This is a genomic window from Hymenobacter rubidus (genome assembly GCF_016734815.1).
GTDB classification, from domain to species: domain Bacteria; phylum Bacteroidota; class Bacteroidia; order Cytophagales; family Hymenobacteraceae; genus Hymenobacter; species Hymenobacter rubidus.
This window is the reverse complement of the sequence record NZ_JAERQF010000008.1, coordinates 114,423-164,799: the sequence shown is the minus strand read 5'-3', so window position 1 is coordinate 164,799 and position 50,377 is coordinate 114,423. Positions and strand designations below refer to the sequence as shown.

46 protein-coding genes and 1 tRNA gene (1 of these 47 running past the window's edge) are annotated in these 50,377 nt (G+C 60.5%); 29 read left to right on the top strand and 18 right to left on the bottom strand.

Annotated elements, in window-relative coordinates; translation table 11 throughout:
• Window positions 1-284: 284 nt before the first annotated feature.
• A complete protein-coding gene (locus JKL48_RS08490) occupies window positions 285-1,388 on the top strand; it encodes an Mrp/NBP35 family ATP-binding protein (protein ID WP_201981348.1) in 1,104 nt (367 codons plus the stop codon).
• A 10-nt stretch (window positions 1,389-1,398) separates the two neighbouring features.
• The gene (locus tag JKL48_RS08485; protein WP_201981345.1) at window positions 1,399-1,650 is read left to right on the top strand and encodes a NifU family protein; all 252 of its coding nucleotides are present in this window, start codon (window positions 1,399-1,401) and stop codon (window positions 1,648-1,650) included.
• A 243-nt stretch (window positions 1,651-1,893) separates the two neighbouring features.
• Here the strand turns inward: JKL48_RS08485 and JKL48_RS08480 are convergent, their stop codons facing one another.
• Together JKL48_RS08480 and JKL48_RS08475 are read right to left on the bottom strand one after the other, a co-directional pair.
• Complete coding sequence (locus JKL48_RS08480) at window positions 1,894-3,261, bottom strand: MATE family efflux transporter (RefSeq protein ID WP_201981342.1); 1,368 nt, start codon at window positions 3,259-3,261, stop codon at window positions 1,894-1,896.
• Window positions 3,258-3,869 carry an SET domain-containing protein gene (locus tag JKL48_RS08475; protein ID WP_201981339.1) on the bottom strand — a complete coding sequence of 204 codons (612 nt, stop codon included), beginning with the start codon at window positions 3,867-3,869 and terminating at the stop codon, window positions 3,258-3,260. The genes JKL48_RS08480 and JKL48_RS08475 overlap by 4 nt, the downstream gene beginning before the upstream one ends.
• 114 nt (window positions 3,870-3,983) lie before the next feature.
• Between JKL48_RS08475 and fahA the strand changes: the two genes are divergently transcribed.
• Window positions 3,984-5,270 (top strand): fumarylacetoacetase, encoded by a 1,287-nt coding sequence (fahA, locus tag JKL48_RS08470; RefSeq protein WP_201981336.1) that lies wholly within the window; start codon window positions 3,984-3,986, stop codon window positions 5,268-5,270.
• A 318-nt stretch (window positions 5,271-5,588) separates the two neighbouring features.
• Here fahA and miaE read toward each other — a convergent pair whose 3' ends face one another.
• From miaE to lpxK, 3 genes are all read right to left on the bottom strand, one after another.
• The gene (gene miaE / locus JKL48_RS08465) at window positions 5,589-6,185 is read right to left on the bottom strand and encodes a tRNA-(ms[2]io[6]A)-hydroxylase (protein WP_201981332.1); all 597 of its coding nucleotides are present in this window, start codon (window positions 6,183-6,185) and stop codon (window positions 5,589-5,591) included.
• Window positions 6,186-6,196: 11 nt separating this feature from the next.
• Complete coding sequence (locus JKL48_RS08460) at window positions 6,197-8,221, bottom strand: putative porin (protein WP_201981331.1); 2,025 nt, start codon at window positions 8,219-8,221, stop codon at window positions 6,197-6,199.
• Between the two features lie 80 nt (window positions 8,222-8,301).
• On the bottom strand, window positions 8,302-9,387 hold the full coding sequence (lpxK, locus tag JKL48_RS08455; RefSeq protein WP_201981329.1) for a tetraacyldisaccharide 4'-kinase: 1,086 nt from the start codon (window positions 9,385-9,387) through the stop codon (window positions 8,302-8,304).
• A 55-nt stretch (window positions 9,388-9,442) separates the two neighbouring features.
• Between lpxK and JKL48_RS08450 the strand changes: the two genes are divergently transcribed.
• The 14 genes from JKL48_RS08450 to groL all read left to right on the top strand — a co-directional run bounded on the left by JKL48_RS08450 (window position 9,443) and on the right by groL (window position 23,445).
• A complete protein-coding gene (locus JKL48_RS08450; protein ID WP_201981328.1) occupies window positions 9,443-10,132 on the top strand; it encodes a uracil-DNA glycosylase family protein in 690 nt (229 codons plus the stop codon).
• Between the two features lie 25 nt (window positions 10,133-10,157).
• Window positions 10,158-11,279, top strand: coding sequence for a Nif3-like dinuclear metal center hexameric protein (locus tag JKL48_RS08445; RefSeq protein ID WP_201981327.1), 1,122 nt, complete (start codon window positions 10,158-10,160; stop codon window positions 11,277-11,279).
• A complete protein-coding gene (locus JKL48_RS08440; RefSeq protein ID WP_201981319.1) occupies window positions 11,269-12,030 on the top strand; it encodes a zinc ribbon domain-containing protein in 762 nt (253 codons plus the stop codon). The genes JKL48_RS08445 and JKL48_RS08440 overlap by 11 nt, the downstream gene beginning before the upstream one ends.
• Before the next feature lie 73 nt (window positions 12,031-12,103).
• Window positions 12,104-13,687, top strand: coding sequence for a DUF3808 domain-containing protein (locus tag JKL48_RS08435; protein ID WP_201981316.1), 1,584 nt, complete (start codon window positions 12,104-12,106; stop codon window positions 13,685-13,687).
• 49 nt (window positions 13,688-13,736) lie between these two features.
• Complete coding sequence (gene pabB, locus JKL48_RS08430) at window positions 13,737-15,029, top strand: aminodeoxychorismate synthase component I (RefSeq protein WP_317191910.1); 1,293 nt, start codon at window positions 13,737-13,739, stop codon at window positions 15,027-15,029.
• Between the two features lie 154 nt (window positions 15,030-15,183).
• Window positions 15,184-16,620: a tRNA (N6-isopentenyl adenosine(37)-C2)-methylthiotransferase MiaB gene (gene miaB / locus JKL48_RS08425; RefSeq protein WP_201981310.1), complete on the top strand. Its 1,437-nt coding sequence runs from the start codon at window positions 15,184-15,186 to the stop codon at window positions 16,618-16,620.
• Between the two features lie 20 nt (window positions 16,621-16,640).
• Window positions 16,641-16,883: a hypothetical protein gene (locus JKL48_RS08420; protein ID WP_201981308.1), complete on the top strand. Its 243-nt coding sequence runs from the start codon at window positions 16,641-16,643 to the stop codon at window positions 16,881-16,883.
• Window positions 16,884-16,901: 18 nt separating this feature from the next.
• Complete coding sequence (locus JKL48_RS08415) at window positions 16,902-17,123, top strand: type II toxin-antitoxin system HicB family antitoxin (RefSeq protein ID WP_201981306.1); 222 nt, start codon at window positions 16,902-16,904, stop codon at window positions 17,121-17,123.
• Window positions 17,124-17,145: 22 nt separating this feature from the next.
• Entirely contained in the window at window positions 17,146-18,438 is a 1,293-nt protein-coding gene (locus tag JKL48_RS08410; RefSeq protein WP_201981304.1) for a sigma-54 interaction domain-containing protein, read from the top strand.
• A 55-nt stretch (window positions 18,439-18,493) separates the two neighbouring features.
• The gene (gene lptE / locus JKL48_RS08405) at window positions 18,494-19,015 is read left to right on the top strand and encodes an LPS assembly lipoprotein LptE (RefSeq protein ID WP_236668680.1); all 522 of its coding nucleotides are present in this window, start codon (window positions 18,494-18,496) and stop codon (window positions 19,013-19,015) included.
• Window positions 19,016-19,221: 206 nt separating this feature from the next.
• Complete coding sequence (locus JKL48_RS08400; RefSeq protein ID WP_201981302.1) at window positions 19,222-20,766, top strand: hypothetical protein; 1,545 nt, start codon at window positions 19,222-19,224, stop codon at window positions 20,764-20,766.
• 28 nt (window positions 20,767-20,794) lie between these two features.
• Window positions 20,795-21,193, top strand: a complete 399-nt coding sequence (gene secG, locus JKL48_RS08395) for a preprotein translocase subunit SecG (RefSeq protein ID WP_201981300.1) — start codon at window positions 20,795-20,797, stop codon at window positions 21,191-21,193.
• A gap of 251 nt (window positions 21,194-21,444) precedes the next feature.
• Entirely contained in the window at window positions 21,445-21,735 is a 291-nt protein-coding gene (groES, locus tag JKL48_RS08390; RefSeq protein ID WP_168673154.1) for a co-chaperone GroES, read from the top strand.
• 63 nt (window positions 21,736-21,798) lie between these two features.
• A complete protein-coding gene (gene groL, locus JKL48_RS08385) occupies window positions 21,799-23,445 on the top strand; it encodes a chaperonin GroEL (protein ID WP_201981298.1) in 1,647 nt (548 codons plus the stop codon).
• A gap of 108 nt (window positions 23,446-23,553) precedes the next feature.
• Here groL and JKL48_RS08380 read toward each other — a convergent pair whose 3' ends face one another.
• From JKL48_RS08380 to JKL48_RS08370, 3 genes are all read right to left on the bottom strand, one after another.
• A complete protein-coding gene (locus JKL48_RS08380; RefSeq protein ID WP_201981296.1) occupies window positions 23,554-23,799 on the bottom strand; it encodes a hypothetical protein in 246 nt (81 codons plus the stop codon).
• Between the two features lie 98 nt (window positions 23,800-23,897).
• Window positions 23,898-25,454 (bottom strand): peptide MFS transporter, encoded by a 1,557-nt coding sequence (locus tag JKL48_RS08375; protein ID WP_201981293.1) that lies wholly within the window; start codon window positions 25,452-25,454, stop codon window positions 23,898-23,900.
• Between the two features lie 236 nt (window positions 25,455-25,690).
• Window positions 25,691-26,602 (bottom strand): AraC family transcriptional regulator, encoded by a 912-nt coding sequence (locus JKL48_RS08370; protein ID WP_201981288.1) that lies wholly within the window; start codon window positions 26,600-26,602, stop codon window positions 25,691-25,693.
• 231 nt (window positions 26,603-26,833) lie between these two features.
• Here JKL48_RS08370 and pckA point away from each other — a divergent pair, with 231 nt between their 5' ends.
• The gene (gene pckA, locus JKL48_RS08365) at window positions 26,834-28,459 is read left to right on the top strand and encodes a phosphoenolpyruvate carboxykinase (ATP) (protein ID WP_201981285.1); all 1,626 of its coding nucleotides are present in this window, start codon (window positions 26,834-26,836) and stop codon (window positions 28,457-28,459) included.
• A 59-nt stretch (window positions 28,460-28,518) separates the two neighbouring features.
• Here pckA and JKL48_RS08360 read toward each other — a convergent pair whose 3' ends face one another.
• Entirely contained in the window at window positions 28,519-28,875 is a 357-nt protein-coding gene (locus JKL48_RS08360; protein WP_201981283.1) for a hypothetical protein, read from the bottom strand.
• 94 nt (window positions 28,876-28,969) lie between these two features.
• A complete protein-coding gene (locus JKL48_RS08355) occupies window positions 28,970-29,761 on the bottom strand; it encodes a plasmid pRiA4b ORF-3 family protein (RefSeq protein ID WP_201981281.1) in 792 nt (263 codons plus the stop codon).
• 29 nt (window positions 29,762-29,790) lie between these two features.
• On the opposite strand from JKL48_RS08355, the gene JKL48_RS08350 reads away from it, so the two are divergent.
• Window positions 29,791-30,492 carry a 16S rRNA (uracil(1498)-N(3))-methyltransferase gene (locus JKL48_RS08350; protein WP_201981279.1) on the top strand — a complete coding sequence of 234 codons (702 nt, stop codon included), beginning with the start codon at window positions 29,791-29,793 and terminating at the stop codon, window positions 30,490-30,492.
• A 65-nt stretch (window positions 30,493-30,557) separates the two neighbouring features.
• On the opposite strand, the gene JKL48_RS08345 is transcribed toward JKL48_RS08350, so the two are convergent.
• Window positions 30,558-31,514, bottom strand: a complete 957-nt coding sequence (locus JKL48_RS08345) for a DUF6843 domain-containing protein (RefSeq protein ID WP_201981277.1) — start codon at window positions 31,512-31,514, stop codon at window positions 30,558-30,560.
• Between the two features lie 147 nt (window positions 31,515-31,661).
• Here JKL48_RS08345 and JKL48_RS08340 point away from each other — a divergent pair, with 147 nt between their 5' ends.
• The 5 genes from JKL48_RS08340 to JKL48_RS08320 all read left to right on the top strand — a co-directional run bounded on the left by JKL48_RS08340 (window position 31,662) and on the right by JKL48_RS08320 (window position 37,003).
• The gene (locus tag JKL48_RS08340) at window positions 31,662-32,327 is read left to right on the top strand and encodes a DUF4159 domain-containing protein (protein ID WP_201981275.1); all 666 of its coding nucleotides are present in this window, start codon (window positions 31,662-31,664) and stop codon (window positions 32,325-32,327) included.
• Window positions 32,328-32,388: 61 nt separating this feature from the next.
• A complete protein-coding gene (locus JKL48_RS08335; RefSeq protein WP_201981273.1) occupies window positions 32,389-32,967 on the top strand; it encodes a biliverdin-producing heme oxygenase in 579 nt (192 codons plus the stop codon).
• Window positions 32,949-35,264, top strand: a complete 2,316-nt coding sequence (locus JKL48_RS08330; RefSeq protein ID WP_201981270.1) for an ATP-binding protein — start codon at window positions 32,949-32,951, stop codon at window positions 35,262-35,264. Before JKL48_RS08335 ends, JKL48_RS08330 begins: the two co-directional genes overlap by 19 nt.
• Window positions 35,264-35,710: a response regulator gene (locus JKL48_RS08325; protein WP_201981267.1), complete on the top strand. Its 447-nt coding sequence runs from the start codon at window positions 35,264-35,266 to the stop codon at window positions 35,708-35,710. The genes JKL48_RS08330 and JKL48_RS08325 overlap by 1 nt, the downstream gene beginning before the upstream one ends.
• A 6-nt stretch (window positions 35,711-35,716) precedes the next feature.
• On the top strand, window positions 35,717-37,003 hold the full coding sequence (locus JKL48_RS08320) for an ATP-binding protein (protein WP_201981266.1): 1,287 nt from the start codon (window positions 35,717-35,719) through the stop codon (window positions 37,001-37,003).
• Here the strand turns inward: JKL48_RS08320 and JKL48_RS08315 are convergent.
• Window positions 37,000-37,572, bottom strand: coding sequence for a 1-acyl-sn-glycerol-3-phosphate acyltransferase (locus tag JKL48_RS08315; RefSeq protein WP_201981265.1), 573 nt, complete (start codon window positions 37,570-37,572; stop codon window positions 37,000-37,002). The genes JKL48_RS08320 and JKL48_RS08315 overlap by 4 nt on opposite strands.
• Before the next feature lie 456 nt (window positions 37,573-38,028).
• Between JKL48_RS08315 and JKL48_RS08310 the strand changes: the two genes are divergently transcribed.
• Window positions 38,029-41,010, top strand: a complete 2,982-nt coding sequence (locus JKL48_RS08310) for a heparinase II/III domain-containing protein (RefSeq protein WP_201981264.1) — start codon at window positions 38,029-38,031, stop codon at window positions 41,008-41,010.
• A 20-nt stretch (window positions 41,011-41,030) separates the two neighbouring features.
• On the opposite strand, the gene JKL48_RS08305 is transcribed toward JKL48_RS08310, so the two are convergent.
• The 3 genes from JKL48_RS08305 to JKL48_RS08295 form a co-directional block, all read right to left on the bottom strand.
• Complete coding sequence (locus JKL48_RS08305; protein ID WP_317191909.1) at window positions 41,031-41,840, bottom strand: patatin-like phospholipase family protein; 810 nt, start codon at window positions 41,838-41,840, stop codon at window positions 41,031-41,033.
• A gap of 67 nt (window positions 41,841-41,907) precedes the next feature.
• A complete protein-coding gene (locus JKL48_RS08300) occupies window positions 41,908-42,756 on the bottom strand; it encodes an MBL fold metallo-hydrolase (RefSeq protein ID WP_201981249.1) in 849 nt (282 codons plus the stop codon).
• 122 nt (window positions 42,757-42,878) lie between these two features.
• Window positions 42,879-43,826 (bottom strand): acetyl-CoA carboxylase carboxyltransferase subunit alpha, encoded by a 948-nt coding sequence (locus JKL48_RS08295; protein WP_201981246.1) that lies wholly within the window; start codon window positions 43,824-43,826, stop codon window positions 42,879-42,881.
• 295 nt (window positions 43,827-44,121) lie between these two features.
• Between JKL48_RS08295 and JKL48_RS08290 the strand changes: the two genes are divergently transcribed.
• Window positions 44,122-44,195 (top strand) — tRNA-Asp (locus JKL48_RS08290).
• A 78-nt stretch (window positions 44,196-44,273) separates the two neighbouring features.
• On the opposite strand, the gene JKL48_RS08285 is transcribed toward JKL48_RS08290, so the two are convergent.
• Together JKL48_RS08285 and JKL48_RS08280 are read right to left on the bottom strand one after the other, a co-directional pair.
• Window positions 44,274-47,864 (bottom strand): hypothetical protein, encoded by a 3,591-nt coding sequence (locus JKL48_RS08285; protein WP_201981243.1) that lies wholly within the window; start codon window positions 47,862-47,864, stop codon window positions 44,274-44,276.
• Entirely contained in the window at window positions 47,864-48,394 is a 531-nt protein-coding gene (locus JKL48_RS08280) for a hypothetical protein (protein WP_201981242.1), read from the bottom strand. Before JKL48_RS08280 ends, JKL48_RS08285 begins: the two co-directional genes overlap by 1 nt.
• A 169-nt stretch (window positions 48,395-48,563) precedes the next feature.
• On the opposite strand from JKL48_RS08280, the gene JKL48_RS08275 reads away from it, so the two are divergent.
• Entirely contained in the window at window positions 48,564-48,884 is a 321-nt protein-coding gene (locus tag JKL48_RS08275) for a hypothetical protein (protein ID WP_201981239.1), read from the top strand.
• Between the two features lie 76 nt (window positions 48,885-48,960).
• On the opposite strand, the gene JKL48_RS08270 is transcribed toward JKL48_RS08275, so the two are convergent.
• Entirely contained in the window at window positions 48,961-49,566 is a 606-nt protein-coding gene (locus JKL48_RS08270) for a hypothetical protein (RefSeq protein ID WP_201981237.1), read from the bottom strand.
• 588 nt (window positions 49,567-50,154) lie between these two features.
• Between JKL48_RS08270 and JKL48_RS08265 the strand changes: the two genes are divergently transcribed.
• Together JKL48_RS08265 and JKL48_RS08260 are read left to right on the top strand one after the other, a co-directional pair.
• On the top strand, window positions 50,155-50,316 hold the full coding sequence (locus tag JKL48_RS08265; protein WP_201981236.1) for a hypothetical protein: 162 nt from the start codon (window positions 50,155-50,157) through the stop codon (window positions 50,314-50,316).
• A gap of 18 nt (window positions 50,317-50,334) precedes the next feature.
• Window positions 50,335-50,377 carry the 5' portion of a PAS domain-containing sensor histidine kinase gene (locus JKL48_RS08260; protein WP_317191912.1) on the top strand. The gene runs 968 nt beyond the window's last position, so 43 of the gene's 1,011 nt are visible here — the first part of the coding sequence; the start codon lies at window positions 50,335-50,337; the stop codon falls past the right edge of the window.

Sequence of the window (50,377 nt, the reverse complement as noted above, 5' to 3'; positions counted from 1 at the left end):
CACCCGAGAGGCGCTGGAAAGCGTTATCCAGACCGCCACGGAATGGATAAGCGAACAGGACGCTAAAAACTGGTTTGACCATTGTGGCTACCACGTACACTAACTTGAAACCCGCTCTAGGTTGATGAAGGGTTGTAAATATGGCTTGAAATTGCCGATTTATTGCTACTAATTTTTTCTCTTAAAGGCTTCGTAACGAAAAGGCAATTTGTGGTGGCCCCGAACCGGTCCGGCCCTTCCGGGGTTATCTTTGCAATCCGCCATTTTCCGGCGTCTTGCCTCCCATGACCATTACCGAAGAAGCCGTTCTCAAAGCCCTGAGCTACGTGGAAGAGCCCGACCTGGGCCAGGACCTCGTCACGCTCAACATGATTGAGAACATTGTAATTGACGGCCTCACCGTCGCGTTTACCGTGGTGCTCACCACGCCCGCCTGCCCGCTCAAGCAGCTCATCCACGATGCCTGCGAGCGCGCCATCCACACCATGGTGGACAAAGACGCCAACGTGGTGATTACCATGACTTCGCGCGTGACTACTGGCCGCCACAACCGGGGCGACCTGCTGCCGGGCGTGAAAAACATCATCGCCATTGCCTCGGGCAAAGGTGGCGTGGGCAAAAGCACCGTGACGGCCAATCTGGCCGTGGCCCTGGCCGCTACGGGCGCTAAAGTCGGCTTGGTCGATGCCGATATTTCTGGTCCCAGCATGCCCGTCATGTTTGGTGTAGAGAACGAAGCGCCGCACGTTTTTCAGGGCCCGAACGGCAAAAACCTCATTCAGCCCATCATCAAATACGGCGTGAAGCTGATGAGCATTGGCTTCTTGGCCCCCGCCGAAAGCGCCATTGTGTGGCGCGGCCCCATGGCTTCGTCGGCGCTCAAGCAGTTCATTACGGAAGTAGATTGGGGCGAGCTCGACTACCTGCTGCTCGACCTGCCGCCCGGCACTTCCGACATTCACCTTACCCTGGTGCAAACTGTGCCCGTGACTGGCGCCGTCATCGTGACCACGCCGCAAAAAGTGGCCCTGGCCGATGCCCAGAAGGGTTTGCAGATGTTCCGCCAGCCCCAAATCAACGTGCCCGTGCTGGGCGTGGTCGAGAACATGGCGTGGTTCACGCCGGCCGAGCTTCCCGATAACAAGTATTTTATTTTTGGCGAAAACGGCGGCCAGCGCCTCGCCGCGCAGCACGACGTGCCGCTGCTGGGCCAACTGCCGCTGGTGCAGAGCATCCGCGAGAATGGCGACCAGGGCCAGCCCGCCGTATTGAACCCGAAATCCGCCGTGGGGCAGCTTTTCGCCGAGTTGGCGGAAGCCGTGGCCCGGCAGGTGAGCATCCGCAACAACGTGGCCCCCAAAACGGCCGTCGTTCAAATGAATTCGTAATCCCGTGGAAATGCCAACCGCAACCTCCGTTTTCGACCATCCGCTGATGCCGCGCATTGAAGCGGCCCTCGATACCCTGCGCCCCTACCTGGCCACCGATGGCGGCAACGTGCGCGTGGCCAACATTACATCCGAGGGCGTACTGCAACTGGAATGGGAAGGAGCCTGCGGGGCCTGCCCCATGTCGACGATGACGCGCGCCGGCCTGGAAGACACCGTGAAAAAAGCCGTGCCCGAAATCACAGCCGTGGAGGCCAAGTAGGCAGCGCGCGCTGGCGTAGTTACGGTTGTGCAATGGCTGAAAGAACGTCATATTTTTCCCCGCGCCACCGCTAAGTACTCGTGCATAAGTAATTGTATTCACTCGAACGTCATGCTGAGCGCAGCCGAAGCATCTCTACCGCGCAAGTAATTAGGTTTACTGTTGCGGTAGAGATGCTTCGGCTGCGCTCAGCATGACCACCTTTTCACTATCAGTTTACTTTTGCCTGACTACTTAACTGCCCTAGCCCGGCGCGTGGCGCCACGGCCCGCGCTGCAGGTAGTGCCAACCCAAGGCCGCCAGCAGGGCCCAGTATAGCAGTTCGGTGGCCCACACCCCAGCCAGGGACCACTGCAGTACCACGCACGCCCACGCCGCCAGTAGGTATGTGGTGGTAGCCAGCAATTCCATGCTCAGCGAGCGGCCAGCACCGCCCACGCCCACCACGGCGTGCGCCAGCAGCGTGCTGGCCGAAAACGTGAGCAGCAGCCCGGCCAGCAATTGCAGCACGGGCGCCCCGGCGGCCACCAGGGTCGGCTCGGCACTGAAGCAGCCCACCAGCAGCCGGGGCGCCAGCAGCAGCACCCCGGCCGGAGCCAGTCCCAGGCCCACAGCCAGGGCGGTGGCCCGCCCCACGGTGGGCAGCACCTCGGTCCAGCGGCCCTGGCCGGCGTAGCGGCTCACCAGCGTTTGCAGGGCGGCGGCCAGGGCCAGAGCGGGCAAGCTGGCAAAGGTGTAGAGGCTGCGCACGATGTTGGACACGGCCAGCGCCCGCGTGCCCAACCGCCCCACCAGTACAAAAAACAGCAGCCAGCCGCTCACCTCCACCACCTGCCTGGCCACCAGCGGCACGGCAAACTGCCCCAGGCGCCGGACGGCCCGCGGGTGCCAGGCCCACTTGCGCAGCCAGCCGGCCAGCGCGGGCCGAGTTGGCCACAGCAAGCCGGCCAGCAGCACGGCCGTTCCCGTGCATTCCGACAGCAGCGTGGCCCAGCCGGCCCCGGCAATGCCCAGCGCCGGGGCGCCCAGGCCGCCGCTCACCCAGGCATGGGAGCCCAGCACGTTGGCAACGGTGAGGGCAAAGGCGCTCCAGGGCAGCAGGCGGGTTTCGCCCAGGCCGGTGTAGAGCCCCACCAGCGCCAGCCAGGCAAAGCTGGCTGGCAGCGCCAGCGCGGCCACGCGCAGGTACTGCGTGAGTTGGGCGGCCACGGCCGGCTCGGGCACCAGCGTGGCACTCAGCCACGGAGCCCCCAGCCACAAGGCCCCGGCCAAAGCAAGGCCGCCGCCGCCGGCCAGGTAGCCCGTGGCCGTGAACAGACGCCGCGCGGCACCGGGGCGGCCCTGCACCAACCGGCGTGCCACCAGGGTTTGCAGCGCCTGCCCCAGACCGGCGCCCACCGTGCTGAGCAGGTAAAATACCAGCCCGCCCAGGCCCACGGCCGCCAAGGGCGCCTCGCCCAGCTGGCCCACAAACAGCGAATCCGTGAGGTACAGCGCGCTTTGCGTGAGGCTGCCCAGCAGCACCGGCCCGGCCAGCCGCAGCAGGGTGCGGTAGGTGGCGCCCGGCGCCGGAACCGGGACGGGGCGGCGCTGGCGCAGCGGCGCGCTCATAGGGCGGGCTGAACGGCCGGGTTGGGGTTGTAGTAGCAGTTCAGGATAGAAGCCATTGGCGCCTCGCCGGCGGCCACGGCCAGTACCTGCTGCCGGTGCAAAGGGTCGAGCAAGTGAAGCAACGGCTGTGCTACCCGGGAAAAACGGGTGAATGCGTCGAGAAGCTGGGCGTCCCATTCCGCATGGAAGTTCAGTAGGTCGTCGGGCAGCACCTGGGTGCGGGCGCTACCGGGCTCGGGCACGCAGTCGAAGGGCTCGGCGGGGTTGAGGTAGCCATAGTCGTCGGTCAGTTCCTCGCCGGGGTGAATGTCGCGCACGGCCAGCTCGCAATTGTAAGCCGTGCTGATGCAGCTGGAGCGGAAGCTGTGGTTGACGAAGCGCGAATGGTCGCCGCAGAGCACGTAGTCGCCGTGGTGGTCGCGGTAGCAGTATTTTTCCAGAAACACCTGCTGCAGCGGGTCCAGCTGCGCCAGGGTCTGCGGCGAAATAAGTTGGTCCAGCGAATCGAACACCCACGTGATAGTGCCTTTGGGAATGAGCTTGGTAGCAACCACGCCAAAGCCTATTTCGGGGCTAATAAACCGCAGTTCGGTGTCGGGATGAATCATGCAGGAAAAAGTGAAAAAAGAAGTTGCAAAGTTGCAAAAAATCACCAGCCGGCCAAGCTCAACCGTGCGGAACAGCCCCCGTCCCTACTTTTGCGTGCTCACCCACCGCACCCCATGGCCACCTCTCCCAACTCGCCCGCGCTTCGCTCCTGGATTGACATCCGCCCCGAAAGTGACTTCCCCATTCAGAACCTTCCCTTTGGCGTATTTGAAACCGACGAGCGGGGCCCGCACTTGGCTGTGGCCATTGGCGGCTACGTGCTCGACCTGTACACGGCCAGCCAGTACGGCTTTTTTGAGGATTTAACCGAACTGGGCGATGCCCAACCCAAAGTGTTTCGGCGCCGCTCCCTCAACGCATTTCTGCGCCTGGGCCGGCCGGCGTGGCGGGCCGTGCGCCAGCGCGTGAGCGAGTTGCTGCGCCACGACGAGCCCCGCCTGCGCGACAACGAAGAAGCCGTGCGGGCCTGCCTGCTCCGCCAAGCCGAAGTGCGCATGCTGCGGCCCGTGAAACCCGCCAACTACACCGACTTTTACAGCAGCATCGAGCACGCCACCAACGTGGGCACCATGTTCCGCGACCCGGCCAATGCCCTGCTGCCCAACTGGCGCCACCTGCCCATCGGCTACCACGGCCGCACCAGCAGCATCGTGGCTTCGGGCACGCCCATCCGGCGCCCCAACGGCCAGCGCAAAGCCCCCGACGAGGCCACGCCCACCTTTGGCCCCAGCCGGCAGCTCGATTTCGAGCTGGAAATGGCTTTCGTGGTGGGTACCGGCACCGAGTTGGGCAGCACCGTGCCGCTTGCGCAGGCCGAGGAGCACATTTTTGGCCTGTGCCTGTTCAACGATTGGAGCGCCCGCGACCTGCAAAGCTGGGAATACGTGCCGCTGGGGCCGTTTCTGGGCAAGAACTTCGGCAGCAGCGTCGCGCCGTGGGTGGTCACGCTCGATGCCTTGGAGCCCTTCCGCGTTGCCGGGCCCCGGCAGGAACCCACGCCCCTGCCCTACCTGGCCCAAAGCGGCGCCCATAACTTCGACGTGCACCTGGAGGTAGCCCTGGCGCCAGCCAATGGCCCCGAAACCACCATCAGCCGCACCAACTTCGGCCTGATGTATTGGAGCATGGCCCAGCAGCTCACCCACCACGCTTCCAACGGCTGCAACCTCGAAGCCGGCGACCTCTACGCTTCCGGCACCATCTCCGGCCCCACCCCCGACTCGCTCGGCTCGATGCTGGAGCTGGCCTGGCGCGGCACCCGGCCGCTCCAATTGCCCAATGGCTCCGAGCGCAAATTCCTGCTCGACGGCGACACGGTGATTATGCGCGGCTTCGCGGAGAAGAATGGCGTCCGCATTGGCTTTGGTGAGGTGCGTGGGACGGTGCTGCCAGCCATCTAGCGGCGCGCAGAGTTTCGCGAAGTTTTAAAAAGGAAGTCTCGCTAAGTTAAGTAAGAAGTAATTGCTCTTCTTCAACTTAGCGAGACTTCCTTTAGGACTTACGCAGTTGCAGCCCCAGCGGGGCGCCATCTCGATAGTAACTGGCTGATGTTGGGGAGAAAGCCCCAGCGGGGCGACACTCGGTTGAGTGCTTGGCGAGTGTCGCCCCGCCGGGGCTTTGCCATTGCATAATGAATAACTTACTACCAATATGCCGCCCCGCTGGGGCTTCAACTGCGTAAGTCCTATTCCTTTTTAAAACTTCGCGAAACTCTGCGCTCAGTGCATTCGGTCATCCCGCACCGGCAAATTCGTGACTATTTCGCCTTCAATTTGCAGCAATTCCTGTAGCCGTTCGTCCACTATTTTCGGGTCGCAATATTCTTTGGCTAAATCGACGTAGCTCACGAAATGCGCGGCTTCCGACACCATTAATTCGTAGTAGAATTTACTCAATTCCTGGTCGGCAATATGTTGCCACAATAATTTAAACCGTTCGCAACTGCGCGCTTCAATCAGGGCCGAAACCAGGAGCTGGTCCATGAGCTGACGCTCGCGGGCGCCGCCTTTGCGCACGTGGGCCAGCAGCTGCACCACGTACTCGTCCTTGCGCGGCTTGCCCAAAGCAAAACCGCGTTTGCGCAGCTCCAGGAGCACTCTTTCGAAGTGGCTCCACTCCTCGGCCACCAGGTCGGTCAGCTCGGCTACCAGGCGGGTTTTCTCGGGGTAATGGATAATCATGCTGATGCCGGTGCTGGCGGCTTTTTGCTCGCACCAGGCATGGTCAACCAGAATTTCCTCGATGTTTTTCTCCGCAATATTGACCCAGCGCGGGTCGGTATTGAGCTTTAATTTAAGAATGGTTTTCTCTTTCATAATTCTGCTCACTAATCGAAGAAATTCCACCGCACGCCCAGCTGAAACCGGCGCGGATACCCACTGTAATAGGGCGAAGCATAGTAGCCGTCGATGCCCAGGTTTTGATTGACGAAAGCTGCTTTTAAAAAGACGTTTACCGTTTTAATATCAGCCGAAAAAAACACGTCCACGATGGGAGTGCGGGGAATGATAAATGCGTTCGTTTTCTGCTGATAAAATTGCTGGGTGCTGGGGCTGTAATCAAACGCATTGTATTTGGATTGATAATACACCTCCAACCCCACCTGGCTGAACATGGCCTTGCGGAAAATATAACTCTCGTAGTACACCCGCGAATTGCTCACCAGGCTCGGAATGCGTAGGCCGGTTTTGTTGCCTCCCTGTGTGTAAGTGGCTTCATTGTCGAGACCTATCCGGCCCAGCTTCATTTGATGCCGCGCATAGACAATCAGCAGGTTACGGCTCTCGGAGAGCTGCTGCGGCAGGGCCAGCGAGTCGTAGTACACCAGCTTGAGAATGTTGACTGCGCTGACGCTGGCTTCCAGGCGCTGATTGGTGAAGGCGCCGAAATTCGGCAGTTTCAGGCGCAGGCGCCCGGTGAGCTGCTTCGTGCTGGTATTGTCAAATTTCGCGTCTTTGGCTTTGGTGATGGGGCTCACATAATTACCATCCCAATGGCTCCAGGCGTAATGGTTGCCGATAAATTCCTGCTGGGTAAGGGTAGGCGAATACGAATTGACCAATATTTCCCCCGACAGCGGACCGGTGCGCACATTGCCCCGCAACCAATATTCTGGGCTGTAGCTATCAGTACTGAGGCCGCTGAGCGGCAGCAGGTAAAATTCCCCGGCAGTTTCGATAGCATATATTTTGCGGTAGTTGAACGCCGCCGTGCCACCTGCGAATATCTGATGAAAATTGCGGGTGGGCGCGGCCTCGCCGAGCAGCAGATTGGCGGCCGTAGCCGTAGAATCCAGCGTCCGACTGGTGAGGGAGGCAATGCGGTCGCGGGCATAGAGACGGTATTCTACGGCGTCGGTGCGGCCCAGCACGCCAAACGTATTTTCGGCCTGGCTGTACTGCGCCCGGTCGATGGTGGCTGTCGCCTTGGGGCTATTGAGCGTGCGCGGAAAAAACGCCCCTTCTAGTACGCCATCGGTGCTGCTGGCGGCCAGGTTCAAATCGGCAAAGCTGTTGTATTGGCGCTTGAGGTCGAAGGTGTGGTAGACGGTGAGCCCGCGCCCGAGCAGCCGGTAGGTGTGCGTGAAGTACAGTTCGTCGCGGTCCTCGTAGTTGATGGCCTGGCTCAGGTTCACCTGCTCCTGGGCGTAGTTGAAGAGGTTGTAGGGCGTTTCGCCATTCAGCGGCCGGATACCGCCTTGCTCGGCGGCTCGGTGGCGCGAGGTGCTGAGGTTGAACAACAGGTGGTACCGCTCGTCCTCGGTCTGGAACCGGCCAAACAGCAGCACGTTGGAATGCTCCACCAGGCCATCGCGCGAGGAGCGGGCTGCGTTGATTTTATTGGAAGCAATTCGCTCGTAGGCCACGCCCACGCTGAAATTCTTTTTCAGGCTGCGCGTGTAGCTGATTTCAAATACCTGCTCGCCAGAGCCCGACTGAATGAACCGGAAAAACGAGTAGGGCGAGCGGGAATCGTAGTACGGCACCGTGCGGGCGTCGCGGGCATACCGGTCGAACACGTTGCGCCCAAAGCGCGCGCCCAGCTGCAAATTGGGCTGGTAGAGCAAGGGCCGCGACGCCGTGCCCACGGCCCCCAAATCCTGCTGAAACGTGGTATCGTGCGTCCAGAACCGCGACTGGGGCCAGCGCGTTAGCGTGGTATCGATGGGCACGCCCGAAGTGGAATCGCGCAATACCTCGGCCTCGTAGATGATGCGCGTGGTTTTGGGGCCGTACAGCACTTTGGTGGTGTCGTCGACCACCTGCGCCCGCGCGGCAGGTGCCAGCAGCAGCGCCCCAAGCAGCACCAGCAGCCCGCCCAGAATCCGGGGAAATTGCCAAGCAGAAATCAATCGTGGAGAAGCCTTCAAACGGGTAACAAATGGGCCGGCATTCAGTCAAAATCCGGCTAAGTCTAGGTCAATAAATCCAATCAGCTTTCCAGCCGGGGCGCAGCGGGCAGCAGTTGGCGCAACACCGCCTCGCCGCAGCCCAGAAACGCCACCCGCACCGGAATGGTATAGATGGGCAGCCCCGCCACTGCGGCCCGCAAACCGGGCGCTTGCAGGCGCGTGGCGTCCTTTTCCGTCGTAAAAATAGGCCAGCCCGGCTGCCAATTCGCCCGCAGGGCCGCTAAGTCGACCGAAGTGAAGGCGTGGTGGTCAGGAAAAATGGCATGGTGCTGAATCACATAGCCCAGCCCTTCGAGGTGCTCGCGGAGCGGACCGGGCTGCGCAATGCCGGTGAGCAGCACGGCCGGCGTGCCCGCAACAACCGCTTGGTCCCAATTACGTTCCTCACCAACAGCAATGGCCTGCGGAGAACTGTAGACATAAGTTGAAAAAAGCACCGGAGTGCCCGGCCGAAGGTAGGGCCGAATGCGGGCGCTAATAGCCGTTTGGGCGCATCCCGACTCCTCTTGGTTCGGCATAGCGGGGCTTTTGGTTACGATAACAACATCGGCCCGCCGGGCCCCGCCCCGGCTTTCGCGCAGCCGCCCGGCGGGCAGCACCAAATCCTGGTAGAATGGCCGGGCCCACTCCGTGAGCAGGATGTTAAGGGTAGGTTGCACGGCGCGGTGTTGGTAGGCATCATCGAGCACCACCACGCTGATTTCAGGGTGAGCTTGTAGCAACAGGGGCACTCCCAGTCGGCGCGCTTCGGCCACCGCCACGGGCACGTGTTGGGCAGCGAACTGCTCAACGTATTGCCACGGCTCGTCACCCACCGTGGCGGCCGAATCCTGCGGACCGGCCAGGCGCGGCCCCTTGGTCTGGCGGCCGTAGCCCCGGCTCAGAATGGCCGGCCGGTGGCCTTGGCGCAACAATTCCTCAACCAGCCAGATAACATGCGGCGTTTTGCCGGTGCCGCCCACCCGCAGGTTGCCCACGTCCAGCAGGGGCACGGCAAAGGTTTCGGCCCGCTTCCAGCCCCGGTCATACAGCCAGTTGCGCAAGGCCGCCACGCCCGCGTAGAGCCAGGAAAACGGCAGGAGTAGAAATACCAGCAAACGGGCCATACGTGCCCCAAAACTACGTCCGGATTGGCCGGAGCCGGACGCGTACTTTTGACCAATGCCGACTTTCGCCGACCGCCTGCTGCATTTTCTCACCACTTTTCCGCTGCCCACGGCGCTGCCCGCCGGTGTGGAGGCCCGCAGCCCCTTCCGCGAGCCGGAGGTGTTTGACCTGCTCAGCCGCTTTGCCCACCGCTACTACCCCGACGCCCCGCCCCGCGTGGCAGTACTGGGCATCAACCCCGGCCGCCTGGGCATGGGCCGCACCGGCGTGGCCTTCACCGACCCCAGCGCGCTGGCTGACATCTGCGGCATTGCGCACAATTTGCCCCGGCAGCGTCCCGAAACCTCCACCCAGTTTGTGTATAAAGTCATCACGGAAATGGGCGGACCAGCCGCCTTTTATCAGCACTTCTATGTGGGCTCGCTGTATCCGCTGGTGCTGCTGAAAAATGGCTTAAATTACAATTACTACGACTCGCCAGCCCTCATCAAAGCGCTGTGGCCTGCTATTCAGCTCTCGTTGCGGCTGCAGGTGCAGGAGCTAGGTTTGCGCCGGGATGTGGCCGTCAGCCTGGGCAAGCGCAACGGCGAATTCTTCAAACGGCTGAATGTGGAGCTGAACCTGTTTGATGAAATTCTTGTGCTCGACCACCCGCGCTACCTCATGCAATACAAAAGCCGCAACACGGAAGCCAACGTGGCGCAATATGTAGCAACGCTGGGCCGACTTCTACTCAATTCGTAATTTAAAACTCAACACTCCCCGAAAATTGCCTACCGTTCAAGACCTGGCCCGCCTGCTGGAAGCCGCCGCGCCCCTCGCCTATCAGGAAAGCTACGACAACGCCGGCCTGCAATGCGGCGACCCGCAAGCCGAAATAACCGGCGTGCTGATTACCCTAGACTGCACGCCCGCCGTGGTAGCCGAAGCCATTCGGCGCGGCTGCAACGTAGTGGTGGCCCATCATCCGGTCATTTTCCGGCCCATCAAGCGCCTCACCGGGGCCAATGAAGTGGAGCAAACCATCATGGCCGCGCTCAAAAATGACGTGGCCATTTACGCCGCACACACCAACCTCGACAACGTGCGTGGCGGCGTAAACGACAAGCTGGCCGAAAAGCTGGGCCTGACCCGCACCCGCGTGCTGGCCCCGCAAAGCGGCACGCTGGCCCGCCTCATCACCTACGTCCCCAACCGCCCCGAGGACCAGCAGACCGACGTAGCCGGCCGTGTGCTGGCGGCCCTCTACGCCGCTGGGGCCGGCCAGGTGGGCCAGTATGCTGAATGTAGTTTCCGCACCGAGGGCACCGGCACGTTCACGCCCGGCGCAAGTGCCCGGCCGGCCATTGGCGCCCAACACCAGCCCGAAACCGTGCCCGAATTGCGCCTCGAAGTGCTGCTGCCGCTGCACCGACAGACGGCCGTGTTGCGGGCGTTGCAGGCCGCGCACCCGTACGAGGAAGTGGCCTATGAGCTGATTAAGCTGGAAAACGTGCACCAGGAAATAGGGGCCGGCTTGGTGGGCGAACTGCCCGAGGCGATGGAGCCCGCCGCGTTTCGGCAATTGCTAAAAGCGCAACTGCTGGTGCCGGTGGTGCGCCACACGGCCTTTGAGAAACCTATCAAAACGGTGGCCATTTGTGGCGGCGCGGGGGCATTTCTCATTGGTGCGGCCCGGGCCGCCGGGGCCGATGCCTACGTGACCGGCGACGTGAAATACCACGAGTTTTTTGGGGCCGAGGGCCGGCTGATGCTCTGCGACGTGGGCCATTTCGAGAGCGAGCAGTTCACCGGCGAAGTGTTCAGAGATTTGCTAACGGCCGGATTTTCGCGTACTTTTGCGGTCTTAATCGCCGAAACCCCTACGAACCCCGTTCAGTATGACTGCTAATAGTGCCGCCGTGGCCCCCGCCGACGTTCCCGTAGCCGCTAAGCTCGAAGCCCTGCTCACGTTGCAGCACCTCGACTCGCAGCTCGATGAAATCCGGCGCGTGCGGGGCGATTTGCCCGAGGAAGTGAGCGACCTGGAAGACGAAATTGCCGGTTACGAAGTGCGCGTCAAGAAATTCGACGAAGAAATTCAGGCCCTCAACGACTTCATCAAGAGCCGCAAGCAAGCCAGCAAGGACGCCGAGACGCTCATCAAAAAGTACGACGAGCAGCAGCAGAACGTGCGCAACAACCGCGAGTTCGAAGCCATTGCCAAGGAAATTGAGCTCCAGCGCCTGGAAATTCAGATTGCCGACAAGAAAATCAAGGAGTCGCAGTACCAGATTGACGTGAAAAACGCTGAAATCAGCGGCACTAAGTCGAAACTGGACGAGCGCCGCAAGGACCTCGAAACCAAGAAAAGCGAGTTGGATACCATCGTTTCGGAAAACGAGGAGGAAGAGCGCGGCATTATGGCCCAGCGCGAAGAGGCCACCAAGCCCGTGGAAGAGCGCCTGCTGACGGCCTACACCCGCATCCGGGGCAACGTGCGCAACGGCCTGGCCGTGGTGCTGGTGCGCCGCGACGCCTGCGGTGGCTGCTTCAACACGGTGCCCCCGCAACGCCAGGCCGACATCATCTCGCACAAGAAAATTATTGTGTGCGAGCACTGCGGTCGCATTCTGGCCGACGTGGAAGCCCGCGCGGTATAAGCTTGCGCCCCTTTAGTGAATGAGATTATTGAAAGGAACGGCCCCGTGCCGTTCCTTTTTTGTTAAGCAAGCAATGGCATTTCCGGCTGGTATTTTCCTGCGTGCATGGGTCCGAAACCGGGCGGGCCGAGTGGCCCGGTGCGGCGTAGCAATGCTGGGCGCGGCCGGTAGCGTGCTGCTGTTTTCGGGTTTTGCCGGGCCGGCTCAGGCCGTTGAGCCGGAAGCTCAACCCCTGAATTCTGCCGCAGCCAGCCAGCTCACCGCCACCAGCCGCCGCGCCTATGCCGATGTGCTGAAACTGCGGCTGGGGCCCGCCCGCGAACTGTTGCGGCCGGAATTAGCCAAGACGCCAACATCTCCCTCGCCCCTGCTGGTGGCCAATTGCGCCGACTTTGCCGAGCTCTTAATCACTCAGGATGCCAGCCGGTATGAGGCCTTAACCACGGCCCAGGAGACACGGCTCACGGCCCTGGACAAGGCGCCTGCCAGTGCCCTGCGCGACTATGCCCGCGCCGAAATCACCTTGCACCTGGGCCTTAGCCAATTGCTGTTTAAGCACTTGGTGGTGGGCGGCTACCACCTGCGCAGCGGCTACCGCCAGATGCAGGACGTGGCCAGACACTATCCGGCCTTTGTGCCCGCCCGCAAAACGCTCGGCCTTTGCCAGTTTGCCATTGGCTCTTTGCCGGAAGGCTACCATTGGCTGCTGACGTTGCTGGGCCTGACGGCCAACGTGGACACGGGCCTGCAAAACCTGACGCTGGCGGCTAATCAGCCCAACGATTTCCAAATTGAAAGCCAGATTTACCTGGCCATGATTCGGGAAGGCTACTACAAAAAAACCGAAGAAGCCCTGCGGCTGGCGGAGCACCTGCAAGCTCAGCAACCCGATAACCTGTTGTTTTCCTACCTCTTAATCACCGTCAACAAACGCCAGCATCACGGCGAAGCGGCCCTGGCAGCCTTTCGGGCCCGCCCTACCGGCCCCGATTACCTGCCCGTGGCCTACCTGCACCACATGGCCGCCGACCTGCTGCTCTACAAGAGCGAATACGCCGCCTCGGAGCGCGAAAACCTGACGTTTCTGCGCGAGTTTCGGGGAGCGCACTACCGCAAGGATGCGGCCTTCAAGCTGTACTTGGCGGCGTGGCTGGGCGGGCAGCCGGCCGCCTCCGTGGCCCGTTACCGCGAGCAAATCAATCAGCCCGGTCCGGCCGATGTGGAAGAGGACAACTATGCCCAGCACTACTACCACGAAGCCGTGGCCCTCAACCCCATTCTGACCCGCGCCCGCCTGCAGACCGACGGCGGCTATAACCAGCAGGCCCTGAACACACTCCGCACTTTTCGGGTTACGTCTACCACGCTGTGGCGCGACCGGATTGAGGAACCTTACCGCCGCGCCCGGGCCTTCCAAGGGCTGGGCCGGCTAGACTCTGCCTGGTTCTATTTCGAGCGCACCCAAACTGTAGCTGGCCCCAAAGCCCCCTACTATTTTGCGCCGCAGGCGGCGTTGCAACAGGGCTACATGGCTCAGGAAGCCGGCAAAAAAGCCCAGGCCCGGTTTTATTTTGAGAAGGCCCTGCACTACCCCTGGCACGAGTATAAGAACAGCACCGATGCCAAGGCGGCGCTGGCGCTTCGGGAACTTCGGTGAGGCTATTGGTTACGGCTTTGGATTCCCATTGGCTTTTTTGATTGATTCGGTGACTGCATCTCCTGCTGAAACTTCTCCCGTAATCCTGCCGCTAGCCGGGCTGCCGGCCGACTTTCGCAAGCGGGCCTTGCAATGGGGCGCGCAGTTCGAGCACTGCACGTATTTTGAACCAAACGGCCAGGAATACCCCACTGGCCCATTCGAGCGTCTGCTGGCAGTGGCTGCCGCTGCACCAGCCGCCATCGATTCGCTCGCAGCCTTGGGTGCTGCCACGGCTCCTTTTGACATGTTGCGCGTGGGGTTCATTACCTACGACACCAAAAATGCGATTGAAAGCCTGAGCAGCGAAAACTTTAGCGGTTTTGGATGGCCCGAACTGCATTTATTCGCTCCGGAAACCTGGCTGCTCTGGCGAACTGACTCTGTGGAAATTCACGGCCGGTCGGCGGACGTGCTGTCCCATATCATGGCCCAGTCGGTGCTGGAACCACCCACTTTGCAGGTTCCTCGGCTCCGCCCACGCCTGGCCAAAGCTGATTATCTGCGAGCAGTAGAAGCCATCCGCGAGGACATTCTCAATGGGGAGGTATATGAGTTGAATCTGTGCCAGGAATTCTACGCCGAGAACGTTGGGTTGCCACCGACGGCGGTTTTTTGGCAGTTGATGGAAGCTTCGCCCGCGCCATTTGCGGGCTTTGTGCGCTGGCATGACCATTTCCTGCTCTGTGCCTCGCCCGAGCGGTTTTTGTCGCACCAAAATGGCCAGGTGATATCCCAGCCCATCAAGGGCACCATCCGGCGTGGCCTTACACCAACGAAAGACGAGCAGCAGCGCCAAACTCTGTTGCACGACGAAAAGGAACGCGCCGAAAACCTCATGATTGTGGACCTCGTGCGCAACGACCTCGCCCGCGTGGCCCAAACCGGCACTGTGCGCGTGCCCGAGCTATTCGGCCTCTACCCCTTCCGCCACCTCTGGCAGATGATTTCGACCGTGACCGCCGAGTTGCGCCCCGGCACCCACCTGGCCGACATCCTCCGCGCTACTTTCCCCATGGGTTCCATGACCGGCGCGCCGAAAATCCGCGCCATGCAGCTCATCGAGCATTACGAAAGCAGCCGGCGCGGCCTCTACAGCGGCAGTATCGGCTACGTGAGAGCCGATGGAAACTTTGATTTCAACGTCGTCATCCGTTCCCTCCAATACCGCCAAGACACCGGCTATCTAAGCTTCCAGGTCGGCTCCGCCATCACCTACGACTCTGACCCAGAGCGGGAATACGAGGAATGTTTGCTGAAAGCCAAAGCGTTGCTGGAAGTATTGGGTACCAGTATCAAGTAGGGTGCGGGGCCTGTCCCCGCCCGCCATTGAACATTTGATTCGGGTTCTATTCAACGACGGGCGGGGGCAGGAACCGCCTCTACAATATTCTGCCATTCTGTCATTTTATCTCTCAGCGGCGTATCTTTGTCCTCCGCCGAAACGCGTTTAGAATATGGCCCAACCCCTGTTAACCCTTGATTTTTTAGATAAAGCCGCTCCCACCGCCGAGGCGACGCCCAGCGGTGACGTGCGCGTGACCGCCGCCACCCGCACCGGCCGCCAGCGTAAGCTCTACATCGAGAGCTACGGCTGCCAGATGAACTTCTCGGACTCCGAAATCGTGTCGAGCATTCTCTTCGACGAAGGTTTCGACACCACCGACGACCTCGCCAACGCCGACCTCGTGCTGCTCAATACCTGCTCCATCCGCGAGAAGGCCGAGCAGACCGTGCGTATGCGCCTCAAGCAAATCAATTCGCACAAAAAGCGCAAGCCCGGTATGCTCGTGGGCGTGCTCGGCTGCATGGCCGAGCGCCTGAAAAGCAAGTTTCTGGAAGAAGAAAAAATCGTCGACCTCGTGGTGGGTCCCGATGCCTACCGGGATTTGCCCGGCCTCATCAGCCAGGTTGACGGCGGGCAGAAGGGTGTGAACGTGCTGCTGAGCCGCGAGGAAACCTATGCCGACATCACGCCCGTGCGCCTGAATTCCAACGGTGTATCAGCCTTCATCAGCATCATGCGCGGCTGCGATAACATGTGCTCGTTCTGCGTGGTGCCCTTCACCCGCGGCCGCGAGCGCAGCCGCGACGCCCATAGCATCATTCAGGAAGCCAGCGCGTTGGTGGCCGCCGGCTATAAGGAAGTGACGCTGCTGGGCCAGAATGTAGACTCCTATAAGTGGTCGTCAGCCGATGGAACCGAGCACGTCAACTTCGCTCAGTTGCTGGAGCGCGTGGCCCTCATTAGCCCCGAACTGCGGGTGCGTTTCTCCACCTCGCACCCCAAGGACATCACCGATGAGGTGCTGCACACCATGGCACGCCACGAGAACATCTGCAAGTACATCCACCTGCCGGCCCAGAGCGGCAACTCCCGCGTGCTGGCCCTGATGAACCGCACCTACGACCGGCCCTGGTACGAGGAGCGGGTGAACCGAATCCGTGAAATTCTGGGCGACGACTGCGCCATCTCAACCGACATGATTGCCGGTTTCTGCTCCGAAACCGAGGAGGAGCACGAGGACACCAAGAGCCTGATGCACTTCGTGAAGTACGACATGGCCTATCAGTTCTTCTACTCGGAGCGCCCCGGCACGCTGGCCGCCCGCAAGTTGGCCGACGATATTCCGCTCGAAATCAAGAAGCGCCGCTTGCAGGAATTGATTGACATTCAGCAAGTCCACAGTGCTGAGCGCAACGCCCGTGCCGTGGGCCAGGTACACAAAGTGCTGGTCGAGAACTTCTCTAAACGCTCGAAAGACGATTTGAGCGGCCGGAACAGTCAGAACCAGGTTATTATTTTCCCCAAGCAAAACTTCCAGAAAGGCGACTACGTGAATGTGCTGGTGCATTCGTCCACAGCCAGCACGCTGCTCGGCGAGGCAGTATGAGTCGGCGACAAAAGTTTCTGGTGCAACTGCTTTCGGGACATCACGACCAAACGCTGGACTTTAGTGCATTGTGTTTGTTGCTCGAGACCCTGGGGTTCGAAAAACGAATACGCGGCAGTCACCATTTATTTGGCAAAGCAGGCATCGATGATTTAATCAATATTCAGCCGGCTATCGGTAATGCAGTGAAACCGTATCAAGCCAAACAAGTGCGCGCTATTTTGTTGAAATACCGTGCAGTCCTTAAACTGGATACTATCTAACGCCCTTCTTCAATTACCATGTTCGACCCACATCATTATCCGGTTGTACTGTACTGGAGCACCGAAGACCAGGCTTTTATTGTGGAAGTACCTGACCTACCAGGTTGTATGGCAGATGGTGCGACGCAGGAAGCAGCTCTCGCCAACGTTTTGGTCATCATCCAGGAATGGATGGATTTCGCTCAAGAGCTGGGACGCGAGATTCCCGCCCCGCGCGAACGTCTGCAAATAGCTGCCTAACAGCATTTAACCCGATTTCCCTTTGACTACGCAAGAAATCCAATCCATCAAGCTCCGGTTCGGCATCATCGGCAATGCGCCGGCGCTGAACTACGCCATTCAGGTGGCCGCGCAGGTCGCGCCTACTGATATGACGGTGCTCATCACCGGCGAAAGCGGGTCGGGCAAGGAGTCGTTTTCCAAGATTATTCACGCCTTGTCGCCGCGCAAGCACGGGCAGTTCATTGCCATCAACTGCGGCGCTATTCCCGAAGGCACTATTGACTCTGAGCTGTTTGGGCACGAAAAAGGCTCCTTCACAGGTGCTAATGAGGCGCGTAAAGGGTACTTTGAAGTGACCAACGGCGGCACCATTTTCCTCGATGAAATTGGCGAAATGCCGCTCGGCACTCAGGCCCGCCTGTTGCGCGTGCTGGAGAATGGCGAATTTATCCGCGTGGGTTCTTCGAAAGTACAGAAAACCGACGTGCGCGTGGTGGCGGCTACCAACGTGAACCTGCTCGACCGCGTGCAGGCCGGCACCTTCCGCGAAGACCTCTACTACCGGCTCAACACAGTGCCCATCACGGTTCCACCCTTACGTGAGCGCGGCGAGGATATCTACTTGTTGTTCCGCAAGTTTGCTTCCGATGCGGCGGAGCGTTACCGCACCCGGCCCATCACGCTTACGCCCGACGCGGTACCGGTACTCACCCGCTTCCGCTTCCCCGGCAACATCCGCCAGCTCAAGAACATCGCCGAGCAGATGTCGGTGCTCGAAACCGACCGGGACGTAGATGCCCGCCGCCTTGCCCCCTACCTGCCACAGGACCAAGCCAGCCGGCTGCCCATGCTGCTGGGTCCGGGCGCGCCCGATGGCTCGGCCGCTGGTTATTCCGAACGGGACCTACTCTACAAAATCCTGTTCGATATGCGCCGCGACATGACCGACCTGAAGAAGATGGTGCTGGAGTTGGCCACCGGCCAACGCCCCCACGAGGCTCAGGAACTGCTGCGGCAAAACAGTCACTTGTTCAACAATACGGCTCCGACCAGTGCGTTTGATGGCGGCCCGGGGACCGAATACTTCCTGCCCGCCGCCCCCGGCCCGTACAACAGCGAGCCAGTGGCCAGTTACGAAGACGAAGCCCCGGTAGAAGACATCACGCACGAAACCGAGGAGGAAACGCTTTCGCTCGACGTGAAGGAACGTGAAATGATACTCAAGGCGTTGAAAAAACACAACAACAAGCGCAAGTACGCGGCCCACGATTTGGGCATTTCGGAACGCACCTTGTACCGCAAACTCAAGCAGTATGACCTGGAGCAAGTGTAGAATGAAGCTGCCAGCCGCCAGCCGCCAGCGACAAGCTTTTCGCCCCCGGCAAATATTGCGCGTCCTGCTGGCTTGCGGCTTGTGGCTGATAGCTAGCAGCTTATTAAGCAGTTGCGGTATTTATTCATTTACCGGCACCAACATTGACCCCACGGTGCGCACCATATCCATTGCGACCATCCAGAACAACTCGCCCCAGGGGCCGGCTTTCCTTACCCAGCGCTTCACCGAGGACCTGAAGGATTATTTTCAGCGCAACACCAATCTAAAGATTGTACCCCGCGACGGCGACCTGCAGTTCGATGGCAACATTGTGGCCTACGATTTTGCTCCCGCTTCCATTCAGCAGGTAAATGGCGTGAGCCAGGCCGGTTCCAACCGCCTCACCATTCAGGTTAAAATCCGTTTCACCAACACCAAAGACGACAAGCAGAGCTTCGAGCAAGTGTTTCAGAACTTCGACGACTACCCGGCCAACCGCAACATCGCCACCATCAATAGCGACCCCACAGCCGTGCGCACCACCACAGATAAAATCATCACCGATATTTTCAACAAGTCGGTCGCTAACTGGTAAGTCGCTAAGTATTTACTTCGGGCCAGGCCGTAGTTCGCTACTGGGTCTGGCCTCTTTTATGAACGGCAATTCGGATTAACTGGACGGTAATAGCATGGCTCTTTGCGTAAATTAGCGTAATGTTGCGCCCCGATAATTTGCCGGCTTTCCGGTCTTTTTGAGGTTTTAGGCTTCCAGCCGACGCTCTTCTTCAACCCATCCGTTCCGTGACCCGCGCCACGCTTCTGCATGTTCTCGACCGCCCCACGGCCTTAGGCCCGGCCGAAGTGCGCGAACTCGAACAGCTGGCTCAGGCCTTTCCCTACTGCCAGACGGCCCACCTGCTCCTGGCCAAAGCCGCCCACGACCAGGGCACCATGCTGGCCGGCCAGCGCCTGCGCCGCGCCGCCACCTACGCCGCCGACCGCACCCTCTTGCGCCGCCTCATCGAGCAAGTGGCGCCGGCCGCTGAAGTGCCCGCCGTGGCCGAGCCCGTTGCAGAAGGCCCGCCTCTAACTACTGAAGCACCCTTTGCCCCCGCACCGACCGTGGCCGAGGAGCTTACGCCCGCCCCGGTGCAGGCCGAACAAGTTGCCATTCCGCTGCCTCCCGCCACCGGCAACGCCGAAACGACTCAGGAGCCCGCAAACTCCCCGGTAGCACCAATCGTTTTACCCGAGCAAATATTGCTGCCTGTTGCCACGGCTGAGCCCCCGGCTCCTGAGTCGGAACCGTCACCGCTCCCCTCCCCGGCAATGCCGGCAGCAGCCACTTCGGCAACAGTAGTTGCTGATGAATCTTCTGCTGAGGAAGTTCCTGCCCAGCCTCCGGTATCAGTAACCCCGGTGACTGCTGAAGTTGCGGCATCCCCCGCTCCTGCTCTCGAAACCGAGTTGCCAGTCCTGCTCGACTTAGAAGGCGTGCAACTGCCGGCAAACGGCAGTACGCCGGTAGTGAAGCCCACCGTGCAGGCAGCGGATACTTTAACGCCTACCGTAACCGAGTCAGCGCAAGAGGATGAAATGGAGTTGCCGGCCCAAGCGCCCGCCATTCGTCCGCCGGCAGAAGCTGGCGAAGCCCGCTTTGAATTTGGACTGGCCGAAACGCCCGCTGCCATAGCACCCACCTATGAATTGCCGGGACTGGTGGACGAATGGGCTGCCGCGGCCACCACGCTCAGCCTGGCTGGCCCCGAGCTCCTAAATACGAAGGAGTTCCTGCCCGAAACCGCGCCAACTACCCCGCAGTTTACTCCGGCAGCTTTCACCGGCGATGCCGAAGTAGGCTATGCGTTTGGCGAAAGCAGTCGCCTGGGCTTTTCCATGCAACTGCTAGACCTGCTGGCTGCAAAAGCCGAAACCGCTGAAACCGTGACGGCGGTAGTAGCCGCCGCGCAGCCGGCCGCCGTGGCCCTGCCGCCGGCCGGGGCCTTTTTCGAGCCCGACCCGCTGCTGCTCGACCATTGGGCCACGCACTGCCCGCCGCCGCCAGCGCTGCCCTCCCCGCTCGACCTCATCAACAGCTTTTTGAAGCGCCAGCCCCGCCTCACCCGGCCCGGCATGCTACCGCCCGCCCCCGGCGGCCAGACCGATTTGAGCGCCCGCAGCACCCGCGCCGAACCCGACCTGGTTTCCGAAAACCTGGCCCGCATCTTTGTCCGGCAGGGCAAAATTGCCCGAGCCATTGAGATTTATGAAAAGCTCATGGTGAAGCACCCGGAAAAAATGGCGTACTTTGCAGCCCAAATTCAGTCTTTGCAACCCTCTGCCTAATTCGCAGCTTTAGCTTTTCACCCATTTCATGTACACTGCTCTCGTTATCCTCATTCTCGTTGTGTGTTTCCTGCTGGCCCTCGTGGTGCTGGCCCAAAACCCAAAAGGCGGCGGAATCTCCAGCCAGTTTAGCGCCGGCGGGGCCGCCAGCATGATGGGCGTGAAACGCACCGGCGACCTGCTCGAAAAACTCACCTGGGGCTTCGCCATCGGTCTGGTGGTACTGTCGCTCGGCTCGCACATGCTGACGTCGACCGGCGGTGGCCCCGTACGCAGCGTGAACCAGCAGCGCGCCTTGGAAACCAAGCTGCCCGCTCCTGCTGCCCCAACCGGTCCTGCTCCCGGCGCTCAGGCCCCGGCAGGTACGAGCACTGCTCCCACCACGGCTCCGGCCCAGCAGCCTGCTCCCGCGACGCCCGCCAAATAAGGCTTATGCCCTTGAACCTGCTAAAGCCGGTGCATCCTAACGGAAGCACCGGCTTTTTCTTTGGTTTTGGCTGTGAACTCATAGATAGCTATTTCGGCCGAACCACTAGCAGCTACCGGCGCATCCGCCACTTCTGCCACTTGGTAATGACGGAATCTGCCCATTTTGTCAGGTTTCCGGGGCTGGCACGGGAAATGAGAGAGGGCCGGACACAAAGGATTTCCACTTAACTCAACCCCAATACACCCAAAATGGCACTTAGCATGAAACCGCTGGCCGACCGCGTCATTGTCCGCGCCGCCGCCGCCGAGGAGAAAACCAAATCCGGCATCATCATCCCCGATACGGCCAAGGAGAAGCCCCAGCGTGGCGAAGTTGTGGCCGTGGGCGAAGGCAAAACCGCCGACAGCGGCACCATCATCAAGCCGCAGGTGAAAGTGGGCGACCAGGTGCTCTACGGCAAATACGCTGGCACCGAAATCACCGTCGACGGTGAGGACCTGCTCATCATGCGCGAGTCGGACATTTTCGCCGTGCTCTAAGCCGTTGGCTTAAGCTGACCGAAACCCCAACATTTCACCCTCCCAATTACTCCAACCCCAGAAATGGCTAAGAACATCCAATTCGACACCGAAGGCCGCGCCCGTTTGCAGGCCGGTGTGAACAAACTGGCGAACGCCGTGAAAGTGACCCTCGGCCCGAAAGGCCGCAACGTCATCATCGACAAGAAATTCGGCGCTCCCTCCATTACCAAGGACGGCGTGACCGTGGCCAAGGAAATTGAGCTGCGCGACCCGATTGAAAACATGGGCGCTCAGCTCGTGAAAGAAGTGGCCTCAAAAACGGCCGACCAGGCCGGCGACGGCACCACCACCGCCACGGTACTGGCTCAGGCTATTTACACCGCTGGCTCGAAAAACGTGGCTGCCGGTGCCAACCCGATGGATTTGAAGCGCGGCATCGACAAGGCGGTTATCGCCGTGGTGGCCAACCTGAAGTCGCAGTCGAAAAAGATTGAAAACTCGGCGGAAATTGCCCAGGTAGGCGCCATTTCGGCCAACAACGACATGGAAATCGGCAAAATGATTGCCGACGCCATGGACAAAGTGGGCAAAGAAGGCGTCATCACCGTAGAAGAAGCCCGTGGTACGGAAACCGAAGTAAAGACGGTGGAAGGCATGCAGTTTGACCGCGGCTACCTCTCCCCTTACTTCGTGACCAACCCTGAGAAAATGGAGGTGGAGTTCGACTCGCCCTACGTTCTCATCTACGACAAGAAAGTGAGCACCATGAAGGAGCTCCTGCCCGTGTTGGAGCAGGTGCTGCAGACCGGCAAGCCCCTCGTCATCATCTCGGAAGATGTGGACGGCGAAGCTCTCGCTACGCTCGTAGTTAACAAACTGCGCGGCTCGCTGAAAATCGCGGCCGTGAAAGCTCCTGGCTTCGGCGACCGCCGCAAGGCCATGCTGGAAGACATTGCTACCCTCACGGGCGGTACCGTCATCAGCGAAGAGCAGGGCTATAAGCTCGAAAACGCTACCTTGGAGTACCTCGGTACGGCTGAGAAAATCATCATCGACAAGGACAACACGACCATCGTGAACGGCAAGGGTTCGAAGGACGCCATCAGCGGCCGCATCGCCCAAATCAAAGCCCAGATGGAAACCACGACCTCGGACTACGACAAGGAGAAACTGCAGGAGCGCCTGGCTAAGTTGAGCGGCGGCGTGGCTATTCTCTACATCGGTGCTTCGACGGAAGTGGAGATGAAAGAGAAGAAGGACCGGGTTGACGATGCCCTGCACGCTACCCGCGCCGCCGTTGAGGAAGGCGTGGTACCCGGCGGTGGTGTGGCCCTGGTGCGTGCCATTGAGGCTTTGGCCGCCGTGGACACCCACAATGCCGACGAACGCACGGGTGTAAACATCATCCGCACGGCGCTGGAAGCTCCCCTCCGCACCATCGTAGCCAACGCTGGCGGCGAGGGTTCGGTAGTGGTGCAGAAAGTGCGCGACGGCCAGGGCGACTACGGCTACAACGCCCGCGAGGACCGTTACGAAAACCTGGTGGCCGCCGGCATCATCGACCCCACCAAGGTAACCCGTCTGGCCCTCGAAAACGCTGCTTCCATCGCCGGCTTGCTGCTGACGACCGAGGCCGTGATTTCGGACGAGCCCGAGCCCAAAGAAGCTGGCCATAGCCACGGCGACGGTGGCATGGGCGGTATGGGTGGCATGGGCGGCATGATGTAATCGACCGCAGATTATAACGGATTTGACGGATTACGCAGATTCGATATAAGCCCAAGAGAAAGCCCCGCTGGCAGTGCCGGCGGGGCTTTTTTATGGATTTTAATTGAGCTATTCTGTCGGGCTATTCTTAGTTTTTGCAAATGCTAACGCTACAATAACAGCCGTAGCCACTCCCAAACCTATCCAATTGTAGTGAAGCGTCTGGCACAAATCGCGGCCATCTACTACGGAAACGCAGTTATCATCCTCTATTTCATACTTGAGGCTAACCATCGTATTGACAATGCCCAGCCCACAAAACAAAAATGCAAGCCCTGCCAACGCTTGCAGGAAACGATGAAGCATTGGTGGCATCAGGAGCTAAAAAATTGATATTGATTGGGCCGAAGATAGAAAAAGCCCCCGACGCAGCAGCATCGGGGGCTTCTCATGAAATAGAAAACGCGTCTGCCTTACGCCTGCGCGATGGGCGCGGGGTAGTTGCGGGCGTCCATCATCTTGGCCAGTTTGCCGCTGATGAGGAACAGGATGGCCGCAGCCACAGCCGCCGACACCACGAACACCATGAAGAAGTCGTAGAGATTGGTGATGTGGTAGCCGAGGATTTCCGGCGCGGGGGCCGTCGATTTTGGGTCGGGGTAGAGGCTGCTCATGTAGCCGGCTAGGTAGTTGGCGGCGGCGTTGGCGAGGAACCACACGGCCATGAGCAGGGAGGCGAATTTAGCCGGGGCCAGCTTGTTCACCAGCGACAGGCCGATGGGCGACAGACACAGCTCGCCCACGGAGTGCAGGAAATAAAGCGCCACCAGGAAGAACATGCTCACCTTCACGCCGGGCTGCAGGTTGTGCACGCCGAAGCACATCACGAGGTAGCCAGCGGCCAGCATGGCCAGGCCAATGCACATTTTGAGGGGGGACGGCGGCTCGGCGCCCCGGCGGCCCAAGGCCGTCCAGACGGCGGCCATGATGGGCGCGCCCACTACCACGAAGATGGCGTTGAGGTTCTGAAAAATACTGGCGGGCAGGGTGAAGCCGAAAATGGTGCGGTTCATCTGCTCATCGGCAAAGAAGGTGAGCGAAGCCGGCGCCTGCTCGAACGCCGCCCAGAAAAACACCACGAAGAACGACACGATGAAAATCACCATGATGCCTTTCACATCGGCTCCGCTCAGGGATTTATCGCTGAAAATCATGAAGGCGATGCCTACCACGGCCACCCCCAAGAGAGGCGCGATGGTGGGGAACTTGGCCGAATCAAGCCACAGAATGCCCAGGATAATGGCCAGCAATACGGGCAGCAGGGCGTAAATGCCCATTACGCCTCCCGAAATGGCGGGCGTTTCGCCCACCTGCACGCCTTCCGGCGTGTGCAGGTACTTGTCTTTGCCCCAGTTGAATACCACCGTGCCCAGCAGCATGGCAATGCCGCAGGCCAGGAAAGCCCAGCGGAAATCGGCCGGGTTGCCGGTGTCGCCGATGAGGCTGGTGATGGTGTTGCCGATGAACGAGCCCAGGTTGATGCCCATGTAGAAAATGGTATAGGCCGCATCCTTGCGCTTATCGGCGGGGCTGTAGAGGGAGCCCACCATCGAGGAAATATTGGGTTTAAAGAAGCCGTTGCCCACAATCATCACGCCCAAGCCCAGGTACAGCAACCAGTGGCTGAAGGCGTGGGTATCGGCTGCGCCGTAGTTCGAAGCCGAGAAAAACAGTGTGAACTGGCCCAGCGCCATCAGCAGGCCGCCCGTGAGGATGGAGCGCCGGTTGCCCCAGTACCGGTCCGAGATAAAGCCCCCGATGAGCGGTGTGAGGTACACCAGGCTGGTGTAGCCGCCGTAGAATTTGGACGCGAAGGCCTTGTCCATCATCATGGCCTTGGTGAGGAACAGTACCAGCACAGCGCGCATGCCATAGTAGCTGAACCGCTCCCACATTTCGGTGGCGAACAGCAGATACAGTCCGCGCGGGTGGCTGGTGGATTGCTCGGTGGGAGCAGAAATAGTTTGCATAAGGGAAACTAGGGTGAGAAAATGAGAGAGAAACCGAGGAGAAATGTGTCCGCTGCCTACTTCATGCAATGCGGGCACGGTAAATCTAGGAAAGTTTCGGCATTGTGAAGCCCTGGATGATAAGAGAACGTCTTGCTCATCTGGCGTCCGCGCAGCCGAAGCATCTCGCTCGCACCGTTCAACGATTGAATTACTTCGTCACGCGAGACGCTTCGGCTACACTCAGTATGCCGTTTTCACGGTTCGGCCTTCCCGGCCTTCCCCGAGGCATCGCTCCGATAGGCCTTGGCCCGGTAAGCGCCCGGCGCCATGCCCGTTTGCTTGCGAAAAAACCGCGTGAAGTAGCCAGGGTCGACGAATTGCAGCTCATAGGCAATTTCGGCCACCGAGAGCGAGGTATATAATAGGTAGTTGTGGGCCTTGCGAATGGTGTGCGCCTGCACAATCTGCTGGGCCGTTTTGCCCTTCACGGCCTGGCAGATGCGGTTGAGGTGCACCGGCGTAATCTTCAGCTCCTGGGCGAAGTCAGAAATCTTCTTCTCGAAAGGCGCGGTCTTTTCGATGGCTTTCTGGAACTCGCGGAAGTAGTGCAGGGCCCGGTTGGGGCTATCCTCCTTGCGGCGGTTGTGGTGTAGCTGGCGGAATATCTTCACGAACAGCAGTTTGAAGTAGCCATTGATAGCCAGCTGCTTGCCCGGCAGCTCCGAATAAATCTCCTCGTGAATGCGTTGCTCCAGCTCTGATAAATCGGTGAAACTGACTTCGGCATTGAAATCGGACAGAATGTGTACCGTGTTCAGCTCCACCAGCACACCGGGCGTGGCTTGCAGAATGGTGTCGAGCAGCGCCTCCGAGAGGGTGAGCGTGCGGCCCTTCACCTGCGGGCTGAAGGTGAAGCCGTGTACCGTATTGGCCGGAATGATGACCAGACAGGGCGTGCGCAGTTCTACCAGTTCAGTAGCCTCGAAAGCGGCGCGGCCACTTTCCAGGAAAAACAGCTGGAACAGGTTTTCGTGCAGGTGCGGCTTCAGGCCCCAATCGGTGAGGCGCTGGCGGGGCACGATGAGCTGGCTTTGCAGGTAGTCGTGCGAAATCTGGGCGCGGGTGTCGCCGTAGATTCCGTTGTAGCGGGCAATATCGGTGCGCATGGACAAAAGAGCGAAAGACCGGGACAAACCAAACCTAAAGATAGGTAAGCGTTGTATTACTCCTACCCTGTTAGCGCGTCAGGCCGCATATTTCAATCGGCAGGCACAAATCAACCACACATGGTTTGATTTGTCCTGCTAAAAAAACAAATTGTTTCACTGGTAACGATTGCAGCGTTTCTACCTTTGTACCAGAAGTCACGAGAATTCCCACCCAACACTTTCAGGGCCATGCAAAAAGACTCCCACCTTGCCGCCGAAACCCACAATCGTTTGCAGCCTTTGGGCTTCACCGAAACCGGTACTGTTCACCTCAATCTTACCCCCGCCGAGCTTGTTGAGCACGCCCTGCGCAACGGCGAAGGCCACCTCACCGACACCGGCGCGCTGATGGCCGACACCGGCAAGTTCACCGGCCGCTCGCCCAAAGACCGTTTTGTGGTGCGCGACGCCAACACCGCCGACAGCGTGTGGTGGGGCGACATCAACATTCCCTTCGCCCCCGAGAAATTTGACCAGCTGCACCAGAAAATGGTGGCCTACCTTGCCGACAAGGAGCTGTACGTGCGCGAAGCCTACGCCGGCGCCAACCCCGACTACCAGCTCAAGCTGCGCGTGGTGAATGAGCAGTCCTGGCATAACCTGTTTTGCTACAACATGTTTCTGCGCCCCGCCGAAGGCGCCGACACCAGCTGGACGCCCGATTTTAGCATCATCTGCGCCCCCGGCTTCGAGGCCGACCCGGCCGTTGACGGCACCCGCCAGCCCAACTTCGCCATCATCAACTTCACCAAGAAGATGATTCTGATTGGCGGCACGGGCTATGCCGGCGAGATGAAAAAAGGCATTTTCGGGGTGCTGAACTACCTGCTGCCCCACGAGCACAACACGCTGAGCATGCACTGCTCGGCCAACGTGGGCAAGGCCGGCGACACGGCCATTTTCTTCGGCCTGTCCGGCACCGGCAAAACGACTCTCTCGGCCGACCCCAACCGGGGCCTCATCGGCGACGACGAGCACGGCTGGACGCCCGACGCCGGCATCTTCAACTTCGAAGGCGGCTGCTACGCCAAGGTCATCGACCTGAGCAAGGAGAAGGAGCCAGAGATTTACGACGCCATCCGCTTCGGCTCCATCGTCGAGAACACGCGCTTCGTGCCCGGCACCCACACCGTGGACTACGCCAATAAGTCGGTGACCGAAAACACCCGCACCGCCTATCCCATCAACTTCATTCCCAACGCTATCGAGCCCGGCGTGGCCAAGGCCCCGAAAAACATTTTCTTCCTCACGGCCGATGCATTCGGTGTGATTCCGCCCATCAGCAAGCTCGACAAGTCGCACGCCATGTACCTGTTCATGTCGGGTTACACGGCCAAGGTGGCGGGCACCGAAATGGGCGTGACCGAGCCGCAAACGACGTTCTCGGCTTGTTTCGGTGCGGTATTTCTGCCCCTGCACCCCACCAAATACGCTGAGATGCTGGGCCAGAAAATGGATGAGAACCCGGACATTAACGTGTGGCTCATCAACACCGGCTGGACGGGCGGCAGCTACGGCACCGGCCACCGTATGAAGCTGCCCTACACCCGCGCCATGATTACGGCCGCCCTCAACGGCCAACTCGACGACGTGAAGTTCACGAAGCACCCCATCTTTGGCATGGCTGTGCCCGGCGCGGTACCCGGCGTGCCTTCTGAAATCCTGGACCCGCGCAACACCTGGGCCGACAAAGAAGCCTACGACAAAACGGCGGCGGACTTGGCCGAGAAGTTTGTTGAAAACTTTAAGAAGTACGCCGAGTTTGCCAACGAGGAAATATTAGCCGGCGCGCCCCGCGTGGCGGTAGAAGCCTAAGTTTCCCGAGTAGTTCACTCACCAAAAAGCCCCGTCAGTTGCAGCTGACGGGGCTTTTGCTATTTCAAATAATTATGAAGCCATTCTGTTTCCTGCTGAGCAACTGCGGGATTAAGCGTGTACCCTGAAGCCGAATAATCAGAGGAGTAGCTTTTGATTATTGCCAATAATTTAGCCGCTAATTTCTGAGACGGGTTGCCAAACTCCAATAGCATATGGGCAACCCACAATTGAATCAAATATTGCCCTTCCTGAGCATATAGATAGAATTCTTCCTCTAAGTATTGGATAAAATAAGACTTCGCGGTTTTTAGAATAGCTTGATAAATGTCTGTTTCCTTTGCTTTGTGCATTGCAGGCGTAATGCCCAACTGATAAGCTTGGCGACACTGGATTAGAAAGTCATCTTTAGGCATCTAAAAAATCGAGACATTTTTTTGTAGAAATTCTGCCCACCGCTAGAGCAAGGCTGCACAAGACTAAGTAGGAAGTCACGCCGCCAGAAAACGCTTATCTCTTCGGCTTCTTCGGTGGCGGGGGCGGCTGGGGCAGCGCATTCAGGCTAGCCGTCATTGCCGCCAGTAGGGCCTCCATGTCAAAGGCCGGACGGGGCGGAGGCGGGTTGGCGGCAAAATGCTGCACGTAGTTGGTCAGCATTTCATCCTCGGCGGCTACGATTTGGCGCAAGATGCACAGGTCGTGGTTGTAGTCGGCGAGTGGAAACTCTTCGGGGTCGAATTTGCCCAAGCCGGCGTACTCGCTGGGCAGGCGCTTGCGTTTGCCAGCAGCTTTTTCGGCCAGCACCTCTAGCAACTGCTCGTAGCCGGGGAAGCCGCCGAGGTCTTCGGGCGGGGCGGCGCGCTTGCCGGCCAAGCAGCGCACGGCTGGCGTGGGATGGCCCTCGGCCAGCGGCAGCACTTTCTCCACCACGATGTCGTGTTCCCAGTAATCCCCAAAATCGTAGACATAAGCGACCTTGTCCTTGGGCTTGCGCAGGATTTCATCCAGCGCTACCTGACGCGGGTCGAGTTGCCATTCGGGCATGTTGTCTTCGTCGCCGGGCAGCACTGCGGGCGAGCCGGTGAGGAACTCGTTGATGCTGCCCCGCCCCTGCCGGAACTCAAACAAGTGGCTATTCTGCCAGTCAAACAGGATTTGCAGCACGAAGTGAAATTCCCAGAACGTGAGCGTATCGGGCACTTCAACGCGGCGCCAGATGGGCGGCTTAATGTAGCGTAGCGCTATTTTGAGGTGCAGCACGTTGGCCATAGTGTAGGGCTTGGGAGTAAACGACTCAGCCAAAATACTACGCTGCCCCCGAACTTTGCCCCATGCTTACTTGCTTCGCGCCCGACCTCACCCCCACCCAAACCACTTACCAGCTTGCTGAAGAGGAGAGCAAGCATGCCGTGCGCGTATTGCGGCTGGCCGCTGGCAAAGCGGTGGAACTGCTCGACGGCCAGGGTGGCCGTTATAAAGCCGAAATCGCCGATGCCAACCCCAAACGCTGCCAGCTACGCATCACCCACCACGAAACGGTGGCGCCCCGCCCCTACTTCACCCACGTAGCCGTGGCCCCCACCAAGAACCTCGACCGCATGGAGTGGTTCGTGGAAAAAGCGGTGGAAGTGGGTGTGGAGCGCATCAGCTTCCTGCGCTGCGCCCGCTCCGAGCGCCGCGAGCTGAAGCTGGAACGACTGGAGAAAATTGCCATCAGCGCCCTCAAGCAAAGCGGCCAGGCCTGGCTGCCGCAGCTGGACGAGCTGCAGGATTTCGCGGCTTTTGTGGTGGGCGTGACGCCGGACACCACGTTTATCGCCCACTTGGAAGAAGGCGAACGCACGGCGCTGGCCCAGGTAGCCGGCGCGGGGCCGGGCTGTTGCGTGCTCATCGGGCCAGAGGGAGATTTTACGCCGCAGGAAATTGCGCTGGCGCTGGCCCGCGGCATTCGGCCCGTTACGCTGGGCACCTCGCGTCTGCGCACGGAAACGGCGGCGCTGGCGGCGGTGTTTACGGTGCAGCTGGTGCGATAGAACCACCGAAAGGCTCAAACCCAGATGCGCTAGCCCTCGCTTTGGAGCCGCATGCTGGCGCGGTTTCAAGGCCGCCTGCTTCGGCACTCGTTCACCAAGGTCAAGGTGAGCGAATCAAGCCGCCTCTGACGCCTGGATGATTCGGACTCGGAGACGACCGTGGTGTCGTTGGTGAAAACGGTAAAGTAGCTAAAATGAATATCTGGCCCTGCAGCCGAGGTGGCCCCGGCGGCCACCGGTGCGCTCATGCTGCCGCTGGCCGTGAGCGCCACGCCGGCCCGGCCCGGGTTGCTGCCGGGAGTCGCGAATATTTCGCGGGCGCGCTTGCGTTTGCCTCGCTTGTCCACCCAATAATATTCGTTGTCAACCAGGCCCGCCACAAACGGGGGTTGCAGAATTAAGACGCCGTTGCGGGGCAGCGTCAATATTCGGCGGCCATTTTCGGTCGGGGGGGTCAAGCCACAGCTTTCACCGTAAACCACCCTGAATTCACCGGAGAAATCATCCGGAATTAAATACGTTTCCTTCGCGGGGCGGTTGAGGTAGTCCACGGTCCATGAAAGCCCGATAAGGAGGGCCCCGGTACCTGCCAGCGCCAGAAAACCGGTGAAAAGCACGGTCAAAACTCGCCGGCTTCTATTCGCTTCGGGCAGGAAGCGTTCCAGCAGCAGCAGTTGCGCGGCTGTTCCTCCCACCCACGGGTACAGGACCGGAAAGCTAAAAGCACCCATCCAAGGTCCCAATAGAAGCGCAACTCCATAGACCCACCCGAAGGCGATGCCCGCGGCGATAACCACAAGTAAAAGTGCCCTTAATCCAACAGGAAACGAAGGCAGTATTCTTAGAATCAGGGGACTAATAGCGGCCACTCCTGCTACCAGCGGGGCAGTCCAATATAAAAAAGCTTCCGTGTCGCCGGACCCAAACCAGTTTTGGCGCGCCAGGAAACCCATTACAATCGCGAGGCTGCCCGTTATATTTAGCAACATACCGGCTGCCTGTACTCCCACGGAACGATTCATTTTGGCAATTCTTAAGTTATGCTGACAAGTAATCCAATCATCGCGGCAAGTTTGTCGATATAATTGATGGGTTGCCAAAAAACGGAGACGCTGCCTGCTTTCCGCTTTCACCTTTCTCCGGCTACAAAAAATCACCCGATATTCCCTATGTTCCCCAAATTACTGCTTCTTGCCGCCGCTTTCCTGCTCACCCTCACCGCCGCCGCGCCGGCTCCGAGCTTCCGCATCGCCAAGCTGCACTACGGCGGCGGGGGCGACTGGTACGCCAACAAAACCTCGCTGCCCAACCTCATCAATTTCTGCAACCAAGCCCTGAAAACCAACATCGCGCCCGACGAGGCCACTGTGGAGCTCGACGCACCGGAGCTGCTCACCTACCCGTTTGTGCACATGACCGGGCACGGCAACGTGAGCTTCACCGACGCCGAGGCCAGGAACCTGCGCCGCTACCTCATCGGCGGTGGCTTCCTGCACATCGACGACAACTACGGGCTCGATAAATTCATCCGGCCGGAGATGAAAAAGGTATTTCCCGAGCTGGAATTTGTGGAGTTGCCCTACTCCCACCCCATTTACCACCAGAAATACCAGTTCCCCAAGGGCTTGCCCAAGGTGCACGAGCACGACGGCAAACGCGCCCAGGGCTTCGGGCTTCTGTATAAAGGCCGGCTCGTGTGCTTCTACAGCTACGAATGCGACCTGGGCAACGGCTGGGAAGACGTGGGCACCTACCCCGAGGATTCGCCTGCCGTGCACGACGCGGCTCTGCGCATGGGCGCCAACCTGGTGAGCTACGCCCTGACGCAGGACTAATCGATGCCACTGGAATGGGGTTTCCTGCCCTATTTTAGCTGTCTTAACACCGGTTCCTCCCATGCTGCCACCCACAGAAAGCCCGACTATTCTGTCTCGCCTTCGCCTCGAAACCAGACCGTTTCACGATGCCGTGGAGCAAAACCCATTCAACCTGGCGCTAACGGCCGGCTCGGTCACGGCCACCGGCACGGCCCGGTTCCTGGCCAAGATGTACGGCTTTGTGCAGCCCTACGAAGCCCGGCTGCGCGAGCACGCCTCCGCTTTCGGCGCGGGCTGGCAGCTGGAGGAGCGCTACCGCGCCCCGCTGATTCTGGAAGATTTGGCCCGGCTGGGCCATCTGGGCACGCCGCCGCAGTGCCCCGCGCTGCCGGCGTGGCGCACGCTGCTCCAGCTGCTGGGCGCCATGTACGTGCTGGAAGGCTCCACGCTGGGCGGGCAGGTGATTGCGCGGCAGCTCGACAAAACCGGCATTGCGGCGCATGCCTATTTCACGGGCCGCGCCGAGCGCACCGGGCCGCTGTGGAAATCCTTCTGCCAGGAGCTTGCCGCCGCCGCTACTCCTGCCACCGAGCCGGCCATTGTGGAGTCGGCCGTTCACACGTTTCAATCCCTTTCCGAATGGCTAAACCAGCCGTGAGCTACTCCGACGAAAGCCTGGTGGGCGCGCCCATCACCCTCAACAACTGCGACCGCGAGCCCATTCACATTCCGGGCCTTATCCAGCCCTACGGCTTCCTGCTGTGCCTCGATGAGCAGAGCCGCCGCGTGGTGCAGGCCAGCGCCAACACCCCCGAGCTGCTGGGCCTGACGCCCGAAGAGCTGCTGGGCGCCGGCCTGGAGCGCCTGCTCGGTCCCGCCCACCTGGCCGAGTTAGAAGCCATCTGGCCCAGCCTTACCGAAGCGGCCCGGCTGCTGGGTGTGCGCCTCGACGGCGTGGCGGGCCGGCCATATTTCAAGCTCATTGTGCACCGCTACGACGGCCTGCTGTGGGTGGAAGGCGAACCCGTGGCCGAAAACAGCGTGAGCGCCCTCAACCTGCCGGCCCTCAACGAGGCCCTGGGCCGCCTGCTCACGGCCGAAACCGTGCTCGACTTCTGCCAGGTGGCCGTGGAGCAGGTGCGCACCATCACGGGGTTCGACCGGGTGGCCATTTACCGCTTCGCCCCCGACGACAGCGGCGAAGTCATTGCCGAAGCCATTCGGCCCGACCTACCGCCCTGGCTGGGCATGCACTACCCGGCCACCGACATCCCGAAGCAGGCCCGCGCCATGTACCTCAAAAACTGGCTGCGCTTCATTCCGGATGCCAGCTACGTGCCCGCGCCGCTGGTGCCCACGGTGCGCCTCGGCGCCACCCGCCCGCCCGACATGACCTACGCCGTGCTGCGGAGCGTGTCGCCCATCCACATCGAGTACCTGCACAACCTGGGCTCGAAGGCGACCATGACCATCTCGCTCATTCAGGAAGGGCGGCTGTGGGGCATGATTACCTGCCACCACGAAAGCCCCCGCCTGGTGAGCTACGAGCTGCGCGACCTGTGCCAGTTTGTGGGCAAAACCGTGTCGGCGCTGCTCAAAAACAAGGAGCAGCACGACGAGCGGGCCTACCAGCTGCGCATCACCCACACCCAGCTGCAACTATTCGACCAGGTGAGCACGCAGGCCAATTTTCTTGAGGGCCTCTACCGCCACTCGCCCACGCTGCTCGACGTGTTCGACTGCGGCGGGGCGGCCATCTGCTTCGAAGGCGAAATCGTGACGCTGGGCCACACGCCCACCAAGCCGCAGATTCAGGAAGTGGTGGAGTGGCTGCGCACCCATACCACCACGGAAGTATTCCACACCAATTCCTACGCCCAGCTCAACCCCGCGGGCCTGCAAATCCGGGCCACGGCCAGCGGGCTGCTGGCCATTACGCTGGCCCAGGCGACGGGCGAGTACATCATCTGGTTTCGGCCCGAAGTGATTCAGACCGTGACCTGGGCCGGGCGCCACGAGAAAAACCAAACCACCGTGGATGGGCAGATTTTTCTCTCGCCCCGGCAGTCGTTCGAGGCCTGGAAGCAGACCGTGGAAAACACTTCGGCGCCCTGGAAACCGCTGGAAATTGAGGCTGCCAAGGCCATTCGGCTGCACCTTTCCGACGTGCGCCTGAAAATCTTCAACGAGCTGCAGGCCCGCGCCACCGGCCTGGCCCTGCTCAACGCCGAGCTGGAGCGCAGCAACGACGAGCTGGACTCCTTCGCCTACGTGGCCTCGCACGACCTGAAGGAGCCCCTGCGCGGCATTCACAACTACTCCATTTTCCTGCTCGAAGACTACGCCGACCAGCTCGATGCCGAGGGCGTGAGCAAGCTCCAGACCCTGGTGCGGCTCAGCCAGCGCATGGAATCGTTGATAGAATCGTTGCTGACGCTCTCGCGCGTGGGCCGGACCGATTTGTCGGTCGAAGTGACCGATTTGAACGAGGCCCTGGCCGACGTGATGGACCTGCTTCAGCCCCGCATCGAGCAAACGCACACCACCGTGGAGGTGCCCGAGCCGCTGCCCGCCATCCGCTGCGACCGCATTCGCTTGCGCGAGGTGTTTAATAATCTGCTCACCAACGCCATGCGCTACAACGACCGGCCCGAGAAGCGCATCACCGTCGGCCAAGCGCCGGCCAATATTCGCGGGCCCAAAGGCACCGGAAACCCAACCGATTTTCACGTATTTTACGTACAGGATAACGGCATCGGCATCGACCCGCGGCACCACGAAAACATTTTCAAAATATTCAAACGGCTGCATTCTCAGGAAAAGTATGGCGGCGGCACGGGCGCCGGTCTGGCCATCGCCAAAAAGATGATAGAAAAACACAATGGCGAGCTGTGGGTTAGCTCTTTAACCGGCCAGGGAGCGACGTTTTATTTTTCCATTTCCAAGTATCTCTAATGAACCCCACCTCCCTCATTCCCATCCTCGTGGTGGAGGACAGCATCGAAGACTTCACGGCCTTGAGCCGGGCGTTTCGCAAGAATGCTGTGCCCAACCCCGTGCTGCGCTGCGAAGACGGGGACCAAGCCCTCGAATACCTGCAGGGCTACGGCAAGCACCCCGACTGGCCTAGCACCCTGCCCGTTATTGTGCTGCTCGACCTGAACATGCCGGGCACCGATGGCCGCGCCGTACTCGATATTCTGAAGCAGGACAAGGCGCTGCAATCCATCCCCGTTATTGTCTTCACCACTTCGGCCAACAGCCGCGACGTGGAGGAATGCTACCGGCTGGGCGCCAACAGCTACCTGACCAAACCCATCGAATACAGCGCCTTGGAGGAAAAAGTACGCCTGATTGTGCGCTACTGGCTCGACGCGTCCGAATTGCCTATTGCCTGCTAATTGCCAGTGAAGCTTATCCTGCTCATCGACGACAATCCGGAGGACCGGATGCTGTACCGCCGCTTCCTGGGCCATAACTCCGGCTTTGAGCGGCTGGAAATCATTGAGGCCAGCTCCGGAGACGAAGGGCTGGAATTATTTAAAGTACAGCAGCCCGACTGCGTGCTGCTCGACTACAACCTGCCCGATACCGACGGCCTGGCTATGTTGGAGGCATTTGGCAAGCTCGTGCCCCTCGAAACGCTGTGCGTGGTGATGATAACCGGTGGCGGCAGCGAAGCCCTAGCCGTGCGGGCCCTCAACAACGGCGCCCTCGACTACCTGGTGAAGCAGCAGTTCGACCGCGAGTTGCTGAACAAAACCGTGCAGCACGCCATCGAGAAAAACGAGTGGCGGCAGTACGTGGCCCGCTACCACGGCGAGCTTCAGGGCGTGAACCGCCAGCTGCGCGAGTCACTGGCCGAGCTGACTGAAATCCGGCAGGAGCTGCACGATAAAAACGCCCAGCTCAGCGCCGCCAACCGCGAAATAGGCGCCCGCAACCAGCAGCTGGCCCGCACCAACCAGGACCTCGACAACTTCGTGTACGCGGCCAGCCACGACCTGCGCCAACCGGTGAACAACCTGTGCGGCCTCTTTGATGAGCTGCGCCGCACCGCCACCTTCCACGACCCCGAAGAAGCCGTGGTGCTGCGCCTGGTGGAAGAATCGCTGCACAACCTCTCCACCACCATCACGGACCTGGCGGCGGTGGTGCAGGAGCAGCGCAGCCCCGGCGAGCAAGCCGTGGAGCAGGTGAACTTCGCCGGCCTCGCGGCCGATGTGCTACAGGCCCTGCGGCCCCAGCTGCTGGCTACCGACGCTCGTTTTGAAACCGAATTTGAAGCCCTGCCTGAGCTGCAATACGTGCGCAGCAACCTGCGCACCATCTTGCTCAACCTGCTCAGCAATGCCCTGAAATACCGGCACCCCGACCGCGCCCCGCACGTGCAGGTGCGCACCTACCGGGTGGGCGACTGCCCCGTGCTGGAAGTAAAAGATAATGGCCTGGGCATGAACCTGGACCGCTATGGCAGCGAGCTGTTTCACTTGTTTCGGCGCTTCCACCCCCAGGCCGGCGAGGGCACGGGCGTGGGCCTGTTTCTGGTGAACCGATTGGTGCAGTCGCAGGGCGGCCACATCGCAGTCGAGAGCCAGGAAGGCCGGGGCACCACGTTCCGCGTGTACTTGCACGACGGGCGCGGCTGCGCTCCATCTGCCGCCATGGCCGCAAGCGCCCAGCAGCTGGCCTAGCGCACGCCCTGCTGCGGAAAACGACCGGTTTTGGTGCGGTAAAAGGCCTTGATTTTGGCCTCATCGGCCTCGTAGTCGCCGGTGGGCCACACGGCTTTGCCGATGCCGGCTTCCTTTTTAGCATAGTCCAGGTACCCCAGCCGGATGGGCACGTGCGCGCCCAGCGCGGCGTAGTAATAACCTTTGCGCCAGCGCGGCTGGTAAGCACGAGTGCCTTCGGGCGTGATGAGAATCACCAGCTCGTCGCGCTCATTGAAAAGCTGCACCATGCCGTCCACGAGGCTGTTGTTGCGGCTGCGGTCCACGGGCAGCGCGCCAATGGCTTTCACCAGCCAGCCCAGCGCCCAGTGCTCGGTCCACTCCTTTTTCACGGTGAAGCGCACGTCCACGTCCATCAAATAAAACGCCGCCCGCGCCAGAATGAGGTCCCAGTTGCTGGTGTGCGGAGCCGCAATCATGATGCTTTTCTTGATTTCGGGGTCGTTGATTTCCCCCAGCTTCCAGCCGGCCACCCCGAACACAAGTTTGGCCATGTAATACCAGAAAGTGGAAGTCTTGCGGGCGGGCATTGGGAAAAGAAGAGAGGTACGTGGGAAAAGAAAAGCAGCGCTCAGTGGCTTGGGCTTACAAAGATGCGTCCGATTCCGATTGCAATGGGTGTTGGAAAGGAAAAGGTTTATGGCTAAAGGCAGCCCCAAAACAGCTTCCGGGTCTATACGAATGGAACGGGGTTTTGCACGCCGGTAGTCCATCCCTCGATTTGAAACATTGACCACGGACACAGACCTGGAACCTGATTTTATGAAATTTTCTGGCGCTTTGGACCACTTATGAACTAAAAACCGCGTCTGACGGTGATAGGAACGGAGAAAATTTCCGTTATGCCGCTATCGATACTGACCAAAGCATCCTTTTCCAGTCTTTTTAACTGCCCCACTGCTGCTCACCCGCAACAATACTCATCGGCACCGCTGCAAAGACCTTCGTTGCGAATGCAGACGGAAGGCTGCTTTTCAAAGAAGTTTTTGAGGGACGCCAAGTGGCAACTAGTGCTATTGTTGGCCCTGCTGAGCGGTACGCACCAGGCAGCAGCCCAGACCGGCAGCTGGAACCCGCCCGGAGCCGACCTGACATATCCGCGCACGCTGCTGAAAGCAGCGGACCTGAGCAGCATACAAGCCTCACTGGCAGCGGCTGACCGCCTCGCGCTTTACCAAACGCTGTGGGACGACGTGCAGGGTTCGCCGACCAGCGATAACGTAAACACCAATGGCCGACGGGCCCGCGCCGCCTTTGCTAAAAACGCTGCGTTCGTGGTTCTGCTGGGCCGCCAGCCGGCTGGCGCCAGCCTCGTGGCCCTTCCGGCAGCGCAACGCGGCGCACTTACTACCAGCATCCGCATTCTACTTGAGAACATCAATACCGACGTGGAAGTGTTTGCCACGCCGGCCGGCGACACACCTTATTCCGAATGGCAGTGGCGCTCGAAAGAACTGATAGACTACCTGATAGCCTACGACCTGCTGCGCGGCTCCGGCGAAACGGCCGCTTCATTGCTGGTGGCGCAGGCCCGGCTCCAGGAATTTGCCGGCAACCTCTACCGGCAATCGACCACCCCGCTGGGCCCGTATTTTTTCTACAACATCGTCAAGAATAACCACACGCTGATGACGGCCGCCGCGCTGGGCATGGCCGCCGTGGTGCTCAACGATGCCGGCAGCGCCGACCCCACCCGCCAGCCCGCCAGCTGGGCCGGGGCCGGCCTCTACCACATCGACAACGTGCTGTGGCGCGACGCGCTGCGCCAGTCCGACTCGACCCAGGTGGCGGGCTATGCCGAGGGACCTTACTACTTCAAGTATGCCATGCTCAACTGCCTGCCGTTTTTTCGGGCAATGGGTAATTTTTTGCCGGATGGCCGCCAGACCTACGCATTTGGCAACAGCACGCGCCGCATTCGCAACCCCTACTTTGACCCCAAATACGCCCGGCTGTATTCATGGGTAATGGCCATTTTGCAGCCCGACGGCCGGCTGCCCGCGCTGGAAGACTCATTCGTAGACATGGGCATGCCCGAGCTGGCCCTGACCGGCAACCCGCAGTTCGTCAAGCCCATGTATTTCAGCAAGGTATCGGGCACTGTGCTGGCTTCCAACCTGGCCCAGCTGCGCGATGTGACGGTGGACATGCGCGCCGCCTGGCTGGCCGCCAGCGTGCTGCCTACTGCTCAAAACCAGCCCACCCTGACGGCACTGCCAGCCAGCGGCAACTTGGTGTTTCGCTCCGGCAACGACTCTCTGGCCACTTACCTCCACCTCAATGGCCGCGGCGGCCTGGCCCAGGCCAATTCCGGCGGGCACAGCCAGGGCGACGCCAGTAGTTTCCTGTTGCACGCCCAAGGCCAGTTACTGGCCCTCGACCCCGGCTACCTCAGCTACAACCGCCGTACCGAGGTTGGCCAGGCCACCCACCACAATCTGGTGCTGGTAGACGGCGCCGGCCCGGCTATTGGCACGCCCAGCGTGAGCAGCCCGGTGTCAGCCAGCATTCAGCACACGCTGCAAACCCCGCAGCTCACCTACGGCGAGGTGACGACAGTCTATGAGGGCGCCGATATCACCCGCAAGGCGGTATTTGTGCGCAACTCGTATTTTCTGCTGGCCGATGCGGTGACCGCCGCCGCGCCCCACGCCTACACCTGGCAGCTGCACGGCTATGGCTTGCAGGGCGGCACGCCGGCCACGGGCATTTTCAGCGGCAGCCTAGCCAATCAGGAAAGTACCTGGGAGAAAAACGGCGTCGGATTATTGGCCCACGTCGCGACGGATGGCACGGCCACGTATTCCACAGCCACCAACGTACACGAAACCACTTACAACACGGCCGAAAATCACACCACGCTGCTGGTGCAGCAAGCCGGCGCCGCCCAGGCGCAATTCCTGACGGCGCTGTGCCCCTACACCACCCAACGGCCCCAGGTTACCACCATCAGCCAGCCGGGTACCGCCGCGCTGGCGGCTTCTACGGCCGGGTTTGTTGACCTTGCACTTGCGCAGGCCGACACGGTGCTGCAAACCACCGTTAGCCCGCTGCTTGCCCAGCCCGTGAGTGCCGACGGCCAATTAAACCTTTATTCGACTACCACCGGCGGCGACTTCGCGCAGCTATTTGTGCAGCAAGGCACGCAGCTCAGCTTTGGGACTGCAGCCGTGCTGCGGGCTTCCCGGCGCGCCACCATCAGCTGGCAGCAGAGCAGTGCTACTCGCTACGACGGCTACGCCAGCCGCGCTACCACCCTCACGCTGGCCCTGAACCGGGCGCCAAGCGCAGTCAGCGGAACCGGCGTGGCCAATTATTCATACAACGCCAGCCGCCAGGAGCTGCAAGTGGTGTTGCAGAGCGCGACTGCCTTCGTCGTGCTCATCTCGACTAGCTCCTTCACCCCCAACCCGCTACCGGTAACGCTCACCGATTTTGCTGCGTCACGTCACGGCGCGGCTGTGCGCCTGAGCTGGCACACCGCTTCCGAACAGCACAACGCCGGCTTCGAAGTGCAGCGCCAAACCGATGCCGTTGGCTACTTCACGGCCATTGGCTTTGTGGCAGGCGCAGGCACGGCCACCAAACCCACCAGCTACACTTTCCCCGATGATTCGGCCCCGGCAACGGCGGCTTACTACCGCCTGCGCCAGATTGACCAAAACGGTACCTCCACGTATTCGCCTGTAGCGGCCATTGCCGCCGCGCCTACCACGGCGCCGCGCATTCTGGCAGTCAGCCCACAGCCCGCTCACGACCAGCTTCAGGTGCAGCTTACCTCAATGCCCGACCAGCCAGTGACCCTGGAAGTACTCGACGCCCTGGGCCGGGTGGTGCGCCGGCAACAGTCCCGCCAAAGCACCACCGTCGATGTCGGCAACCTGCCGGGCGGCCTATATTATTTGCGGGCCGCTGATGGCGCAGGCCAACCTCTGGGCGGCAGCCAAAAAATTCTTATAGCCCCGTAAGCGCCGCTTTCCGCGTTTTATTAGCTGAGCAGCTCCTGCAAAGCAGCCGCCTGCCCCATGGTGTAGCGGTAGCCGATATCGAACAGCTCGGGGCCGCGCTTGTAGCTGAGGGGGCGGTAATGGCGCAGCTCGGGGGGCTCCAGCAGTAGGTGGCACTGGGCTTTGCGGGCCGCCGTATTGGCGTTGATGGCCAAATGCAGGGTGCGCTCGATGAGCCGGCGGAAGGTTGGAATGCGGGCTTCGGGGTTGATGGGGTTGCAGTGCACGCCCACCACGCGCAGGCCGGGCTGGCCCAGTAGCGGCTCCACGGGCAGGTTGTTGAGCAAGCCACCGTCTACCAGCTGCCGCCCCTGGTACTCTACCGGCCGATACACAATGGGCACCGCCGACGAGGCCAGCAGCGGCGGCAACAATGCCCCGGAACTAAAATAGACCGATTCGCCGGCCATCAAATCCGTGGCCACCAGCGTCAGCGGACGGCTCAGCTGCTCGAACGTGAGCGTAGTGCCCAGGTGCCGCGCCAACAGCTGTTCCACCGCGTCGAGGTGCAGCAGCCCAAACCTGCTGAACGCCGGCCGCGTAAGCCGGAACACATTGGTTGCCAGCAGAAGTCGCAATATTTCGCGGGGGGCAAAGCCCGCCGCGTAAAACACACTGGCAATAGCGCCCGAGCTCACCCCGGCCAGCTGCGCCACCGGCAGCTGTAATTCATCCAGCGCGGCCAATACGCCTAGGTGCGCAATGCCGCGCGCTCCGCCGCCAGACAATGCCAGGCCCAACCGAATGGTAGGCTCAGGCAGCGACGAAGCGGGGAATGGGGAGGGCAGCACGTTCGTTTCCAGGAGGCTGTATTTTATGTTTCTTCGCTAATTTCCGCACTGGCATCGGCGCAGCACGCTATAAATCGGCCAGCTTCAGCGTCTCTGCCAGGCGGATACCTTTGTCGGTCAACTGCACGGTGCAGGCTTCGTGCGTGGGGTCGTGTTCGAGCAGCAGCACCCAGTTTTCCTCGGCCGCCCGGCGCAGCACGGCTTCTTTTTCGGTCATAGTAATGAGCGGCCGCATGTCGTAGCTCATCACGTAAGGCAGCGGAATATGGCCCGCACTCGGCAGCAAATCGGCCATAAAAGCCAGCGTACGGCCTTTGTAGTGCAGCAGCGGCACCATCATTTTCTCCGTATGGCCGTCGGCCATAATAATTTCACGAAACTGCGGCAGACCGTCGGGCACTCCACCGTTTAAGTCCACAAATTTCAAGTGGCCGCTTTCCTGAATCGGCAGGATGTTTTCCCGCAAAAAGCTGGCTTTCTCGCGCGGATTGGGCGTCACCGCCCAGTCCCAATGGGCTTGGTTGCTCCAGTACGTGGCGTGCGGAAACGCCAGCTGCAACACCCCATCGGGCCGGCGCTGCACCGAGCCACCGCAGTGGTCAAAGTGCAGGTGCGTCAAAAAAACATCGGTGATATCAGCGCTGGTAAAGCCCAGCTTGCGCAACGACTTCTCCAGCGTATCGTCGCCGTGCAGGTAAAAATGCCCCCGGAATTTTTCGTCCTGCTTCTCGCCAATGCCATTGTCGATGAGCAGCAGCCGGCCGCCGTCTTCCACCAGCAGGCAGCGCATGGCCCAAGTGCACATGTTGTTCGCATCGGGCGGGTTCAGCTTCTGCCACATGCTCTTGGGCACTACGCCAAACATGGCGCCGCCGTCGAGCTTAAACAAACCCGTATCAATGGTATGGATTTTCACAATCTTGTCATCCTGAGCGTAGCGCAGGACCTTATCACGCCTGTGCTGCTGGGTAAGCAAAAGCAGACGAAAGCAGCCGTGATAAGATGCTTCCTTCGTCAGCATGACAAACACACTGGCGCCTATTCCACCACCACGCCCATCGCCGAAAACTTATCGATTCGCTGCGAAATCCGCTCATCGGCCGAAATGGTAGCCAGCTCTTTCAGCGTTTTCAGCAGCGTGCTTTTCAGCGTCTCAATCATCCGTTCCGGGTCGGTGTGGGCGCCGCCAAGAGGCTCTTTCACGATGCCGTCCACCAGGCCCGCATTTTTCATGTCAGTGGCCGTGAGCTTGAGGGCTTCCGCCGCCTGCTCCTTGTAATCCCAGCTCCGCCATAATATGCTACTGCACGATTCGGGCGAAATCACTGAATACCAGGTATTTTCCAGCATCAGCACCCGGTCGCCTATAGCAATACCCAGCGCGCCGCCACTGGCCCCCTCGCCAATAATGACGCAAATCACGGGCACTTTGAGCATGAACATTTCCTTCAGATTGCGCGCAATAGCCTCGCCTTGGCCCCGCTCCTCGGCCTCCAGGCCCGGAAAGGCCCCGGGCGTGTCAATCAGCGTCACCACCGGCACGTTGAATTTCTCGGCCAGCTTCATCAGGCGCAAGGCCTTGCGGTAGCCCTCGGGGTTGGGCATGCCGAAGTTGCGGAATTGGCGCTGCTTGGTGTTGTGCCCCTTTTGCTGACCGATGAACATGACGGTGTGCCCGTCAATCTCCCCAAATCCGCCCACCATGGCCTTGTCGTCGCCCACGGTGCGGTCACCGTGCAGTTCCACAAATTTGTCGGCCATGCCGTCGATGTAGTCTAAGGTGTAGGGCCGGTCGGGGTGACGTGACAGTTGCACCCGCTGCCAGCGCGTGAGGTTGGCGTAGGTTTCTTTCTTGAGGTCTTTGATACGCTTTTCCAGCGCCGCCACGGCTTCGCCTACTTCCACGTCGCTATCGGCGGCGAGTTTCTGCATTTCAAGAAGCTTGCCTTCAAGGGCAGCAATGGGTTGTTCAAAGTCGAGGAGCATGGAATGCGGGGAGTGGGCGATGAGTAGGAAAGCGAAAATAGCGGACGGCGCGGTCAGAAGTGGGCTCGAACCCGCAACCTGTGCCCTCCATGCCGCCACGAAAGCGGGTGGCAAAGGTAAAACATCCGCCGTTTCGGCCGAGATGAAAAATTAATCCCCTTGAAAAACAACCTTCAAGCTCTCTATCCATGTCGTTTTGCGAAAAAACTTACGCCCAGGCTTGCGGGCCGCACTTTTTCTCCCCTACCTTTGCAGCACCAAAACGGAAAACAGTCGCGTTTTCTGTCCGGCAAACGGTTTGGTAGTTCAGTTGGTTAGAATGCCGCCCTGTCACGGCGGAGGTCGCGGGTTCGAGTCCCGTCCAGACCGCTACCGTTTGCAAAAAAGGCCATTTCCAGCACGGAAATGGCCTTTTTTATTTTACTGTGGCATTTACTGTGGCACGGCTTACTGAATACCGTTCGCCTCACGCACCTGCTGGCGGTCGCTTAATTCATCCTCCAGCGTGGCCGTGTCGCCGGGCGTCCACGCCACGTATTGCCGGCTGGGCAGGGCCCGCACGGCCGATTCGACCCGGTTGACGGCCTGCACCAACTCCTGACTGCCCGGGCCGGTACTGGCCCCAGTCGCAGGGGCACTGCCGGCCACGCCCCCATCCGCGTAGTAGCCCGGCTGCCGGCGCAGCGGTGCCCCGCCCCGGTGCAGGCTCGTATCGAGCAGCGCGTCCACCAGCTCGCGGTTGTTGGCGTAGGTGTCGCGGCTCAGAATCATGTAGGGCTCGCCCCGCTCCCACTCGCCCAGGTGCTCGCCCGTGGCCCCATCGACCATCCGGATGCCGCCCCCACTGTGCAGCTGGCCCACGGCCGGCACGCCGGCCACCGGGTTGATGCTCCCCCCGGAGGCAAACTGCCGCACCCGCTCGCGCCACGTCGGCTTCGGCCCCCCTACAACGCCGCCCCGGGCAAACTCGGGGATGGGCGTGGCAATGATTTTGGCAATGCCCAGCGCGCCCGTCACGCCGGCGGCAATCATCAGCGGCACGTTCGGCGAGGCCTTGATGACCGAGAGGGCCGTTTGAATCACCGCCTGGGCCACGTTGAAGGCTTTTTCCTTCTCGGCTGCGTCTTTCTTCACCCGGCGGGTCTGCGCGTCGTAGTTGGCCTCAATGGCGGCTTTCTGCGATTCGTAGGACTCCTTGGCGATGCGGCCGGCCTTGTACTCGGACTCCAGCTGGGCCAGGCGCTTTTTCTTGCTCTGTTCGATGCGGATTAGCTCCTTATCGCTGTCAATTTTTGAGAAATCGGCCAATGCCTGCACGGCCTGGCTCCCGATGCCCAGCGCAAACTCTGTCCCGGCCCGGTTGCGGTCCTTCGAGCGCTGCGCATATTCCTCCTCCAGCGCTTCCTTGTCGTCGAGGTATTTGCGCGAAATAGCCAGCTTTTCGGCTTCGCTTAGGCCCAGTTGAAAATACTCCTCCGCATACTGCGCATCGAGCTGCTGCTTCCGCAGGGCGTATTCGTCGGCATCGGCCTGGGCGCGGGCGGCACTGAACTCGGCCGCCTGCTGCCGGCGGCGCTCGATGCGGCGCCGGGCAATGTCCTCGTCAATGGCGGCGATGCGCTCGGCCACCTGGCGCTGCTGCTCCACCCGGCTGGCTTCCAGCGCCACCAGGTCGCGCTGGAGCTTTTCCTGAATTAGCCGGCGCTTTTCGGCCGCGTTGCGGTCGGTGTCGAGGATTTTAAGCAGCTCGCCGGCGGCCGCCGTGCGCAGCTCCGCCGCCCGGCGCTCCCACTCGTTTTGGATGAGGGCATTGCGCTGCTTTTCAATGCTTAATTCCTCTTCCGCCTCCTTTTGGGCCCGGGCCCGCCGCACCTCGGCCACGTCCACGGCCAGCTTCTCGTCGATGAGTTTGCGCTGCTCGGCAATCTGCTCGGCCGTGCCCTTGGCGGTGGCCTTCTCTTTTTCAGCGGCCGCGTTCAGCTGCTGAATCTTTTTCTCGGTTTCGTCGCTGAGCAGCGCCGCCTTCAGGTCGGCGATGCGCTTGTCCACGTCGGCCTGGTCTTTGGCCCGTTTCTCAGCGGCCGCTTTGGTTTTGGTATCGTAGTCGTCCTGCAGCTGGTGCAAATCGCGCAGGGCTTCGGCCCGAATCACTTTCTTGTCGCCGGCGGTTTTCTTCTCATCCAGCAACTCGATGTCGCGCTTGGTCGTCACCTCCTGCTTTTTCAGGCGCAACTCCTCCGCCGAGCCGGCCGCCACCAGCGCCAGGGCCGCTTTGATGTGGGCTTCCCGGTTTTTCAGGCTTTCCAGGTTGGCCTTCAACTCTTCCTCCGCTGTTTTCTTGGCCGCGGCCTGGGCCTTTTTCGCCAATTCGGCCCGCTGCTCACTGGCCCGCGCCGCCTGCGCGGCCTGTTCCTTAGCTTGCTGCGCGGCGTAGCCCTGGTGGTAGGCGGCCGCGGCGTCGGTACCGGCCTTGCTCAGCACCGGGCCCAACTCGTCCAGCCCCTTTTTAATCAGGGCCGGGTTGAAGGTGAAAATGCCGGCCAGCAGCGTGGCCACGCTGCCCAGCTGGTTTACCACCACCTCCTTGATGCTGGTAAACACCGATTTGGCCGTGGCGGAAAGGCCGGCAAACACCTCGCGCACCTTCTCACTCTTATCGTAAAGCGTGACCAGGCCGCCTACCAGCAGGGCCACGGCCGCGATGACCAATCCAATGGGGTTGGCACTCATAGCGGCGTTGAGCACGCGCTGCGCGGTGGCACTGGCCAGCGTGGCCGCCGCCCGTCCCTTTTCCACCACGGCCTGGTAGAGCACCAAGCCGTTGAGAATGACCTGCTCGGCATTGAGCGTGACGATGGCCACGCCCAGGCCCAGGAGCGCCGCCTTGTTTTCCGAAAGGAATGCCGGCGTGCCCTTTAGCAGTTCGATGAAGAACGTAAACAAGCCCAGGCCTGCGGTGAGCACCGGCTGCATGGCCTGCAACCCGTCCACTATCAATTCGCCCAGCCCCTCTTTGACGTTGCCAATCTGAATCTGGAACTGTTTCAGCGGGCCGGTACCGGCTTTGGCCGCTGCCTCGGCCGAGCCGGCGAACTCCGTTTTTAACTCCCGCAGGATGATGGCCTGCGCGCCGGCCACGTCCCCGGTATCGACCAGCGACTTAATCATCGTTTTCTGGTCTTCCGAGAACGACACGCCGGCTTTGGCCAGCGCCGTGATGCCCTTCACCGGGTCGTTCAGCGCTTTGCCTACCTGAATGGTGGCCCCTTTCAGGTCAGCCTCTCCGTCCCCGCCCAGCTTGGTGGCCATGTCCACGATGGCCGGCAAGGCCTCCTCGTACACGCCCTTCTTAATCTTGGTGAAGGTGAGCAGCACGGCCTGGGCCTGCGTGATGGCGTCGCCGTCGAGGATGGTTTTGCCTTCCAGGGCGGTGCTCAGGTCGAGCAGCTCCTGCTTGGTGAGGCCGGCCGCGTGGCCGGTGCTGTTGAGCGTAGCCTCCAGCTGCGCGGCGGCGCCCTGGGCCTGGGCAAACTCGTCGATGCTTTCCGAGCCGAGCTGCTTGAGCCCGCTCAGCACGGCCTCCACCCCCAGCTGAATGCCGGTAAAGGCCACCGCTTTTTTCAGGAAATCACCGAAGCCGCCGCCGGCGTTGTCCAGCTCTTCCTTCACGCCCCTGGCCTCGCGGCGCACCTGCGCCAGGCGCGCATCAACTTCGGCCAGCTCCTGGGCTTTATCGACGAAGGATTGGGTGTTGGGCGTGAGCTGACCCAACTCGCGGTTGAGCTGCCGCGACAAGTTGCCCAGCTGCGGAATCGTGAGCGAGGTAAGGCCGATTTCCTTGCGCAGTTCGGCCATGCGGGCATTGACCGTGCTCAGCTCCTTATTGGCCGCCACGTACTCCTCCGTGCCTTTTCGCAGGCCCTTCATGCCGTCCTGCAGCACCTGGGCCTTGCGGGTGAGGTTATCGAGTTCGGTGCGCGACTGCGAGCCGTCGATTTCGAGCTTAATCTGGACGTTGTCCTGTCTTACTTGTCCCATTAGAGGCGGATGCTGGCGGCGAGGTGGGTGCCGGTTTGGGCGGCGTAGCGGGTGGTCACGGCGTCGATGAAGCGGTTAATCGACCCGTAGAAGGTTTTGGCGAACCAGGCCTTGGGGCGTACCTGGCTCTGGTCGCGCAGCATGGCGCGGGAGAGGCCCCACGCGATGCGGTTGAGGGCCACGGCTTTGGTGAGCGGAAATTGCCCGTAGCGGTAGCCGGGCACGTAACTGAACTTGTCAATGCCGACCTTCGCCACGTAGGCTTCGATGACATCGAGCGGCGGCGCTTTGCGGCGGTTGATGCCCTTCATGTCCCGAATGCGGCCGTACTGCTCGAAGGCCACCCCCATGCTGGCCACGTGGCGGGCCGAAGCCGCCACCACTTCCGAGCGCAGGGACTGGAGCAGTTCCTGGGTGAAGACGAGGCCCTTCTGTTCGATGGAAGCCGCCAGCAGCGCCAGCGCCCGGGTGGCGTAGTTGCCCAACTCCTCGTCGAGGATGCGCTGAAAGTCGGCGGAGTAGTCACTCATGTCCCCAAGATGCGGGGGCTACTCAGCGGGACATAGGACGAAAAAAGCCCCGCCGGTGGGCGGGGCTTCGTAGCGCTATTCTATTCCTTTCTAACTTGAACCACCGTTAACGTGAACTTGAAGTACGTTTGAGTATTGTCAGCTGCGACGAGCGGAAGCGTCCTTATTCATGCCAGAAGTTACGACTTTGAAGAATGCTACAAACCGGCCTGCGCTTGTCTCCCTGGCATGGCCCATTGGGTTGAATCTAGTCTTACTCCTGCTGCTGCTGGGTAATTGCCTGCAAAGTGAGGGGCCGGATGGCTGGTCCATGCTTGCGGTTATTATGCTTACTATTGCCGTTAATCTGCTTGGGGCGTTAGTTGCCCTGGTGCAGCGAAAATGGGCCCTGGCTGTGTGGTATGGACTGGCATTGCTGGTTGTACTTGGCCTGCAGTGGGTGGCGCTAACTGTTGTTGAAATTCCGCTGAATAGGCGTATTGTGACCTAAGGGAAGTCCGGATACTCCTATTTTTGAACAGAGCGCGTTTAACGTAGTACCGTTTCGCTGAACTAGTAACTGCGCTTTATTTGCTTGTCAGGCGGGCCAGTAACTGCGCGGCTTCCTGCTGCAAGTCGAGTTGCCGTTGCTGGTTGGCGGGGTCCGCGGTCAGTTCTTTCAAATGCGCCACCAGGTCCACTAACGCGCGCATCCGCGTATCCGAGGCCGGTGACCAGGTTTGGCCATTCCACCACCCCGCCCAGCGTTGAAACGCCATAAAATAGTAGGCCGTGCCGTCCAATTGGTAACGCGGGACGGGGGCAGGGTATTGGGTCTGTGCCAGGGCTTGGCGGATGACGGCCACCACGGCCGTCGCCAGCGGCTCGGGCAATGGAGCCGTGCGGGTTTGCGCTGTCACGCGCCGCGCCGGCTGCTCCCGGAGCGCCGCCTGGACTTGCTGCTGGCAGACGCGGCTGATGAGGGTATAGGTGCCGGCGTTCTGCTCCACCGAGACCAGGTATTCGGGCGCGAAGGAGGGCACCACGACGATACGCGCCAGGGGCTTGTCGGAGAGGCCGGCAAATAACACTTGCTGGAGGGCCGAATAGAAGGGCTGGAGGCGTTTGTCCTCGAACAGACTGCCCCTGCTCGGTTCTAAGTGGTCGGCAACTTGCTGGGCATGTCCAGCCAACGGATAAACACAGCAAAGCCCCCAGTAAGCCAGCACATGTATTCGCATAGAGCAAGAGTGCATCAAAAGAACAACGACCTGCCAATGTAAGGCTCGGTTTACTAAACTACAATCGCAGCTCGGTAAAAGATAGCCAACAGGCCGCTCCAGCACCTGGCGAGTTTAAGAAACTCGTCTACGAATCAAAGTTTACGAAACGCGTAAAGTGGATGAGTTTCGTGAACCGCGAACCCTCCAAAAAACGGATGATTAATGGGGAGAAAAGTGCCCCTCGAAAGTCAACCTGTAAAGGCCATTTTTGAGGAGCATTTTTGCCACCGTTAAATGAGCACTGAATTACTCAAGGAAAACCTGCGTTTCCGGGCCGTTTTGCCATTAGTAAATGTCCTCTGGAATATGGAATACGGCCGCCGTTTAGAAAAAAGAGACTTTCTCTGCAAGTGCCCATTGGCCTCATCAGTTGCTCAATGCGGCGCTGCCAAGCAAGCGATGTTGCGGCGGGCGGGTTGAGGGCGTCGCCTATTTTTCACCGGCACGGCTCTGCCCCTTGCAGAATGGCTACCTTGCGCGCACCGTTTTTCTACCGCCATGTCTTCCGCTCCGCCGCCTGCTCCGCTGCCCACCGACCTGCAGGCCCTGCAAGCCGAGAACCACGCGTTGCGCACCGAGCAACGCGCCACGGCCGAACTGCACGCGCTGGCCGAGGCGTACCGGCAAAGCCAGGTGCGATTCCGGACCGTGTTCGAGTAGTCGCCCCTAGGCCAAAAAATCATTGACGCCACGCTCACCATCCGGCAGGCCAATGCCGCCG

What these genes read in the sequence shown, in the direction of transcription:
- JKL48_RS08490 (WP_201981348.1), top strand. Translation starts at nt 285, where the DNA reads ATGACCATTACCGAAGAAGCCGTTCTCAAAGCCCTGAGCTACGTGGAA.
- JKL48_RS08485 (WP_201981345.1), top strand. Translation starts at nt 1,399, where the DNA reads ATGCCAACCGCAACCTCCGTTTTCGACCATCCGCTGATGCCGCGCATT.
- JKL48_RS08480 (WP_201981342.1), bottom strand. Translation starts at nt 3,261, where the DNA reads ATGAGCGCGCCGCTGCGCCAGCGCCGCCCCGTCCCGGTTCCGGCGCCG.
- JKL48_RS08475 (WP_201981339.1), bottom strand. Translation starts at nt 3,869, where the DNA reads ATGATTCATCCCGACACCGAACTGCGGTTTATTAGCCCCGAAATAGGC.
- fahA (WP_201981336.1), top strand. Translation starts at nt 3,984, where the DNA reads ATGGCCACCTCTCCCAACTCGCCCGCGCTTCGCTCCTGGATTGACATC.
- miaE (WP_201981332.1), bottom strand. Translation starts at nt 6,185, where the DNA reads ATGAAAGAGAAAACCATTCTTAAATTAAAGCTCAATACCGACCCGCGC.
- lpxK (WP_201981329.1), bottom strand. Translation starts at nt 9,387, where the DNA reads ATGGCCCGTTTGCTGGTATTTCTACTCCTGCCGTTTTCCTGGCTCTAC.
- JKL48_RS08450 (WP_201981328.1), top strand. Translation starts at nt 9,443, where the DNA reads ATGCCGACTTTCGCCGACCGCCTGCTGCATTTTCTCACCACTTTTCCG.
- JKL48_RS08440 (WP_201981319.1), top strand. Translation starts at nt 11,269, where the DNA reads ATGACTGCTAATAGTGCCGCCGTGGCCCCCGCCGACGTTCCCGTAGCC.
- JKL48_RS08435 (WP_201981316.1), top strand. Translation starts at nt 12,104, where the DNA reads ATGGCATTTCCGGCTGGTATTTTCCTGCGTGCATGGGTCCGAAACCGG.
- miaB (WP_201981310.1), top strand. Translation starts at nt 15,184, where the DNA reads ATGGCCCAACCCCTGTTAACCCTTGATTTTTTAGATAAAGCCGCTCCC.
- JKL48_RS08415 (WP_201981306.1), top strand. Translation starts at nt 16,902, where the DNA reads ATGTTCGACCCACATCATTATCCGGTTGTACTGTACTGGAGCACCGAA.
- secG (WP_201981300.1), top strand. Translation starts at nt 20,795, where the DNA reads ATGTACACTGCTCTCGTTATCCTCATTCTCGTTGTGTGTTTCCTGCTG.
- groES (WP_168673154.1), top strand. Translation starts at nt 21,445, where the DNA reads ATGGCACTTAGCATGAAACCGCTGGCCGACCGCGTCATTGTCCGCGCC.
- groL (WP_201981298.1), top strand. Translation starts at nt 21,799, where the DNA reads ATGGCTAAGAACATCCAATTCGACACCGAAGGCCGCGCCCGTTTGCAG.
- JKL48_RS08380 (WP_201981296.1), bottom strand. Translation starts at nt 23,799, where the DNA reads ATGCCACCAATGCTTCATCGTTTCCTGCAAGCGTTGGCAGGGCTTGCA.
- JKL48_RS08375 (WP_201981293.1), bottom strand. Translation starts at nt 25,454, where the DNA reads ATGCAAACTATTTCTGCTCCCACCGAGCAATCCACCAGCCACCCGCGC.
- JKL48_RS08370 (WP_201981288.1), bottom strand. Translation starts at nt 26,602, where the DNA reads ATGCGCACCGATATTGCCCGCTACAACGGAATCTACGGCGACACCCGC.
- pckA (WP_201981285.1), top strand. Translation starts at nt 26,834, where the DNA reads ATGCAAAAAGACTCCCACCTTGCCGCCGAAACCCACAATCGTTTGCAG.
- JKL48_RS08360 (WP_201981283.1), bottom strand. Translation starts at nt 28,875, where the DNA reads ATGCCTAAAGATGACTTTCTAATCCAGTGTCGCCAAGCTTATCAGTTG.
- JKL48_RS08350 (WP_201981279.1), top strand. Translation starts at nt 29,791, where the DNA reads ATGCTTACTTGCTTCGCGCCCGACCTCACCCCCACCCAAACCACTTAC.
- JKL48_RS08345 (WP_201981277.1), bottom strand. Translation starts at nt 31,514, where the DNA reads ATGAATCGTTCCGTGGGAGTACAGGCAGCCGGTATGTTGCTAAATATA.
- JKL48_RS08340 (WP_201981275.1), top strand. Translation starts at nt 31,662, where the DNA reads ATGTTCCCCAAATTACTGCTTCTTGCCGCCGCTTTCCTGCTCACCCTC.
- JKL48_RS08335 (WP_201981273.1), top strand. Translation starts at nt 32,389, where the DNA reads ATGCTGCCACCCACAGAAAGCCCGACTATTCTGTCTCGCCTTCGCCTC.
- JKL48_RS08330 (WP_201981270.1), top strand. Translation starts at nt 32,949, where the DNA reads ATGGCTAAACCAGCCGTGAGCTACTCCGACGAAAGCCTGGTGGGCGCG.
- JKL48_RS08325 (WP_201981267.1), top strand. Translation starts at nt 35,264, where the DNA reads ATGAACCCCACCTCCCTCATTCCCATCCTCGTGGTGGAGGACAGCATC.
- JKL48_RS08315 (WP_201981265.1), bottom strand. Translation starts at nt 37,572, where the DNA reads ATGCCCGCCCGCAAGACTTCCACTTTCTGGTATTACATGGCCAAACTT.
- JKL48_RS08295 (WP_201981246.1), bottom strand. Translation starts at nt 43,826, where the DNA reads ATGCTCCTCGACTTTGAACAACCCATTGCTGCCCTTGAAGGCAAGCTT.
- JKL48_RS08285 (WP_201981243.1), bottom strand. Translation starts at nt 47,864, where the DNA reads ATGGGACAAGTAAGACAGGACAACGTCCAGATTAAGCTCGAAATCGAC.
- JKL48_RS08280 (WP_201981242.1), bottom strand. Translation starts at nt 48,394, where the DNA reads ATGAGTGACTACTCCGCCGACTTTCAGCGCATCCTCGACGAGGAGTTG.
- JKL48_RS08275 (WP_201981239.1), top strand. Translation starts at nt 48,564, where the DNA reads ATGCCAGAAGTTACGACTTTGAAGAATGCTACAAACCGGCCTGCGCTT.
- JKL48_RS08265 (WP_201981236.1), top strand. Translation starts at nt 50,155, where the DNA reads ATGTCTTCCGCTCCGCCGCCTGCTCCGCTGCCCACCGACCTGCAGGCC.